The organism is Pedobacter arcticus A12 (assembly GCF_000302595.1).
GTDB classification, from domain to species: domain Bacteria; phylum Bacteroidota; class Bacteroidia; order Sphingobacteriales; family Sphingobacteriaceae; genus Pseudopedobacter; species Pseudopedobacter arcticus.
On sequence record NZ_JH947125.1, the window covers coordinates 575,970 to 633,640 of the forward strand.

The following is a 57,671-nucleotide window of genomic DNA, read 5'->3' on the forward strand; positions in this document are numbered from 1 at the left end:
CGCTAACGCTGTAAACCTTTGTAGCATCATTGTTAATTGCCAAATAAGAGGGATTTACAACACCTTCCGTTTTGGATTCAAAGCTCAACTTCCCCGTTTCGGTATTGAATTTATAAACAAATAAACCATTGTTTTGCGTTTTTGTATAGGTTCCTATTATTAAGTGGTAGTCCATAGCTTTTGATTGAGAGAAGCCTAACAAAGGAATAAAAAATGCCAAGCTTAATACTGCTAATTTTAGTTTCATGAATAATGGTTGTTAAAAGGTGATGCAATATAGCCAAAAAACAAAAAAAGCTTCCCAGAAATGGAAAGCTTTATATAAACAATGTTTTTAAAAAATTACAAAGAAGCTAGGTTGCTAAAATTTTGATTTAAAGTATTTGTAGCTAAAAGATTCGACTCGTATTTGTCGCTGTTGCCGTTAATAAAAAAACAGGTTTTTCCTTTGATCAACTCAATTACTTTTGCGTTTAATTCTTCAGAAACTGCTGGGCAACCATAGCTTCTGCCTAATCTTCCGGTGCTTTTGATAAAGTTTTCACTCACATAACTTGCGCCATGTACAACAATTGCTCTTTCTCTTGCTAAATCATTAATACCTTTATCTTGTCCGTCTAATTTTAGTGAAAGACCGTGTTTGCCAAAGTAGGTTTCGCTAGCTATATAAAAACCTAAACTGCTTTGGTGCGATTCTGCAACATTTGAAAAATTATCAGCCATATTAGCACCACTCCCTTGCCCGTGGGCTACGTAAGTGTTTAATAAAAGTGTTTTGGTTTTTAAATCAACAATCCACATTCTTTTTTCGGTACTGGGCTTGGTAAAATCAATAATGGTGATGATGTTTTTACTATTGCTGAGCGCATTCTGGTTTTTTAAATTCATAAAGCCAGTAACCGCTTTTTCAAAAACTGGCAAAGCCAGATTAGACGCTTTTAAATGTGTTTCTTCGTAAAGGTTGTTGACAAAATTAGTAAATGAAACCTGCTCGGTAGCTTGAGCGTTGGTAGTATCTTGTGAAATATTTTTTGGTTGGTTATTGGTTTGGTCTTTTGATGTTTTCCAGCTTAGGTTTAAAAACATAAAACCAACAGCTAATAACATTAAACCTTTGATCGAGTAAGTTCTGAATTTTCTATTTCTCATAAATCTCATAATTTATCTCCCGTTTTATTGTTAATGCTCGTTTTTAGTGAAAGTAACCTCTTTTTATTGTTTCATGACATTCAGCAAACATGCGATAATTGTCAGATTAACAATAGTTTGATAAAAAAAAGCCTAAATTATCGAGATTTTTTGGAAGCTTCCGCGTCCCTTAATGCCTGCGCTAATTTGTTGCTGGGCTGGTTTTGGGACCGTACATGTTGTGGAGCGTAAGGTGTTTTATTTGTTCCAAATAGTTTATTCAGAATGGAGTTGAGTGCTGATTTGATTAGCGTAAGAGAAGTCATCTATCTAAATGGTTTTAAGAAACGTAATCAATAATACGAAGATTGTGCTACTTTATTGCGTGAGCTACAAATAAATCTTTACGCCGTTATGCTCTTCGTTCTTTTCGGTTTCTTTCTTATCTGTTCTTTTAGAAAACAGCACTAAGAAAAATACTAACAAACTCGTTTCTAGAAGAATAGTTCTAATTAAAAGAGAACCATAAAATGAAACTACTATGTTGGCCAATGTGCCGATTAATAAGGTAAGTATTAAGGTTCTGTAGCGATACATAATTTATTGGTTTTGTATCTAGTTTTTACGGAAGCTAAAAAATAAAGTTTCAATTTTTTTATTGCATAAAAAAAGCGCTTACCTGTTGTAGGTAAGCGCTTTCTTGTTTGTGTTTTTGTTAACCTAGTAAGTTTTTCCAGCTTACTAAATCGCCAATTATCTTTCCAAGATCAGCAATGGCTACTCTTTCTTGCTCCATACTATCTCTATGGCGAATAGTCACGGTGTTATCTGTTAAGGTGTCGTAATCTATGGTAATGCAATAAGGTGTTCCAATCGCATCCTGACGGCGGTATCTTTTACCGATGGCGTCTTTTTCATCATAAGCCATGCTGAAATCTAATTTCAAAGCATCCATAATTTCGCGAGCTTTTTCTGGCAGACCATCTTTTTTTGTTAGTGGTAAAACCGCTGCTTTATAAGGTGCTAACGCAGGATGAAGCTTTAGCAATGAACGCGAATCCTGTTTTTCGTCAGTACTTAAATCCTGCTCTTCAAAAGCATTCATCATGGTAACCAAGAAAAAGCGATCTAAACCGATAGAAGTTTCAATGACGTAAGGCACATAATTTCCGTAAGGTTTGCCAGTTTCTGGGTTAACCTCTGGGTCAAAATATTGCATTTTCTTTCTCGAAAACTCTTGGTGTTGCGTCAAATCAAAATCCGTACGCGAGTGGATTCCTTCTACTTCTTTAAAACCAAAAGGGAATTCATACTCAATATCAACTGCTGCATTTGCGTAATGCGCTAATTTTGCATGGTCGTGGAATTGGTATTTTGCTGGATCTGTGCCTAAAGCTAAATGCCATTTTAAACGGGTTTCTTTCCATTTTTTATACCATTCCATCTCAGTGCCGGGGCGTACAAAAAACTGCATTTCCATTTGCTCAAACTCACGCATACGCATAATGAACTGGCGGGCAATTACTTCGTTTCTGAAAGCTTTACCAATTTGGGCTATCCCGAAAGGAATTTTCATCCTTCCAGATTTTTGAACGTTTAAGAAGTTAACAAATATACCTTGAGCTGTCTCAGGGCGTAAATAAACCTCTTCAGCACCTTCTGCCATTGCGCCAAACTGCGTAGAAAACATCAGGTTAAACTGACGAACATCTGTCCAATTGCAGGTTTTAGAGACTGGGCAAGCAATTTTATGCTCTTCAATTAATGCTTTTAAACGAGGTAAATCCTCTGCTTTTAAAGCATCGTCCATGTCGGTTTGTAAGCTTCCAGCTTTTTCAATTTCGCCAGTGGTTTTATAAACTTCAATTTTATCTTCCAATAACTGATCTGCCCGGTAACGCTTTTGCGAATCCTTATTGTCAATCATCGGATCACTAAAGCCATCCACATGACCGCTTGCTTTCCAAACCTTTGGATGCATAAATATGGCAGAATCAATTCCCACAATATTCTCGTTCATCTGCACCATGGCTTTCCACCAGTAAGTTTTGATGTTGTTTTTAAGCTCTGCACCTAATTGACCGTAATCATAAACGGCACTAAGTCCATCATATATTTCACTGCTTTGGAAAACAAATCCGTATTCTTTAGCGTGTGAGATTACATTTTTGAAAATTTCTTCGTTATTTTTTGACATGATGTTGCAAATATAGCATTACCTCTATTTGAAAGTCAATTTTGCCTTAAATTTTTATTAATCAAGTGATTTGATAGCTGGGAAACGAGCGAAAAATAAACGGTTTTTAAATTAGGACGCTTTTAACACGCCATCCATTATATCTTTTTTGCAATCTGCCAACGCTTTATGGCAAAAAAGGATGCCATTGCTGTCGTTAGCGCAAACATGGTTGGTTGGTTGGTTGGTTGGTTGGTTGGTTGGTTGGTTGGTTGGTTGGTTGGTTGGTTTATCCGAAAAATAAAATATCTGTCCAGCAAGGAGACGATAAGGACAGCTATTATGAATGAGTTTGGAAATTTTTAAACTAGGATATTCTCTGCATTAACGATTGTAGTGGCATCTTTTTTGGCTATTCTGAGCCAAGTCGAAGAATCAGTCCAAAAAAATACAGCGGAAAGCGTGACCAGTTTTTTTGCTGGGAATGCCCTTAAAACTCTAATAATTGGCGATTGATGTAGCTTTAAGATAAAAGCTTCAAACCTTCCCTAAAAGCTAGTAGTGCTACTTGTATTGATGTTAATCATCCGATTTTGGGAGTTGTAAAATCCAATATCATACCGTTGAAAATCAAGACTAACGCCTATTGAACTTTTGTTAAAACCTAAAAAGTCGTCGTTGATGAAGGAAGCACCAACAGAGATACAATCTAAAAAAGTATAATCGCTACTGTGCGGATTAAGCGGAAATACCCAACTTAGTTTTCCGCTAAACGAGCTGGTATTGCTTAAATGTGCCATTTTGGTTAAAGTTTTTAGTTCCAACTCGGTGGAAGGCCCTGCAAACAAGGAAATTCTTGCTCCTTTATTAACGGGAGATCTAATAAATAGTGCTTCCACTTGTGGACCTGCGAATAACAAAGGTGAAATTTTTTGGTTGTAGCCCGCTTTAATCGTCATTAAAGATTTTATGCTTGTGCTGGTTAAAAGAGTGGCTATTTTAAAGTCAACTCCCACAAAAAAGTGCGAGTTTCGCTGAACATTTATCTGTTGCGCAAAAGATTGCTTGCTAAAGCCTATTGTAGCTAATAATAAAATAATGAAATATGACTTTTTCAACGTATGCCTCCTATATATTATAAGGAGTTATACGTTGTTTTCAGCATAAGGTTGCTGTTAAAAATTAATTTTCTGGCCGTCCAATAATCTGTCCTTTTTGAAATTTCTTCTCTTCTTCTTCCACCTCTTTTCTCTCTTTTACACTTTGGTCTGTATTTAAGAGTTTTTTCATGTCGGGCTGCCCAGCATCAACCCATGCGGAATACCAAAAACTACCTACGCTTAAAATAGAACTCCTCATTTGGCGTTCCACCATCCCATTAAGTGCATCATGATAGGCTTTGGAGTATTCTATAGAATATTCTTTTATTACCTTTCGGTTGCGTTCGTTATAGGTGTACTTGCGGTCGGCAGGGAAACTTTTGCTCAATCTTTTTTCTACGGCAAGTGTTGAATCTAAAAGTGTGTAGGTATTTTCTACAATATCCCAGGCTTTATTTAGCGGATTGTTAATGTAAACGGCTTTGCCTACAAAATAATCGTATTTATCTGCAAAAAGTTCGGGTAGGCGACTTTCCCAAAAGCCATGTATTCCAACTTGGTTGGTCATTTGCCCATTATAATTCTCAGAAGTATGTAGCGGAACGTGGGCATCAGCAATGTAATGCCCTAAATCTGATGAGTATTTTAAAATCAATACCGAATCGCGATTTATAAATGCATCAACGAGTTTGTAATAACTTCGTTGAATTTGCCAAGGTACAATTCCGTACGCTTTTAAAGTGTCTTCGCTTAGTTTTGCTACAGCATCATTCCACTTTCTGGGAATAATTTTGAAAGGTTCTGTGCCGTAATGGTCTGCATCTAAGTAATGTCGGGGTGCTTCAAGCGAATCTGCGTATCTTCTTTTATCTGGGTCAACAGCGTGAATAGTAATGTAGTTGATGTTAGATTTATAGAAGCCAATAAGGTCTTTGGGTAGGGTGAAAACAGCCAAGCGATTTATTCTTTGATGCCCAAAAAAGCCCCAAGATGTTGTGAGCAACAAGCAAGGAATGATTAATAAAAGAATAAGACGCTTGTTTTTCATTTTTCATTTTTTATATATCAAACAATCTAAACGCTACGCTAGTCGTTTTTGAGCCTTAAAAGCTGTTTATTTGTATAAGGTTTAAAATTAAGGTATGCATTTAATAATCAGTGGTTTTTTTAAAGAATAATTTTTTAAAAATGAATTTGCTTTTAATAATATTACCAGTATATTTGCAACCCTCAATAGAGGCAATGTTTAAAGGAATAAAAAGCTAACAATGGCAAATCATAAATCAGCATTAAAAAGAATTAGAGCAAACGCTGCTAAACGTTTACGTAACAGATACCAAGCAAAAACTACTAGAACTTTCATTAAGAGGTTGCGTAGTGCTGTTAGTAAAGAAGATGCTTTGGCTTTATTGCCTAAAGTAACTTCTATGTTAGATCGTTTGGCTAAGAAAAACGTTATCCACAAAAATAAAGCAGCTAACAACAAGTCAAAACTGACTAAGTTCGCTAACTCTTTATAGGAGATAAAAAATATTTTAACGGGCAGAATTCTTAGAAAGAGTTCTGCCTTTTTTTGTTTGCTTTTTTTGTAGATTTATTTTATGAGTCTACCCTACGAACAAAAAATAACCATTAAAGCTTGGGCAGAGGAAGATCGTCCACGTGAAAAATTACTAGCCCTAGGCCGACGAAGTTTGTCTGATGCTGAATTGATTGCCATTTTAATTGGTTCTGGATCTACCACAGAATCTGCTGTAGATTTGAGCAAACGCATTTTACACACGTATCAAAATAATCTAGCCAGCATTGCAAAGCTATCTGTTCAGGAATTATGCAAATTTAAAGGAATTGGCGAAGCTAAAGCTATTTCCATCATCGCAGGGTTAGAATTAGGCAGGCGGCGTAAGGAAACTGAAACTGTAATTACTGATAAAATTACCTGCTCAAAAGATGGTTTTAATATTTTGGCTCCGTATTTTTCTGATTTGTTGCATGAGGAATTTTGGATTTTGCTGTTAAACAGAACCAATAAGGTAATGAACAAGATACTGATATCAAAAGGTGGAATATCGGGTACAGTGGTGGATTCTAAAATCATTTTTAAAGCAGCCCTTGAGCACAATGCAGTAAATCTGGTTTTAGCTCATAACCACCCATCGGGCAATTTAAAACCTAGTCAGCAAGACTTAAGTTTAACAAAAAAATTGGCAGCAGCAGGAGAATTGTTGGATATCAAAATTTTAGATCACCTGGTTTTTGCTGGAAAAGGGTATTTCAGTTTTGCAGATGAGGGGTATTTGTAGGAGAAGGTTTTAAGTGGTAGGTTTTAGGTATTAAGTGAAAAGTTTAAAGGTTTTAAGTATTCTGTCATTCAACCCTTCTCTCATTCAAAATTGAATTACGCTATTCTTCAAAATTAATCATCCTTCTGTCATTCAATTCTTCAATCATCCAAAATTCATTTATTATAAATCAAAACTTTTAGCTTTATAAAATCGTTATAGCTATTCAAAACAATTGCAGAAGATGAGAGGTTACGGATTTTCACAATATGTTCCCAAACAATTGCCAAACGGTGGCTTTGATGAATTGCTAAAACTTTTTCTGGAGCTTTTAAACTACTCGGCAGGAGATGCAAATGAAGCACTTTCTTGGATGAACGAACTAGATAAGCAACATAATATCACCAAAAGCGATTATGGGATAGGTGATTTTATTGATGATTTAAAAAGCAAGGGCTATATAGGAGATGATGGCCCGAAAGGTGGATTTAAAATTACTGGTAAAACAGAACAAACTATCCGCCAGTCGGCTTTGGAAGAGATTTTTGGTAAGCTAAAAAAATCTGGGAAGGGAAATCACAACGCACCACAATCTGGTACCGGCGAAGAAAAAAATGCAGATAGGAGGGAATACCAATTTGGGGACAGTTTGGATCAGATTGATATGACGGCTTCTATCCATAATGCGCAAATTAACCATGGCATCGGTGATTTTATGATGACCGAGCGAGATTTGGAAGTAGAGGAGCGTGATTATAAAACGCTAACATCAACAGTTCTGATGATTGATATTTCGCACTCTATGATTCTTTACGGAGAAGATAGAATTACGCCAGCCAAAAAGGTTGCCATGGCTTTGGCCGAATTAATTAAAACAAGATATCCAAAAGATACTTTAGATATTGTAGTGTTTGGTAACGATGCGTGGCCAATATCTGTTAAAGATTTACCTTATTTACAAGTTGGTCCTTATCATACTAATACGTATGCAGGGCTAGAATTGGCAACTGATATTCTGAGAAGAAGAAAAACGCATAACAAACAGATTTTTATGATTACCGACGGGAAACCAACTTGCTTAAAAGAAGGTTTGAAATATTATAAAAACAGTGTGGGTTTGGATAAAAAAGTAATCAGCAAAACGTTAACTATGGCTGCTCAATGCAAAAAGTTGAACATTCCAATTACTACTTTTATGATTGCAAAAGACCCTTACCTGCAACAGTTTGTGCGCAAATTTACAGAAGTAAACGGTGGCAGAGCATTTTATAGCTCATTAAAAGGATTAGGCGAATACATTTTTGAAGACTACATAAAGAACAGAAGAAAGACTGTTAGATGATTTAGTAGCAAGATTTTAGTATCAAGACTAAGATCAAAGACATAAGAATCAAGACAAATTATCGACGCAGAAGATATAAATTTAGTACAAACAAACCACAAAATAAGCAAGTCCCTCTCCTTCGGAGAGGGATTTAGGGTGAGGCACCATGATAAAGACACTAGGAGAATTAAAGAAATCGGGGTACAAAAGCCGTTCTATAAAAGAAGAGCTAAGAGAAAACTTAATTGCCCGATTAAAAGATAAAGATTTAGGTTTTGAAGGGATTATTGGTTTTGAAGATACCGTAATGCCTGATTTACAGACTGCAATTTTAAGTCGACATAATATACTATTATTAGGACTGAGAGGGCAGGCGAAGACGAGGATTGCCCGTTTGATGGTAAATCTTTTGGATGAGTATGTGCCATATATTGCAGATTCTGAATTGTACGACGATCCCTTAAACCCAATAAGTTGGGCAGGTAAAAACACGATTGAGATCCACGGGGATGAAACGCCGATTGCTTGGTGGCACCGTAGCGATAGATATACCGAGAAATTGGCAACGCCAGATGTTACCGTTGCCGATTTAATTGGTGATGTTGACCCGATAAAAGCCGCTACGCAAAAACTTCATTATTCTGATGAGCGGATTATCCATTTTGGATTGATTCCGCGGGCGCATCGAAGTATTTTTGTAATCAATGAACTGCCGGATTTGCAAGCGAGAATTCAAGTTGCGCTATTTAATATTTTGCAGGAAAGAGATATTCAGATCAGAGGATTTAAGTTGCGCTTGCCTTTAGATATTCAGTTTGTATTTACTGCAAACCCAGAAGATTATACCAACCGTGGTTCTATTGTAACGCCTTTAAAAGATAGGATTGAAAGTCAGATTTTAACACATTATCCAAAGTCTGTAGCAATTTCGAGGAAAATAACGCAACAGGAAGCTTCGATTACAGCAGAACAAAAAGTTATTGAATCTGACGGATTGGTTAAGGATTTGATTGAGCAGATAGCTTTTGAAGCTAGGAATTCGGAATACATCGATAAAAAATCCGGAGTTTCTGCCCGCTTGACTATCTCTGCTTACGAGAATTTAATATCTCATGCCGAGCGTAGAATGCTGATTAATGGTGAAAAAAGCACAGTCGTTAGAATCAGCGATTTTTTGGGGGTGATTCCAGCAATTACAGGTAAAATAGAATTGGTTTATGAAGGTGAATTAGAAGGTCCGGCTAAGGTGGCCAACATTTTAATAGGGAAAGCGATAAAAACATTATTGCAGACTTATTTTCCAGATCCAGAGCGGATGAAGAAAGCTAAGAAAGATAATCCTTACGCGGATATTATCAACTGGTTCGGTAGCGGAAATAGTTTGAATTTATTGGATGATATTACTGATGTTGAATATAAAGAAGCATTGAATTCTGTCCCCGGTTTAAAACAGGTGGTAAAGCAATTCCATAAAGACATCAGCGAAAACCAAACTTTGTTGTACATGGAATTTGTGTTGCATGGTTTGGCAGAATTTTCTTTGGTGAGCAAAGGCTTTTTAGAAAAAGGTTTTGAGTTTAAGGATATGTTCAATAGCTTATTCAGCTCCGAGTTTGCAGAGGATGATGATGATGGGAATTTTGACGACAGGTATTAATTAAAATTTAAGAATAATTTGCGTTAGGGATTGCAGTGGTAGCTTTTTTGTCATCCTGAGAAATGGCACTCTGAGCGGAGTCGAAGAGGGAGTCGAAGGATAGACAAAAAACTATAACGTAAAGCCCGACCGCTTTTTAGCGGGAACGCCCAAAGAAATATAATGGGAAAAATTATTGGATTAAGTATTATCTCGCTTTCACTAATAGCGTTTGATTTTTACATATACAAGGCGGTTTTAAACATCTATCCGCAATGGAGTGCAGTAAAAAAGAAAAATTTTAAGCACCTCTGGTTTGGCTACACTTTAGTGCTACTGCTTGGTGTAGTGATTAGTCTAACGTTTACCAATATTTGGTTGTCGTTAAAAACGGTCATCTTGGTGGCCTATTTTATTACGTTTGTCACCAAATTGGTCTGGTGTATTATACTTTTTGTGGATGATATTAGGCGAGGAGCTGTTTTTGTTAAACGTAAAGTAGTAACAGAAGTGCCTATTACTGAGCCAAACAGGGATGCGATTCCACGGTCCGAGTTTTTAGTTAAAGCTGGTATGGCGGTTGCTGCAGTGCCCTTTGCTAGTTTGAGTTGGGGCGTTGCTTATGGTGCTTATGATTATCGGGTTCGCAAACAGGTTCTCGCGTTTGAAAACTTGCCTAAAGCATTTGATGGGGTTACCATTGCGCAGATTTCTGATGTTCACTCCGGAAGTTTTTACAATAAAAAAGCAGTGTTGGGTGGTGTAGAAATGATGTTGCAACAAAAGCCCGATATGGTGTTTTTTACTGGTGACTTGGTAAATGGTAGAGCGAATGAGATGCGGGATTATCAAGATATTTTCGCAAAAATAAAAGCGCCACTGGGTGTTTTTTCTACTTTAGGAAACCATGATTATGGAATGTATGAAAAATGGTCAAGCGAAGCAGCTAGGAACAAAAACATAGCAGACGTTAAAAAAGTACACGCTTTAATGGGTTGGGATTTGTTGATGAATGAAAACCGTCGTGTTAAAGTGGACGGTGAAGAAATTGGTGTTTTAGGGATAGAGAACTGGGGAAAAGGCCGTTTCCCGAAGTTTGGCAAAATGGAAGATGCGATTAAAAATACTGATGATTTGCCGATTAAACTGCTTTTATCTCACGATCCGTCACATTGGCGAGCAGAAGTTTTGCAAAAATACCCACAGATTGATGCTTCCTTTGCCGGACATACCCATGGTGCACAGTTTGGTGTAGAAAGCGAATATGTGAAATGGAGCCCAGTACAATATGTTTATGATGAGTGGGACGGTTTATATGAAGAAGGAAAACAGAAACTATACGTTAACGTAGGTTATGGCTTTTTAGGCTATCCTGGCCGGGTTGGAATTTTGCCCGAAATAACGATATTTGAGCTTAGAAGAGCTTAAGTATTCCTTTTTTTAATGATAAAGTACTTTCAACGACCGCTGGATTTTTTGTTGTTCAGCAATATTTTCATTTCTTTAGGTGCTTTAGCGCAAGGTTTACTAACCTACCATTTGTTGGGTTTTTCGCCCTCTTGGGTAGTTGTAGGTTTCCTGTTTTTCTCAACCTTGCTCACTTATAATTTTAGTATTCTAATTCAGCGTCCTAAAAATCCAGAGAAATCGGAGTATAGAAGAGTGCGCTGGATTTTTGGAAACTATAAGTTAAACGTTGGGATATCTATTGTTGCTTTGGTTGCGATAATTCCGCTGTTTTTTATGCTCAGTTTTAGGTCGCAATTGCTCAACGTATTTCTGGGTATCCTTTCTTTGGGCTATGCAATGCCCCTTTTTAAATCAAAGAACACGAAGTTTGGACTAAGGAACGTACCCGCGGTTAAGTTGTTTTTGATTGCTGCGGTATGGGCATTAAGCTCGGTAATGATACCTTATTTTGAACTGCAGAATACCCAGCAATTTTATCTTCCTTGGCAGGATATAGCAATTCTAAACTGTAAGCGGTTTTTATTTTTAGTAGCAATCACAGTTCCGTTCGATATAAGAGATATGTTTCAGGACAGGGTTTATGAGCTAAGGACTATCCCGACGATTTTTGGTGAGAAGAAAGCATATCTCTTTTGTCAAGTAATGCTGTTGACCTATATGGTGTTGCTTTTCTTTTTCAGAAACCGAGGTTTTGATGCGGATTTTTTCGGGTTAGGAATAACTGCAGTTTTAACGGGCTGGTTAATATTTAAATCTAAATGGGAAAAGAATGAGTATTACTATTTCTTTTATTTAGATGGGACTTTGATTTTGCAGTATGTGATGATGTTGTTTTTTGGATTATTAATTTAAATTTGAGTTATACAAGATCGTATTCTATTTAGTTATTTACGAATACGGTTGTGTCAGAGCCGAGGGTAGTGATTGTAAAAACTGTAGATTTAAATTCTGGTTTTTTATCGGTATAGAAGGTATTCTTAAATTTTATCGTGGTATAGCGAGGCACACTGAAACTGACAATAGTATCTTTAGTTATGGAAACCGAGGATGCTTGATAATACACACAGTAACAATTTGTGGATTCCAGTAAAAAATTATTGTAGTTATAATCTGAGCTGTTTTTAAGATTGATTTTGAGTTCGATTAGTTTACTTACCTTGAAATCTACGGTATTCGATTCTCCCAACTTTAGGTCTGCTATATCCGAAGCATCTATCGATCTAATTATCCCGTATTTTTTTATGTCGTTGTCTTTGAACTGGATTCGGTATTGCCCTAATGCCGGAGTGAACTTTAAGCGATAGCTACCAAAATTATCTGTAACGACGCTGTCGAAATCCTCATATCTGATCATGTCGATTGAGGGTATCTGTCTCACCAATTTTAAATGCACATTGGCATATCCTTCAGAAGTGTACGCATCAATCACTTTTCCGGTTATAGTTGTTTCAGGCCCCTCAAACTTTTTACACTCGGACATCGAAGAAAGCAAAAAAACAGAAAGTATTAAGAGGATTGAATAATGATGTTTCATAACTTGATAAGTCCTTCAAAGTGAATTAATTTCGAGTTCCCCAGAAATTAATAATCTGTTTATCGGCAATACGAGCATTTATGTAAAAACGCAACAACTAAATATAAAAAAAACCGCTCTCTTTTCAGAAAACGGCATAAATTTTAAATTTCCATTCAGGCTTTCAGCCTTCGGCTTTTCGCTTTCAGCTTACAAAAAGCCTAATCCTCCACAACCTCACTATTAATAGATGGTTGTTCTTTAATATCCTCTTTAAAGTAAACTTTCTGGTAAATTAAAATCATAATCACGCCGATAGATATGGCAGAATCTGCGATGTTAAATACCGGGCGGAAAAACACAAAATCTTCGCCTGCCCAAATTGGAAACCATTGTGGAAAATGCCCCTGTATAATTGGAAAGTAAAACATATCTACAACCCGTCCGTGGAACAATTTTTCGTAATGGTAGATCACTCCGTAAAAAACGGAATCAATAATGTTGCCTAAAGCACCCGCAAAAATCAAGGCAACGTTTAAAATTAAACCCCTGTGGTATTTGTGTTTGATTAAATGATGTAAACCGTAACCAATACCAGCAACAGCTAAAATCCTAAATAAGGAAAGAGCCAATTTTCCCGCCTCGCCACCAAACTCCATTCCAAAAGCCATTCCGTTGTTCTCGGTGAAATGGATGATAGCAAAGTTTTTAATCAAGTGAAATTCCTGACCAATAAACATATTGGTTTTTACCCAAGTTTTTAAAACTTGATCGGCAATTAATATTACGAAAATGGCAATAAGTGGTTTTGTATAACCCTTCATTAATTCTGTTTTAACTTTGCTTCAATACTTAAAGTTGCGTGAGGCACCGCCATTAAACGTTGTTTTTGGATCAGTTTACCAGTTTCTCTGCAAATACCGTAAGTTTTGTTTTCAATACGTACCAATGCAGCTTCTAAGTTTTCAATAAACTTTTTTTGGCGGGCAGCCAATTGATTCAACTGCTCTTTTTCTAAAGTAGCCGAACCATCCTCTAAAGTTTTGTAAGTTCCGGCAGTATCATCAGTCCCGTTTTTGTTCGGATTGCTTAATGAACTGGTCAAAGCTAAAAGCTCTTCTTTAGCACTGGTTAATTTATCTGTTATCAAAACTTTGAATTCTTGTAATTCAGAGTCTGAGTAACGGTTTTTAGGTTTAGATTCTTCCATGGTTAGTCTTTCTTAATAATGGTAAATATTTTTGTTTCTTCAATTTCTATAACTTGGCCTTCCGTAACATTAGCACTTATTTTTAAAGAAGTAGCTAGTATTTCGGCGCAAATATAAGATAAATTATTTTCCACAGCATTTGCAATTAAATCATTGCGCTGTAGCGTAACATTTATCTTGTCTGTAACTTCAAAACCTAAGTCTTTTCTTAAGTTTTGTATCCTATTAATTACCTCGCGGGCAATGCCTTCTTCTTTTAATTCTTGGCAAATGTTTACATCTAAGGCAACTGTTAATTTGCCCAAGTTTGTGACTTGCCAGCCCGGTACGTCCTCCGCTATAATCTCCACATCCTCTGGTAAAATCGTATAGCTATCTGCATCAGCGTTAAGCGTTACCGACCCTTTTTGTTCAAATTCAACAATATCAGCATCAGTAAACGTACTAATTTGTGCGCCAATCACTTTCATGTCTTTCCCTAATTTTTTACCTAAGGATTTAAAGTTAGGTTTGATTTTTTTCTTGATGATTCCTGCTGTATCATGAATATACTCAATTTCTTTGATGTTCGTTTCCGATAAAATCAACTCTTTAACCTTTTCCACCTTTGCTTGAAAATCGTTATCCAAAACAGGCAACAAAATCTTGCTCAAAGGCTGACGAACATTAATACTCACCTTTTTACGTAAAGAGAGCACCATCGAAGAAATATCCTGTGCTAATTGCATTCTTTCTTCCAAATCCTTATTGATTAAGCTGTTTTGATAAACCGGGAAATCAGCAAGATGTACAGATTCGAAAGTTTCTTTGTTGCTAACAGAATTTAAATCGTTAAACAACTGATCAGAGAAAAATGGTGCAATTGGAGACATTAACTTGCTGATGGTGATTAAACAAGTATAAAGTGTTTGGTAAGCAGATATTTTATCCTCAGAATAATCGCCTTTCCAGAAACGACGGCGACTTAAACGCACAAACCAGTTACTTAAATGTTCATCCACAAAATTTTGGATAGAACGGGCAGCTTTTGTTGGTTCAAAATCGTTGTAAAACTCATCAACCTCTTTGGTTAAAGTGTTCAACAAAGAAATAATCCATTGGTCAATTTCTGGACGGTTTGCTAAATCAATATCTTCTTCTGCATAAGTGAATTTATCGATGTTGGCATAAAGTACAAAGAATGCGTAGGTATTGTAAAGTGTCCCGAAGAATTTACGGCGAACTTCATCCAAACCATCTTCGTTGAATTTTAAGTTGTCCCAAGGCGATGCATTGCTGATCATGTACCAACGCGTTGCATCGGCACCGTACTTTTCAATAGTGATAAATGGGTCAACCGCATTACCTAAACGTTTCGACATTTTATTGCCGTTTTTATCCAGCACCAATCCGTTAGAAATTACATTTTTAAAAGCAACGGCATTATTATGATTTTTCTCGTTTACTGCTTTTATTTCCTCACTACTTTCATCTAAAAGGGTAGCTAAAGTATGCAAAGTGAAAAACCAACCACGGGTTTGGTCAACACCTTCGGCAATAAAATCTGCCGGATAGGCATTTTCAAATTCTTCTTTATTTTCAAAAGGATAATGCCATTGCGCATAAGGCATGGCGCCACTATCAAACCAAACATCAATTAAATCCAGTTCGCGGTGCATTTTTGCACCTTTGGCAGAAATCAAAACCAAATCATCCACATAAGGGCGGTGCAAATCAAAATCTCCCGTTCCTACAGTTTGTAAATAGGTATTGTTTTTTAGGGCTTCATCAACAGAAAGTTCATCACTGTCTAAAGCTTTTGAAAGCTCTGTTCTTAATTCTTGTATTGAACCAATGCAGATTTCTTCCGCACCATCTTCTGTTCTCCAAATTGGCAAAGGAGTTCCCCAATATCTGGAGCGAGATAAATTCCAGTCCACCAAATTCTCCAACCAATTGCCAAAACGGCCGGTGCCGGTACTTTCTGGTTTCCAGTTGATGGTTTTATTACGTTCTACCAATTTATCCTTAACTGCAGTAGTTTTTACAAACCAGCTGTCTAACGGATAATATAGAACAGGCTTGTCAGTTCGCCAGCAATGTGGATAACTGTGTTCGTATTTTTTAACGTCGAAAGCCTTATTTTGTTCCTTCAGTTTAATTGCGATTAAAACATCTGTTCCTCTAAAATCTTCGGCTTTGCGTTCTTCATCGCTGTAATATTCTTCTTTTACGTAACGCCCAGCAAAATCTGTAACCTCCTCAACAAACTTACCTTGCTTGTTAACCAAAGGGTATTCGTTTCCGTTTTCATCTTTTACCATTACCGACGGTACGCCAGCTTCGCGAGCAACTCTAAAGTCATCCGCACCAAAAACAGAAGCGATGTGTACAATTCCTGTTCCGTCTTCTGTAGTTACAAAATCAGCAGGAATCACACGGAAAGCGTCTTTCTCTAAAGCTTCATTGCTTACATAGGGCATCAACTGCTCGTAACGTAACCCTAAAAGCTGAACGCCTTTAAATTCGGCAACAATCTCCCAAGGAATAATTTTATCACCACCATTGTAATCTTGGAAAGACGCGTCTTTAGCATCAGCTTTAAAATGTTTAGCCACCAAATCTTTGGCTAAAACCACACTAATTGGTAAAAAAGTATATTGGTTAAAGGTTCTCACCTTTACATAATTGATGTTTTCGCCTACCGCCAGCGCACAATTTGATGGTAAAGTCCAAGGTGTAGTTGTCCAGGCAATCATGCTGGTATCTTCTTCGGGCGTTTCAAATAATACATCCGTTAGCGGGTGTATCTGCTGGTTTCTAATTTTAAACTGCGCAACAATAGAAGTGTCTTTTACATCACGATAAGTACCAGGCTGGTTCAGTTCGTGAGAGCTTAAACCTGTTCCTGCAGCCGGCGAAAAAGGTTGCACAGTATATCCTTTGTATAAAAATCCTTTTTGGTGCAATTGTTTTAAAATCCACCAAAGTGATTCAATATATTCGTTTTTATAGGTGATATATGGGTCGTTTAAATCAACCCAGTAACCCATTTTTTCGGTTAAATCATTCCAAACGTCAGTGTAACGCATCACTTCTTTTCGGCAAGCGTCGTTATAATCTTTTACTGAAATCTTTTTTCCAATGTCTTCTTTGGTAATGCCTAAAGATTTTTCGACAGCCAGTTCAATCGGCAAACCGTGAGTATCCCAACCGCCTTTACGCTTTACTTGGAAGCCTTTTAACGTTTTATAACGACAAAAAATATCTTTGATCGCTCTCGCCATCACGTGGTGAATTCCAGGCATTCCGTTAGCAGAAGGTGGTCCTTCATAAAATGTATAAGGTTTAGATGCTGGTCGGTTCTGAATACTTTTATCGAAAATCTCGTTCTTCTTCCAATCGGCTAAAACATCTTTCCCAACCTGCGATAAATTTAATTGCTTATATTCTTTATACATCTGCGCTATCTCCAAAATTTAAAGGTTGCAAATTTACGAAATCGTTTGGTAAATAAGATATAATTAAACATTGCTGTATCAAATTTTGAACATATTTAATTGGTTTTTAGTTGATTTATGGATTTTGTGGGAAATATTTCTACATTAATTATTTGGGCGTTTTAACAGGCTGTCCACTGTATCTTTTTTTGTTTAGGCTCAGGTCTACAAAATAAGATGCCGTTTCCATCCTTAACGCAAGATTCTAGGTGTTTTGAGATTCTTATTAAAGAGAAACTCCCCAGCTCTGTGAGCTCTGCGTTTTCTGTGGTTTTAAAAAAAAAATCATTCAACCTTGCAACCTTTGTAAAAACCTCCGTGGACTTTGCGGATAAAAAAGAGATTGGACACAAATTTGTATATTCAACATAAAAAAAGGAGGCCTAATGCAAATGCTCAGAAGATCAATACCAATATTTAAGATAGGTTTAATTGTCCTGCTTGCAGGTGTAGCATTATATTTTTATAGCGAATTATACGGTAAATACGTTTTGGGCGTAGGGATGATACTGATTTCTGTGGCTTTGGTGCTCTATATCTTGTTTATGTTTAAACGCTACGGCGAAAAAACAAAAGCTAAAATGGAATAAGTCAAATCCTAAGAATTACGTATTTTAGAGGCTTTTAGATGAAAAAGCTTTTTCCCTTTCTTTTGATCTGGTTCTGTTGCCTGCGGATTTCCGCACAACAAGTCGCATTGGGGCAGTGGCGTACTCATTTGCCTTATAACAATGCGCTTTCTCTCGAGTCTTCTGATGATGAAATTTATTGCGCAACTATCGGAGGCTTATTCAAAGTTGATATAAAAACAAACGAAATTACTAAACTTTCCACCATCGACGGACTTGCAGGTACAAATACCAAGCTTGTTGCGTACGACCAAACTTCCAAACAGTTTTTAGTTGCCTATCAAAATGCTAATCTTGATCTAATCAAAAATCAGAAGATTTATCATTTGCCAGAAATCTTTGATAAAACGGGGTTAGGAAATAAAGCTATTAACACCATCACTTTTAACAACGGAAACGCATATTTAAGTTGCAGTTTTGGAATTGTGGTTTATGATTTAAACAAGCGAGAAGTAAAAGACACCTACTATTTAGGAAACGGAAATCTCGAAATTCTAAACATCGCAATAAATGACGATGCAATTTTCGCTAATACTGCCGATGGTGTTTACGAAGCAGGCTTAACGAATCTGCTATTGGCAGATGCTTCCAGTTGGAAAAAACACGATGCTACAAAAAATTATCCGAATGGGGCTTGTACTTCTTTAACTGCCTTTAACGGTAATCTATACGGTTTATTTACTGATGGAATTTACCGTTACAAAGATAATTCATGGCAACTTACCAATATATTTCGTACAAATGTTAATACGTTGAAAACAAGCAATAATTTGTTGTTAGCGATTGCCTCATTTAGAGCAATTAGCTATGATCAACAAGAAAATATTGTAGAGAATTTGAGTGATTTGTCAGCTTTTGACCGAGTGAACGACGTGATTGTTCGCCCAAATAATTCCATGTATTTAGTTGATGGAATTAGGGGATTATTGGTGAAAGCTACTGCCCAAGAATTTAAAGCGCTTTTGCCCAACGGGCCAAATACAACACATGTTTCCAATTTGAATTATGTAAATGGAAAACTCACTTTAGCTCCAGGGGCGATTTCTATGGCTTATGCCCCAGCATATTATAACGATGGGTTTTCTCAATTTGCCAACGGGGAATGGATCAGTAATAGCGGTAGAAATAACACAGCCTTTGTTGGAATTCGTGATATTGTGTGCAGTGCATTTGATGCAAATACTAAGATCACTTATTTAGGCTCCTACGTTAACGGCGTGTTAGCTTTCGATGCTTCTGGAGTTTTAAAAACCTTTAATCAAAACAATAGCACTTTACAGTTGACCATCGGCGATCCCACAAATATCCGTGTAAATGGTTTGGCTTTCGATAGTAAAAATAGCCTTTGGGTAACGCAATATGGCGTAAATAAGCCCTTATCTGTGAAAAACACAAGCGGTCAATGGCTTTCTTATGATTTCACATCGGTGTTGCCCGATCCTATGACTACGGTTACAGGTCTTTTAATCGATAACGAAGATAATAAGTGGCTTAAGCTAAGAACTGGCGGTTTGTTGGTCTTCGATGGTTCAAAAACTCGGAAAGTTGGATTTGGAAATAACAACGGAGCTTTACCCGGAACAGATGTGAAATGTTTGGTCTCAGATAAAGATGGAGCCGTTTGGATTGGAACCGAGGCTGGAGTTGCGGTGGCTTATAATCCTCAGGATTTATTGATGGGTGCAAATGTAGAAATCCCAAATTTGGTTGAAGACGGTTTTTTAAAACCTTTACTTGCCGACCAAAACATAAATTGTATTGCAGTAGATGGGGCAAATCGAAAATGGATGGGAACAGATAATGGCGTTTGGTTATTCAATCCGGAAGGGACAAAGCAGATTTTGTTTTTTAACAAGGATAATAGTCCGCTGTTAAGTAATCAAGTTTTAAGTATTGCGATAGACGGTGAAACTGGCGAAGTGTTTTTTGGAACTGCTAACGGTATCATCTCTTATAAAGGTGATGCAACCGCACCTGTTGCTAAAATGGGCAAAATTATCGTTTACCCGAATCCTGTTCGTCCAGGTTTCACAGGTAATATTGGGATTAAAGGACTCGCCGAAAATGCCAATATTAAAATAACAGATATAAACGGCACTTTAGTCTACGAATCCACTGCTAATGGCGGACAGGCAACTTGGAACGGTAAAAACTTCAGTAATGAAATGGCATCTTCTGGCGTTTATCTGGTATTGATTGTTAATAAAGATGGCTCAGATTCTGCCGTTGCTAAAATTTTGATTGTGCGCTAATGTTAACTATAAAATATCTTGTTAATTGTCGCCCCGGGCGGAGTCGAAGGGTAATTTGCATAGTCTTCGACTCCGCTCAGCCTGACAACGTATGTTTAGTATAATATGCTCCACAAAACCAGAGGAATAGTTTTAAGAATCACCAATTACGCAGAAACTAGCGTGGTCGCTAAAATCTATACGCAAAAATTTGGCTTACAAGCTTACTTAATTAATGGCGTTAAAAAACCTAAAGCAAAAATTCCGCTGAACATGTTACAACCCATGCATTTACTGGATATGGTGGTTTATCACAAACCTAACGGGAATATGCAAAGGGTAAAGGATGTAAGCAGTTCCCCGGTTTTGCAAAGCATTCCTTACGATATTGTAAAAAGTAGCATCGTTATTTTTTTGAACGAGATGATCTACAAATCCATCAAGCAACAGCAGGAGGATGAGGTCCTGTTTGAGTTTATCGCAAAAAGCATAGAACTGTTAGATCATAGCGAACATGGGGTTGCCAATTTTCATTTAATTTTTTTGTTAAAGCTGACTCGTTTTCTTGGGTTTTACCCGGATTTAGGTGGCGCAGAAAAGTTTAATTTCTTCGATTTAAAAGACGGTGTTTTTGTAGCGAACCAACCGCTACATACTTTTTTTATTGAAGCAGATTTAAAAACGTATTGGTTGCAGCTTTTTAAAAATTCGATAGAAAATTTTGAAGAATTAAAGATTGGTTCTTCTGTTCGTAAGGTTTTGTTGAATAAAATTATTGAATATTACAGTTTCCATATTGAGGATTTTGGGGTGGTAAAATCGCATGAGATCCTGGAAGAGGTACTTTCTTGAGATGTTTCACTCCGTTCAACATCACGAACTGAATATCCACGCCGTCATGCTGACGATAGGAAGCATCTCACTCGAAAGATTACTGGTTGGTCGGAAATTAGAATTATCCCTCTTCAAAACTCTGCATAGAAATCAGCTTATAATATAACCCACCTTTACCAATCAATTCCTCATGGTTGCCTGTTTCTATAATCTTCCCATTTTCTAACACCACAATTAAATCAGCGTTTTTAATGGTACTTAAACGATGAGCAATAACCAAAGTAGTGCGGTTTTCCATTAAATGATCTAATGCTTCCTGCACCAATTTTTCCGATTCGGTATCTAAAGCAGAAGTTGCTTCATCCAAAAGCATAATAGGAGGGTTTCCCAAAACTGCCCTCGCAATACAGATTCTTTGTTTTTGTCCTCCAGAAAGTTTGATTCCTCTATCGCCAATGTTGGTCTGGTAGCCTTCATCTGCTCGTTCAATAAATTCATGAGCGTTGGCTATTTTCGCGGCGTTTTCAACTTGTTCTTGCGTAAAACCGTTACGGCCAAAAACAATGTTGTTGTAAATGGTGTCGTTAAATAAAATAGATTCTTGGTTAACAATGCCCATCAAGTTTCTTAAAGATTCTTGCGAAGCAGTTTTTATATCAACACCATCCATAGAAATAGTCCCAGCTTGTGGGTCAGAAAAACGTGGGATTAAATCTAATAAGGTTGATTTTCCTCCGCCCGATGGGCCAACCAAAGCAACCGTTTTACCTTTCGATAAAACAAAATTGAGCTTGTTTAAAATCTGCTTTTCGCCATAAAAGAAATCAACATTGTCAAAAACTATTTCTTTGTTAAACTCAATTAGCTCAACAGGGTTTTTAACATCGGTTATTGTTGAAGGAGTATCTATTAAATCTAAAACACGTTCGCCGGCAGCTAAACCTTGGTTAATATTACTAAACGAATCTGAAATAGCTTTCGCGGGACGTAGTAACTGAGAAAAGGCAGCGATATAAGTAATAAAACCTGCGGCAGTAATACCCGAATTTTTCTCGAAAACTAAAGAACCGCCATAAATCAAAATCCCCGAAAGGGTTAAAACACCCAAAAACTCCGAAACAGGAGAAGCCATTTGTTGTCTTTTGGCAATTGATTTATTAATATTAGAATACTTATCGTTTTCTGAATTGAATTTATTGTTGATATACGGCAAAGCATTAAATGCCTTTACAATGCGCATTCCGCTAATGGCTTCGTCAACATAACTTACCATAACCCCAAAAGAATTTTGAGATTCTGCAGCTTGTGCCCTTAAGCTTTTTACAATTCGGCCAATTACCAAACCAGAAACTGGTAATAATATAAGTGTAAATAAAGTAAGTTGGGCAGAGATGCTAAATAAAAGGTACATGTAGCCAATAATTAATAAAGGCTCTCTAATAATTACCTGTAAAGTATTGGTGACAGAAAATTGAACCACTTGTACATCGGAAGTTATTTTCGCTATAATATCACCTTTACGTTCGCTATTAAAAAAATGTAAATGTAAACGGGTGACCGATTCAAATACCGTTTTTCTTAAGTTTTGAAGCGTATATATTCTCAAATTCTCCATAATCCTTTGAGAAAGGTATCTGAAAACATTACTCAACAACACACAAATTACTAAAGAAATGGCTACAAAAATTAGTGCTCCTTTTTGTCCGTTTATTGCGATGTAGGTGTTGAAATGATAGTTGAAAAGATCTGAGAAATATTGAAATGTCCAATCAAAAGTAGGTGATTGGCCAATATGTTCAGCAATATTTTCTGGCGACTGTTTAAACAAAACATTTAAAACAGGCATCAATAAAGAAAAAACTACCGTATTAAACAATGCATATAGCAACGTAAATATGAAATAGGGAGTTGCAAACTTACCGATTGGCTTAGCAAAAGAAAGTAATCTGAAATAGGTTTTCATGCTTTAAAATAATTCGCAAATGTATCGATTTATATTTTTTTAAGCTCAATTAATCAATGTGCAATTTGATCCAGATATCCGAGATTTCGAACGGTTGGTTTTTAGTGTGGTTAAAAAGTTAGAGTTCCAATAGAATATACTGGAACTCTCTTTTTTTGAACTATGCATTCATTAACGCTTCAATTTCATCAGCTTCAATCGGGATGTTTGCCATTAAATCCACGGGGCCATTCTGGCTAATCCATATATTGTTCTCTAATCTGATTCCTAAGCCTTCAGCCGGAATGTAAATCCCGGGTTCGCAAGTAAGAACGTTTCCAACAGCGAAAGCATCGTATCTACTGGCAAAATCGTGAACGTCAATTCCTAAGTGATGGGAGTTGCCATGCATAAAATATTTTTTGTAAGCAGGCATTCTAGGGTCTTGCTTGGCAACATCATGTTTGTCTAATAAACCTAATTTAATTAATTCTGCAGTCATCACTTTCCCTACCTCTTCGTGATAGGCATTCCAGATAACTCCCGGCGCAAGCATTTTTATAGATTCTTTCATAACATGGAGTACAGCGTTATAAACATCTTTTTGGCGTTTGCTAAATTTGCCGTTTACCGGGATGCTTCTGCTCATATCAGCGTTGTAGTTTGCGTACTCGGCTCCAAAATCAAATAATATAACCTCTCCGTCTTTACAAACCTGGTCATTGTTGTTATAGTGAAGAATACATGCATTCTTGCCAGAAGCGATAATAGGAGAATAAGCATGGCCAGTAGATTTCTGACGAGTGAATTCATGAATGATTTCAGCTTCAATTTCCCATTCACCAACGTTGGGTTTGACAAAATTTAAAACCCTCCTAAACGCATCATTGGTAATGTCGCAAGCCTTCTGTATATAATTTAGTTCAGTTGCTGACTTAATAGGTCTTAATTTTCTGAAAATTGGAGCAGCTCTTTCATAGTTATGTAAAGGATATTTGGCTTTCATTTCTTCAATAAACCTAATATCGCGATAAGCTAAAGTATGCGCATATCTATCATTCTCATTGGTATTCAGGTATATATTATCTGCATAATTTATAATCGATGAAAATATTGGCCAAAATTCTTCTAACCAATAGATATTATTGATGCCCGATATTTTTTTTGCCTCCTCTTTAGTGTATTTATAGCCTTCCCATACTGCAATATATTCATTTGTCTGTCTTAAAAACAGGACTTCTCTGTATAAAGGATTAGGACAATCGGGGAAAAGTAACAGTATGGTTTGTTCCTGATCTATGCCCGTAAGGTAGAATAAATCGGGGTTTTGCTTAAAAATAAAGGTTTGATCCCCGCTTCTTGGGTACTCATCACTTGCATTGATTACTGATAAAGAATTTTTCTTAAGGTTTAAAGAAAAATTTTCTCTATTTTTGCCGTGTAAAATTGGTTCTCTGATTTGTTGTTTCATCGGTGCCGATAGTTTAAAGTTGAAAATAACTCATTTTGGAAGTTTTTATTGCAAAATGAATTTTTGGAACAGAATTTGAATACTTGCTGAAATCAAACTTATAATTAATTTTACAAAAAATTACAATTAAGAATTGTTAACCTTAAAAAAAAAATGATGAATTACTCTACATTAAAAAAAACAGTTGCTTTGTCTTTAGCTACTGCTTTTGCTGTTGCAGCAAACGCACAAGAGACACCAACATCTAGCTCTGCCAAAACATTTGGTGGAAAAAAACAGTATCGTACTTGGACACTTGGATTAAACGGAGGTGTTAGTGTACCTGCAGTTATTACAGGTGGAACTAATGACTTTGGAGACAACGTTGGTTTCGGCGAGTACAAACTTGGTGGTTACTACGGATTAGCTTTAAGAAAGCAATTTGGTCATGTTTTCGGTTTAGAATTAAACGGTTACAGAGGTCACGTAAACCATATTGACAAAGCACCTAGTCCAGGTACTTTAGCTCCAGGATTCGGAAATCCAGGTGTGTATTACAAATCTGCTCAAACTCAAGTTCAGTATGACGTTAATTTAAGTGGTTATTTTAACCTTGCTACTATTGATTTCTTAAACAGAACCAATGCAGTTAATTTCTACGGTAAAGTTGGTTACGGTTTAATCGCTTACAATCCTGAACTTTACACTGGTGACAATTTAGACGGTGCAAACAAAAGCAACAAAGGAAACTACGGTTCAGCTGGTGATAACAATGATTACATCAGACAAGCATACATTCCAGTAGGAGTTGGTGTTAAATTTAAGTTGAGCGATAGAATTGCTTTAGACTTAGGTTACGATGCTAAGTTTATTGATGCTGACAACTTTGATGGTGTTTACGCAAAAGGAAATTCAAAAGATAAATTCTCTGTAATGAGAGCTGGTTTAGAATTCTCTTTAGGATCTAAATCTAAAGCAGATTTAAACTGGGTTAATCCAGTAGCGATGATGTACGATGAATTAAAAGATCCTACATTACGTCAAGAAGTTGAAGCTTTAAAAGGACGTGTTACTAACGTTGAGCAAGCTGTTGAAGATTTGAAAAAAGATTCAGACGGTGACGGTGTTGCTGATCATTTAGACAAATGCCCAAACACTCCAGCTGGAGCTAAAGTTGATGGTTCTGGTTGTGAGTTAGATACAGATGGCGATGGTGTTCCAGATTGGAAAGACAAATGTCCATTAGAAAAAGGTACTGCTGAGTTAAACGGTTGTCCAGCAATGGGAACTGCTACAATGGCTGGTGTTAATAACATCCAGTTTGAATACAACTCTTCAGTTTTAAGAACTTCTTCTTATACAGCTTTAGATAAAGTATCTTCTACTTTAAGAGCAGACAAAAACGCTGGTTTACAGTTAGACGGTCACGCTTCTGCAGAAGGAACTGATGCTTATAACATGCAATTATCTTTAGACAGAGCTAACGCAGTAAAAACTTACTTAGTTAATTCTGGTGTTGATGCTAAGAAAATAGCAACTAAAGGTTACGGTGAAACTCGTCCAATCGCTTCTAATACAACAGAAGAAGGTCGTGTAGCTAACCGTCGTGTTGAGTTCAGAACAAAATAATTAGATTAATTTTAATCTTAAAGAAGGGAGTCTGTTAGCAGACTCCCTTTTTTTATTTATAAATTTGCGTATGTACTTTTTTAGAAAAAAAGATTCAAACAGACCCACTAATTTTAATATCCGAGCAATGCATTGGGTAAATAAATTCGTAATCATCGTTTTTATTCTAGGTGTGTTGTGGAAATTAATAGACATATTTATATTAAGTAAATAATTATGAAAAAGGTTATAAATACACAAAATGCCCCTGCACCAATCGGACCTTATAATCAGGCAATAATGGCAGGTAATACCTTATACGTGTCAGGACAAATTGCTATTGATCCACAGAGCGGTAATTTAGTTGATGCTAACATTGAAGAAGAAACGCATCAGGTAATGGCAAATCTAAAAGCTGTGCTAAATGCAGCTGATCTAGATTTTATCAACGTAGTAAAAACATCTATCTTTTTAAGTGATATGAATTCATTTTCTAAAGTAAATGAGATTTACGGACAGTATTTTACCAAAGATTTTCCGGCAAGAGAAACGGTAGCTGTTAAAACCTTACCCAAAAACGTTAATGTAGAGATTTCAGCAATCGCTGTAAAAATGTAATGAGCAAAAAATCAATTGGTTTGTTGGCGGCCCTATCAGCAAATGTGATGTGGGGCTTTATGTCTATCCCATTAAGGTTGATAAAATCTTACGACGCAGATCAAATTCTTTACTATAGAATTATTGTTTCTTTTTTGATCAGTAGTTTGGTAGTTGTTTTTTTTAACAGAAAAAATCTAAAAACAGATATTGCTTATTTAAGCTCCATTAAAGGGCGAGATTTTTCTAACCTTGCTATTCTCATTGTTGTATCGGGTGTTTTTATTACGCTCAATTGGTTTACCTTTATTTATGTGGTAAACAGTATAAATCTAAAATCGGCAGCTTTCGCTTACATGATATGCCCCTTGATAACAGCACTAGGCGGTTTTGTTTTGCTGAAAGAAGAATTAAGTAAGATTAAAGTTATTGCCATCGCTATTGCTGTGGTCTCGATTTTTATTTTAGCAACAGGCTCAGTCCATGAAGTATTGTGGTCTATAGTTACCGCCGCTTTCTACGCCTTCTTTTTGATTATCCAGCGTAAAATACAAAGTATCAATAAACTGAATATGTTAGCTTTTCAAATGATTGTTGCACTCGGTTTAATTATTCCGCTATTCTTTGTTTTTCCACAACCTATCCCTGTTGAGCTATCTTTTTGGGTAAATATCGTTATCATATCAGCTTTTTTTACAGTTTTACCATTGCTACTCAGCTTAATTGCACTTACAAGTTTACCTTCTTCAACCGTAGGGATTTTGATTTATATTAATCCGGTAGTTGCATTTAGTGTGGCATTTTTTTATTTTAACGAACGCATCCAAGCTAACCAATTATTTGCTTACGGATTGTTGGTTTGTGCCGTTGTGATTTTTAATTTCAAAATCATCAAAGAAAGTTTTTTTAAATTTTCAAAAAGTTCAATTAAAACAAATCAAGCTGTATAAATTGAATCAATCTGTATTAGATACGCCAATAGCCTATTTAAAAGGAGTAGGTCCGCAAAGAGCAGAAATTCTGAAGAAGGAAATTGCTGTTTTTAGCTACCGCGATTTACTAAGCTATTATCCATTCAGATACATTGATAGAACGCAGTTTTATAAGATTAAGGATGTAAACGCAGACCTGCCTTACATTCAGATTTTAGTGAGATTAAGATCACTCGAAGTTATCGGAGAAAAGCGAACAAAAAGATTGGTTGCCCAAGCTATTGACGATACAGGAGAAATTGAGCTGGTATGGTTTCAGGGCATTACATGGGTGCAAAAAAACTTAGCGCTCAATCAAGTTTACATTATTTTTGGTAAGGTTACCTTTTTTAATGGGAAAGCGCAGATGGCGCATCCAGAAATTGAAGTGTATAATAAAAATGCTTTAAACCGCGGGAATCTAAAATTACAACCGGTTTATTCCTCAACAGAAAAGCTAAAGCAATATAGTTTAGATGCCAAAGGTATCCAGAAAATAACAGCAAACGCTTTAGATGTTTGTCTGCAGGATATTGAAGAAGTGTTACCTCTTTACATTACTCAAAAATACAAGCTTCTGGCGAGAGCAAAAGCGATATACAATATTCATTTTCCAGCAAATGCGGATGATTTACGAGCTGCACAAAATACCTTGAAATTCGAAGAATTATTTTTGATTCAGTTTAGGATGTTAAAATCCAAAATGATTAGAACTCAAAAATTTAAAGGAAACGTTTTTGAAAACGTTGGCGATAAGTTTAACTATTTCTATGAGCACTTACTCCCTTTTTCATTAACAAATGCCCAAAAAAGGGTTATTAAAGAAATTAGGATGGATACGCAAAAGGGTATCCAGATGAACCGATTGGTACAGGGTGATGTTGGCTCGGGGAAAACAGTTGTCGCATTAATGACGATGCTTTTGGCAGTAGATAACGGCTATCAAGCTTGTTTAATGGCGCCAACAGAGATTTTAGCTACACAACATTACCATTCGCTAAAAGAGTTGTTAAAAGACGAATTTGTGTCAATCGCATTGTTGACGGGTTCGAGCAAAACAAAGCAACGCAGAATTATTGCGGAAGATTTAGAAAGTGGAAAGCTCTCTATTTTGATAGGAACGCATGCGTTGATTGAAGATCCCGTAAAGTTCAAAAATTTAGGTTTTGCCGTAATTGATGAACAGCATCGTTTTGGTGTGGAGCAAAGAGCGAAACTTTGGCGAAAAAACGTAATTCCGCCTCATATTTTGGTAATGACGGCAACACCTATCCCACGAACGCTTGCTATGACACTCTACGGCGATTTAGATGTTTCCATGATTGATGAATTGCCCGCAGGAAGAAAGCCGATAGAGACTCGTCATTTATACGAAAGTCAACGTTTAAGAATGTTCGGGTTTATGAAGCAAGAGATTGCTAAAGGGCGCCAGATTTATATTGTTTATCCGTTGATCCAGGAAAGTGCAAAGCTTGATTTGAAGAATTTAATGGATGGTGTAGATACCATGAGTCGAGAATTTCCTTTGCCTGAATATAGAATCAGCATTGTTCATGGACAGCTAAAAGCAAAAGAAAAGGAGTTTGAGATGCAACGTTTTGTAAAAGGTGAAACACAGATTATGGTGGCAACCACAGTAATCGAAGTTGGCGTAAATGTTCCAAATGCATCGGTAATGATTATTGAAAATGCTGAGCGTTTCGGTTTGTCGCAATTGCATCAGTTAAGAGGGCGTGTTGGGCGAGGAGCGGAACAATCTTATTGCATATTAATGTCGGGCGATAAGTTGAGTAAGGACGGGAGAGTGCGCCTGGAAACAATGGTTAAAAGTAATGATGGTTTTGAGATTGCCGAGATTGATTTACAGTTACGCGGACCCGGAAATATAGAGGGCAAACAGCAAAGCGGGGTAATGGAATTAAAATTGGCTGATTTAACAACCGATCAAAATATTTTAGCAGAAGCCAGAAAAACAGTAATTGAAATATTTGAAACTGATCCTGATTTAGCGAAGCCAGAAAACCAAGTTTTAAAAGCCATTTTACTAAAATCTGAAACGGGAATTATGCTCAACAAAATCTCTTAAATAAATTCTACCGAATAATACGTTGGATGATTTGGGATTCTGTGAAATAATTATAAAAAAGCACAGAAATACAATTACATTTATTGAAAATCACATACCATGAAAACACTTAAATCTATTTTTTTACTCGTTTTGTTTGCTTGTTTAGGGTTAGTTTCCCAGGCTCAGGATTCGTTAATCATTAGAAAAATATACGATGAAGCACTGGTTAATGGCCAAGCGTACGAAAACTTAAGATACCTGTGTAAGCAAATTGGACCCCGATTAAGTGGTTCTCCGCAAGCACAAAAATCGGTAGAGTGGGGCAAAGATTTAATGACTAAATACGGTTTTGATAAAGTGTATTTGCAAGAATGTATGGTGCCACATTGGGTACGTGGAGAAAAGGAAGTAGCCAGAATTATTGATGGTAAAAAAATCATTAATGTGCCGATCTCTGCATTAGGAATGTCTCCAGGAACACCGAAAAATGGTGTGCAAGCAAAAATAATTGAAGTTAGAAGTTTAGATGAATTAAAGGAATTAGGCAGTAAAGCCGTTGCTGGTAAAATAGTTTTTTTTAACAGGTCATTTGATCCACGTTTTATAGAAACAGGAAACGCTTATGGAACTGCAGGAGATCAACGGTTTTCGGGACCAGTTTTGGCTGCTAAATTAGGTGCTGTTGGGGTTATTGTGAGGTCTTTAACAGAAAGCTTGGACGATTATCCACATACAGGAACTACCGGCTTTACTGATGGAGATATTAAAATTCCGGCTGCGGCGATATCAACCAATGGTGCAAATCAGTTAAGTGCACTATTAAAACAGCGTAAATTACCCGAAGTAGAATTTTATTTCAAACAGAACTGTGAACTTTTGCCAGACGTTAAATCTTATAATGTGGTTGGAGAGATTACAGGTTCTGAGAAACCCAATGAGTTTATTACCGTGGGTGGGCATTTAGATTCTTGGGACTTAGCAGAAGGTGCACATGATGATGGTACAGGAGTAGTGCAAGCAGTAGAAGTTTTACGAATTTATAAAGCGCTAAACATCAGACCAAAACATAGTGTTAGGGCGGTAATGTTTATGAACGAAGAAAATGGTGGTCGTGGTGGTGCAAAATATGCCGACGAAGCGCAAGCAAATAAGGAAATACATATTGCAGCGATTGAATCAGATGGGGGAGGTTTTACACCTCGCGGATTTACTTTTCAGGATATTTCTAAGGAGGGATTGGTTTATGTAAAAGAAAACTGGAAACAACTATTAGAACCTTACTTAGCAGACCAGCTAAAAGCTGGCGGGAGCGGTGCAGATGTAGCACATCTTCGGAAACTGAATACAGCGGTTTTAATTGGTTTTAGAGCAGATTCTCAACGTTATTTTGATATCCACCATAGTGCAAAAGATGTATTTGAGAACGTGAATAAAAGAGAACTGGCATTAGGAGCAGGCGCTATGGCTGCTTTGGTTTACTTAATCGATACTCAAGGTATTCAGCGGAAGTAGTTTGGGCTTGGTTGTTCCATAAAGTATTGGCATTGCCATGCTTGTGTTTTTTTTGATTGTGGATTGTTTGCAACGTCCCAAGTTGGATAAACCCGAATACCTCTTTTACCACCAAAACCGTTTATGGCTATAATTTTCTTTTCGACTAATACCGATTTAGGGAATACGAAAGCTCCAAATCTTTTTTCGGTTTCGCAGGCGATGATGAAATAGTCGAAATTGTCTTTTTCATCGAAAGGTTGCGTAATCCCTTCAGCATTTCTTTTCCAGATTGCTACAAATTGACCAACTTTTTTAGGGGTAATTTTCGAAGTTCTAAATTCTATTGTTTGTTCTTTGATTTTAAAACAGCAGGCACTGTATTCTTTACTCTCGTTATTAACCTTAAGCCCCGAAAAATCTACGTCGATAAAAATCGAATTTTTTAGCTTTTCTAGCACATTTGGCTTAGGCATTTTCAATGATTATTTTCATGTTTAAAAACTGCTTTTTATATGCGGTTTATAGGTGTCCGTTTTTACTGTAGCACCCAATTCATGCAAAATGTTATATAACCCAAAGTTAGTACGATTAACGTAAATAAAATGTTTAACGCCACGGGCTTGCTTAAACTCTGGCATTCTGGCTATTTTTTCTCCAAATGAATAAAGACCTTCAAAAAATTCCGGTTTGCTAAAATCAAACTCACCTTTAATATAAGGTTGTGCAAATAAAGTAATCATTTCCTTGTAAGTTTGGTGGTAAAATTCAATCTGCGCCTCATTATCCTTCGGTAAAATCATTTCCAACGCCCTAAAAGCTTTGATTGTTTCTTCTTTATCGTTCATCAAATCTGTTGACGTGGTGGAGAAAAAAGGATAATAAAAGCTGTCTGGTAATTCTTTAATGCATCCAAAATCAATAATTCCCAGTTTGCCTTCAGGAGTTATTAGAAAGTTACCTGGGTGTGGATCAGCGTGTACCGCCCGAAGTTCATGTTGTTGGAAATTGTAAAAATCCCACAAGGCTTGTCCAATGGTATTTCGGGTTTCTTGAGAAGGATTTGTAGCTAAAAATTCTTTTAAATGTAAGCCATTTAACCAGCTCATGGTAATTACACGAGGACCAGAAAGCTCTTTATAATAAGTTGGGAAAACCAAATTTGGAATGTTGGCGCAAGCTGCAGATATTTTAAGAGAATTTTCTACTTCTAGTTCGTAGTCGGTTTCTTCTACCAAACGTTCTTCTACTTCTTTCATGTAAACTTCCAATTCCTTTTCGCTCATGCCAAGCAATCTAAATGCAAAAGGTTTCACCATTTTTAAATCAGAAGATATAGAATCGCCTACGCCTGGATACTGGATTTTTACCGCTAGTTTTTCGCCATTTAATTCGGCTTTATGTACCTGTCCAATTGATGCGGCGTTGGTAGATTGTAGATCAAATTTGTCGAAAATTTTATCTGGTGTTTTTCCAAAGTTTTTTCTGAACGTTTGCATAATAAGCGGTCCGCTTAAAGGCGGAGCATTATATTGCGACATGGAAAATTTATCGACATAAGCTTTTGGCAAAATGTTTTTGTCCATGCTCAGCATTTGTGCAACTTTTAAAGCACTGCCTTTCAACTCGCTTAACGAACTATAAATATCTGTTGCATTATCTTCATTCAACTCATCTCTGCTCAGCTCTGGATTGAATATTTTTTTCGAATAATGTTTGATGTAGTTTCCGCCGATTTTAAAACCTGTACCCACAAACTTTGCAGAACGGGCTACTTTACTTGCTGGAATACTGTTTTGTTCTTTCATGTTTGTTAAAGTAAAAAGTAGAAAGTAAAAAGTCAAAAGACCTTTACGATGATGAATTTCGAGATGTAAATTGGTGTTGGGTATGGATATGTAGAGTCAAAAACTCAGAATAAGGAACCAGATAACGAATCAGTTTTTTCCATTATATAAGTGTCTTGATTCTTGCTACTTAATTCTTGCTTCTCAACTAAAACCCCATTTTAAATCCTGCGTTCTGCGCTAAAAACTTGCCATAATCCAATAAATTATCAATCGGACTGCGTTGAAATAAGTCGAAAGTAACGTTAATTCCTTTTTCTATCGCTTCATCTGTTTTTTCAAATCCGGCGGAGTAATCTTTAAGCCAAAAGTTTAACAGAAAAGCCAATTGTAACCACAAAGCATCTTTATACCTGTCGCTCACAAATTTTCGCTCGTTTATTTCGCCACTTTCTAAGCCTTCGCTGATGAGTTCTTTGCTGAATTCTTCAAAAATCTCTTTGCTTTGTTTTAGCTGAGCTGGCGTTTTTAATCCTTTTTTGAAATTATCCATACTGTAATTCACAAAGCTTCTTTTGCTTTTTAAGAGTTCGAAAAAAGTGTAATAAAAAGATAAGGCCTTCTCTCTAACGCTATACGTACCCCAAATTTCTTGCGTTTTAACTTCGCTAATGGTGGTGATAAACAAGCTCGACCAAACTTCGGCGTCAATTGCATCAAAAGAACCAAAGTATTTATAAAATTCTTCTTCGGGGAATTTGTTTTTTTTGGCAAATGTAAAAACCGAATTAGGTTTTTTGCCTTCGCTTAAAACGTAATCAATATAAGCGCTTTGTATTTTTTCTTTTGTAGCCATTTTTACGAGAGTTTTTTGCGTTAGGGAGTGCAGTGGAAATCCTTTTCTTCAATTCTGAGCTTTAGGCGAAGAATAGTAGAAAAGATTGCAACGTAAAGCCCGCCAGAACGCCCTAATTATTAATTACTAATCTTCCTTTATTAACGCTTAAAAAGCAAGTATGTTTTTAGAAAATAATATCTTATTTCGGTCAAAAAAGAGATGACGTCTTTATAAATTCCTAACCGATGACATTCCCCCGTCGATTCCTAAAATCTGTCCCGTTATCCATGAGCTATTTTCCGAAAGCAGAAAAAATGCAGCATCCGCCAGTTCGTTAGGATTGCCAATTCTGCCTAAAGGATGTCGCTTATCTGATGCTTCCTTTTTCTCAGGCGTGGAAATTAGGTTGTGAGCTAAAGGCGTATCTGTTAAAGAAGGTGCGAGCGTATTTACCCTAATTTTGCTGGAAGCAAACTCGGCAGCCAAAGATTTTGTTAAGCCCTCGATGGCGCCTTTTGATGCAGCAATGCTGGAGTGGAAATTCATCCCGGTTTGTACGGCAACCGTACTGAACATCAAAATTGAAGCGGTTTCTGATTTTTTAAGCGCCAGCAAACAAGTTTGAATTGTTTTTACCGCTCCTAAAACGTTCACATTAAAGTCGGCCAAGAAATCAGCTTCGGTTAAACGGGTAAAAGGCTTTAAATTTATTGTTCCAGGGCAATATGCCAAACCATCCAAAACATCCGGAATCTGTGATTTTAATTGATTTTCATCGGCAGTAACATCTAGCTCAATGTAATTCACACTCGCTGGAATTTCACCTTTCTGCCTAGAGGCCGACCATACCTGATGTCCAGCTTCTGCCAATTTTTTAACTAGTGCCAATCCAATTCCCGAGCTTCCGCCGATTACCAAATAGTTCATACTAACCGATGTATTTTAAAAATTCGTTTCTTGTGGCGTCTTCCAAAAACTTACCCGAATATTCGGCCGTTACGGTTGAACTTGTGGTGTCTTTAATGCCACGGGATGATACACATAAATGAGAAGCCTCAATTACCACAGCCACATCCTCGGTATTTAAAGCTTTTTTTATTTCATTAGCAATCTGTATGTTCAAACGTTCTTGAACTTGCGGACGTTGTGAGTAATACTGCACAATTCTATTCAGTTTTGATAAGCCAATAACTGTTCCGTTGCTGATATAGGCCACATGTGCTTTGCCAATAATGGGGACAAAATGATGTTCGCAATTGCTAAAAAGCGTGATGTCTTTTTCAACCAGCATTTGGTTGTATTTATATTTATTTTCGAAAAGCTTTACATCAGGTTTGTTTTTAGGATTTAACCCTCTAAAAATTTCTTTGATGTACATTTTTGCAACCCGTTTAGGTGTTCCTTTTAAGCTGTCATCGGTTAAATCTAAACCCATGATGTCCATAATACTTCTAAAATGAGATTCAATTTTTGCGATTTTCTCGTCATCACTTAAATCAAAAGCATCTTTGCGCATAGGCGTGTCATACGATGTGCCCACATGGTCATCGCCCATTACATCAATCAGTATGTCTTCTTCAGAGAAGTTACTAAGCTGGATATTCGACATAGTTTCGTTCAGTTTCATATAATATTACTTTTAGGTCTAAATCTGTTGCAATGTGCGGCCTAATTAAATCATAAATAATCATTGCAATGTTTTCTGCCGTAGGGTTTAAATTCTTAAATTCTTGTGTGTCTAAATTTAAATTTCGATGATCAAACTTGTCAATTACATGTTCTTTCAACAGATCTGATAATAATTTCATATCAAACAAGTAACCCGACTCTTCATCTACATAACCAGTAACTTTTAAAATTAAATCGTAGTTATGACCATGATAGCTTGGGTTGTTGCATTTGCCAAAAAAGGCTTTGTTTTTTTCTTCGCTCCAATTTGGATTGTTTAACCGGTGTGCCGCATTAAAATGCTCTTTTCTAAAAACAGATATTTTTTGTTTCATTGCTATGTCAACTTAAAATGTGATCTTTTTGTTTTAAAAATTAGCGATAATTATTTTAACTAACGACATTAATTGTTTGCAGGTTTTCCTTTTATCGTTTAGATATTTTGTTTAAAGTGATTTGCCTTTGTTCTTTACACTTGAATCCCAACATTTCCGGATTTCGTTTTTTTACATGTTTATGAGAAATCCGCTGTGCTCTTTCACGCCATAGCTTAAAACTTTTTAGTTTGAGTTGACGACGCATAAGGTTTATCACGTCTTTTTCTGTTAAACCAAACTGAATTTCAATGGCTTCAAACGGAGTGCGATCTTCCCATGCCATTTCAATTACACGGTCTGTATCTAATTCATTTAATATAATCTTCTGTGTTTTCACCCCTATAAAACATTGAAATATAAAACTTGTTTTAAAAAACAGCAGATGTTAATTAACAGCTTGTTGATGTTTGCTATCTTGGTATTTTTAATGGTAAATTTTTGGTGATGGAATTGAGTTTAGTGGTAATTGCAGTGTTGATTTTGTTGTTAGCAGTTTTAGTTTTTCTAAAAAAGCCGAAGGCGAATGCTGACTTTAGTTTAACGGATTATCAGAACCTTAAAACAGATCTTGCCGTGGCGCAACAGCAGATTTTGAGCGCTAAACAAGATAAACAAGAGCTTGAAAATAGTTTGCACTTAAGGATAAACAAGCTAGAAATTGAAAAAACCAGTTTGCTAGAGCAAGTGTCTTTTGAAAAACAGGAATTGGTTAAACTCCAAGAATCTATAAAAGCACAGCAAGAGCGTTTTGATTTGCAAAAAGAGTTTATTGCAGAAACCCAGCTTAAGTTTTCAAAAGATTTTGAACTGATGGCAAACGAAATATTAAAGCAGAAATCTGCTGAATTTACGGAGGTTAACCGCACAAATTTAGATTTACTTTTAAATCCACTAAAAGAAAATATCAAAGCTTTTGAAGACAAAGTGGAGAAAGTTTATAAATCAGAATCTGATGAACGCAATGTTTTGAAAGGTGAAATCACAAAAATGATGGAGCTGAACAAGCAGATTAGTGATGAAGCCAATAACCTCACAAAAGCACTGAAGGGAGATAACAAAAAACAAGGAAATTGGGGCGAAATGGTTTTGGATAAACTGATGGAACGTTCTGGTTTGCTGGAAGACATAAATTACAGCAAGCAAGGAAGTTATACGGCAGAGGATGGCAGTAGGCTATTGCCAGATGTGGTTGTTAACTTGCCTGATGAAAAGCATATCGTTATAGATTCAAAAGTTTCGTTAGTGGCTTATGAGCGCCTGGTGAATTCTGAAACTGATGAAGAACGTAATCTTTTTGTGAAGCAACACGTTGCTGGAATAAAAGCACATATAAATGGTTTGGGTGCTAAAAATTACCATGATTTGTATCAGATTAATTCGCCAGAATTCGTTTTGCTTTTTGTACCGATTGAGTCTTCCTTTGCGATAGCAGTGCAATACGATCAGGAATTGTTTGATTTTGCCTGGAATAAGCGGGTTGTAATTGTAACGCCATCAACTTTATTGGCAACTTTAAAAACGGTAGCTTCTATTTGGAAACAAGAACAGCAGACCCGAAATGCGATAGATATTGCTACAAAAGCTGGTCAGTTGTATGATAAGTTTGTTGGTTTTGTAAGCGATTTACAAAAAGTTGGGGATCATCTAGATAGATCACAAAAAGTATATCAAGATGCGATGGGCAAACTGAGCGTTGGCAATGGAAATCTAGTCGGTAGGGTTGAGAATCTAAAGAAATTAGGTGCAAAAACCACTAAAAGTATTGATGAGAAATTGTTGGAAGAGTAGCTTACAGTAGCTCCATCAGCGTTTCTAATTTCATGCCACGGCTACCTTTTACCAATACCAAAGCGCCACTTATTGGATTTTGTTTTAGGTATTCTGTAGCTTCTGGGGTAGTTTTAAAAAACACTGTGTTCCCGTTTGGACTTTGCTTCTTAAATGTTTCTCCAATTAAAATAACTTGGTAAAAATTATAAGAAATTGCTGTTTGTAACACGCTTAAATGTTCTGCGTCAGCAGTTTCTCCAATTTCAAACATATCGCCTAAAATCAATACTTTTTTATCAGCTTTTAGTTTACTAATGTTCTCAATAGCTAAAACCATACTGCTTGGATTGGCATTGTAATAGTCGCCGATAACCGTATTTTTGGAGGTTGTTGTGATTTGGGAACGGTTATTTTTTGGAGCATAATTTGAAACACCTTTGTTGATTTGGGTTGCCGTTAATCCAAATTCTAAACCAATTGCAACCGCTGCCAAAATATTCTCGAAGTTGTAGGTGCCCGTTAATTGCGAGAGCACTTCATGAGTTTCGTTATTTGCAGTCCATTTAATCCGTAAACAGGGATTGTTATCAATTAATTCTCCTTTAATTTTACTGATATTTCCAGTTCCATAGGTAACTGTTTTTTGGAAACTTCTTTTGCTGGCCATTTCCGTCAAAGCCGAACTATCTTCGTTGATGAAAACAGTTCCGTCACGAGCTTGGAGGAAATCATATAATTCTCCTTTACCTTTTTTTACACCTTCAATCCCGCCAAAACCTTCTAAGTGCGCTTTACCAATGTTTGTTATCAGTCCAAAATCGGGCTGACAAATCTGCGAAAGCATTTCAATTTCTTTTTGATGGTTGGCACCCATCTCTATGATAGCCAATTGAATGTCATTGTCAATCTCTAACACACTTAAAGGAACACCAATGTGATTGTTTAAATTTCCTTTGGTGGCGGATGTTTTGAATGTTTCACTCAGAACGCTATTTATTAATTCTTTGGTGGTCGTTTTTCCGTTGCTTCCGGTTAAACCAATAAAAGGGATTTTTAATTGCTGTCTGTGATGTTTCGCCAGATTTTGTAGCGTATTTAAAGTGGCTTCAACTAAGATAAACTGGTGACTCGTTTTATAGCTTGCATCATCAATTACTGCGAAAGCAGCGCCTTTTCCCAAAGCTTCAGAAGCGAACTCATTTGCATCAAAATTATCGCCCTTCAACGCAAAGAATAAACAGCCTGCAGTTATGTTTCTGGTATCGGTACAAACTTTTGGGTGTGCTAAATAAAGACTGTATAATTCTGAGATGCTCATAAACTTATTTAAAAACGTAAAGTTAAACTGATTTATTTGTTTTTAACACAGAGCAAAGAGTTTTTTCACTGGGATTCACAGAGGGCTTGGATGGTTGGTTTTAACCACGGAGGTCTCAGAGGTCACAGAGTTTGAATGCTTTATTGTTTTTATTGGCTTCCAGCTCTGTGCTCTCCGTGTTCTCTGCGATTAAAATTATTTATGCAAATCAAAAAAATAATTACATTCAAAAATTTCTGGCATTATTTAACCTCACCCTTTAACGTCAAATTATAAAAATCTGTTCTACGATCTTTCAAATTCCTTACACTACCAAACTCATGTAGTTCCTTTAATAAATCCAAATTCACATCTGCAATCAGAATATTTTCTGTGTTAGGCGTAGTTTCTGCAACAATTGCGTTTGACGGGAAAGCAAAGTCAGACGGAGAGAATATGGCAGATTGCGCATATTGTAAATCCATATTATTGACTTTGGGTAAGTTACCTACAGAGCCAGTAATAGCCACGTAACATTCGTTCTCAATGGCTCTAGCTTGTGAGCAAATTCTAACTCGGTTATAAGCGTTTTGTGTATCGGTCCAAAATGGGACAAACAAAATATCCATTTGTTCTAATGCTTGTATCCTAGCCAATTCTGGGAATTCCGAATCATAACAGATCAAAATCCCAATTCGTCCGGCATCTGTATCAAAAACCTTTAAATCATTTCCACCGCTCATTCCCCACGAATGTATTTCTGATGGGGTTGGATGTATTTTAATAGAGCGGTCAAAACTACCGTCGCGACGACATAAATAAGACACATTATAAAGCTTGTCATCCTCTAACAAAGGCATACTGCCAGCAATGATGTTCACATTGTATGACACAGCCAGCTCGCAAAAGCGGTTTCTAATGTATTCGGTATGTTTTGCCAGTTCTCGAATGGCTTTTGCCTCGCCTAAATGGTTATAATCAGCCATTAAAGGCGCATTAAAAAACTCGGGGAAAACGCAAAAATCAGACGAATAATCGCTTACTGCATCAACAAAGTATTCGGCACTTTCCATTAAATCTGATACACTTGGGAATAAGCGCATTTGCCATTGTACCAAGCCAATTCTTATTTTAGATTTTTTCTGTAAGTTGTCTTTTTTCTCGTCAACGTAATATATGTTGTTCCACTCTAATAATGTGGCGAACTCTTTAGACTGCTGGTCTTCTGGGAGGTAGTTTTTTAGTATTTTTTTAACGTGGAAATCGTTCGAAATCTGGAAAGTAAGCGTGGGGTCGTAAATCTCCTTCATCTTCACCTTGTCAATATATTGGCGAGGCGTAAGGTCGGTAAACTTTTCAAAGTTGGGGATTCTTCCACCTAAGATAATAGACTTCAGATTTAAGTTTTCGCACAATAATTTACGGGCGTCATAAAGTCTTCTGGCTAAGCGTAATCCGCGATAATCGGGATGAACAAAAACTTCAATTCCATATAAAACGTCGCCCTCGTGAGTATGGGTGCTAAAGGAATAATTGCCCGTTGCCTGTGCATAAGTATGTGTGTCGCCTAATTTATCGAAATCAACAACAATACTCAAAGCTGTAGCAACCACTTTACCGTTAACTTCAATACATAGCTGCCCGTCCGGAAAAATGTTTATTAACTTTTCTATTGATTTCTCTCTCCAAAAACTTTCTCCCATAGCCGAGTAGGCAGAAATCATCGCTGATTTTAGATCAATATAATCTTCGGGTTTTAGGGTTCTTAGTTCAACAGTCTCTATTGAGTTTGGTTTTATGGACATACTATTTGTTATAAATGAGAAAGCCCCGAAAAAGCAATTTCTCGAGGCTTTTAAAAAATTGTTATGATTACTTTAAAAGCAACTTCCGTACCGCGGTTTTACCATCGCTGGTGATTTTCATTAAATATAGCCCTCTTTTTAACGACGATAGGTCAATTTCTTGTTTGTTTTGCAAGTCGTTCTTGTGCATGACCTGCTGCCCTCGCAAATCGATTAAACTTAAGTCGTAACGTTTGCTGAAATCTATATTTAGATTGCTGACAACTGGATTTGGATAAAATCTGAAATTGTTGAAAATAGCATCCTCTTGTATAGCTGTTTGAAAAAAGTTGAATGGGGAAGAGTATACGCTACAACCACTTGCGTTGTAAGCTTCAACAATATATGCGCCGTTGGTAGTCGGACTAAATGTTTTAGAAGTGGCTCCAGTAATCGGGGTGTTTCCTAAATACCATTGGTACTTCGCAGCTGTAACGTTAGCGTCTAAATTATTGCCAGTTTGCTGGACCGACGGCCTGTTCGGAATTGAAGCAACTGTGATAGTCACAGTGGATTTGTTTCCTGCACACGCACCATTCATTGGGGTAACCTCAATAGTAACATTGCTATTTTCAAACACAACGCTATATTGTGTGGGCGATATTTGGGTAATACCGGAAGTACCGGTGATATTCCAAACATAATTTGTAGCCCCTGTTGATGTTGAAGCTGTATAAATCACAACACGATCGGTACAGCCAACGCCAGTGTTTGCACCACTGGCAATACCAGTTCCAGATATGATTACATTTCCCGGTGTAGTACATTGCGCAAAAAGCTGACTTAGAGGCAATAGGAGCAAGGATAGAATAGGTAGTATTTTTTTCATTAAGATAAAAATTTATTAAAGTTAAGGAAATTATCTTTTTAGCCAATACCTAATTTATTGTTATACTAATATGTTATTAAAATAGATACATAAATGTTTATTTTTGCCAAATGAAATTACCAATAGTAGCATACGGAGATCCTGTTTTAAAGAAAGTCGCAGATAATATTGATCAAGATTATAAAGAACTTAAATCCTTGATTGATAATATGTTTGAGACAATGTATGCTGCGAGCGGGGTAGGTTTGGCCGCACCACAAGTTGGTTTACCTATTAGGTTATTTGTAGTAGATGCTTCTCCATTTGCTGAGGATGAGGAGGGTTTGAAAGATTTCAAAAAAGTTTTTATAAACCCAGTTATTGATGAAGAGACCGGTGAGAAGTGGGATTTTAATGAGGGATGTTTGAGTATTCCTGATATTAGAGAAAACGTGAGCAGGCATAGAGATTTGAAAATCAGTTACTATGACGAAAGCTTTGAGCTTAAAAAAGAAGCTTTTACCGGTTTAGCCGCTAGGGTTATACAACACGAATACGATCATATTCAGGGTAAACTATTTACCGATAGAATCAATCCACTTCGTAAAACAATGCTTAGAGGTAAATTAGACGCAATTTCTAAAGGTGCCGTAAAAGTGGATTATAAAATGAAATTTCCACTGCAAAGAAAAAAACGATAATTTAGTTCATTGGTCATAGGTAGTTAGTTCTTAGGTGGTTAGTTTATTAGAACTTTCCTTATGTCAATTTGGTTCATTATTCATTACCGTTAGCAGGTAGCTCCCTCTCCTTCGGAGAGGGCTGGGGTGAGGCTTTTTAATCTTTCCCTCTCGACTTATTACCCTCAGTAATCTGTTTAATAAGGGCGCCCCAAGCAAAAGGATTTAAAAGTGGATTGGTTTGAACCATGTGGCTGTTCATGAGTGTGTTGTGGTTGTTTTGAAAACTAGTTCCGTTGTATTCTCCGCCGTCTCGCGGTAGGCTAGCGGTTAAGTCTCTTAGACTTTCCTTAGAGATGTTTTTCATTGCAATTTCCAGATCATCATCTGCAAATTTCATTGTTAAAAAGTCCTTTTTAAACTCGTCAACACTAGCCCAAGGGAAAACCGTAACCATAGGTAGTTCAATATTATCGGCTTTGATCTTAATCAATGCGGTGAATTTTCTTTCAGTAAGATTTTTAGGTATATTAAGTTTTAGTTTTTTATATCCGACGGAGCTAAACACCAAACTATCACCTTCATGCACTACAAAAGAGAAATAGCCTTTATAGTTTGCACTGTATGTTTTTCCTTCTTCAGATAAATTTCTAATGGTTACGTATGGAACTACTGAATTACTGTCTCTATCATAAACTACCCCAGAAAACTGCACAAGCGGTTTACCCTGCTGGCTAAATGCCTGCAAACCAAAAGTAAGTAATAGGATAATCAGTAAGTTTTTCACAACGCTAATTTATATCAAAAAAAATACCATGTTGGTTTAATCTTGTTAATTTTTGTTAAACAAAAGAGCCTTCTCTTTTTAACGAAAAGGCTCTCTAAATGTTTTATCAGCTAAGCTTATTTGCTGTTTGGCATTACCGCATTTGGCGAATCAATAGGCGTTAAGTTAATGGCTTCAACAGATTTAATTTCTGGTACAGCTTTAAGCACAGCCTGCTCAATTCCTGCTTTTAGCGTCATTATACTCATCGGACATGATTCACATGAGCCCAACAATTTAATTTTTAAAATATTTTCGTCTGTTATCTCTAAAATAGAAACATTCCCAGCATCAGCAATTAAGTACGGCCTAATTGTATCTAATGCGGCCTCTACTCTTGCCAATAAATTTTCTTTATCACTCATCGTGTTTTATTTTATTCCTAAAAATACAGATTTTATTCTTTTTAATTACACAGCACTTTTATTTTGTGCTTGGTTATTTCTAATTGCAACTTGTTGAGCAACTTTTTGGGCCAATTCCATAAATGCTGCGGCAATTACATTGTCTTCTTGTAAAACCACAGGCGTTCCACTGTCGCCGGCTTGGCTTATGCTTTGCACCAAAGGCAGTTCTCCTAAAAATGGGGCGTTGTACATTTCTGCAAGTTCTCTACCACCGTTTTTTCCAAAAATATAATATTTGTTATCTGGCAATTCCGCTGGTGTAAAGTACGACATGTTTTCAACCACACCTAAAATAGGGATATTAATGGCTTCCATCCTAAACATACCAATACCCTTTTTTGCATCTGCAAGTGCTACTTGTTGTGGCGTAGTTACAATCACTGCCCCAGATATTGGGAAACTTTGGGCTACCGTAATGTGTATATCGCCAGTACCCGGAGGTAAGTCAACTACTAAATAGTCTAATTCGCCCCAATCTGCATCATTAAAAAGTTGTTTAACAGCGGTAGAAGCCATTGGTCCCCTCCATGGCACAGGTTGGTTTGGATCTGTAAAAAAACCTAAGGAAAGTAATTTAATACCGTATTGCTCAATAGGTTCAATCCGGGTTTTACCGTTAACTTCAGAAGCTTTGGGTTTTGCACCTTGTAGATTAAACATAATTGGCACCGACGGGCCGTAAATGTCTGCATCAATTAAACCTACTTTTGCACCATTTAAATTTAGTGCTAGAGCCAGGTTCGAGGCAACGGTTGATTTACCAACGCCACCTTTGCCAGATGCTACCACAATAATGTTTTTGATGTTCCCGGTCAATTGTTGTGGCGGTGCGGTTACACGGCTACTCATTTTAATACTGATTTCGGCATCCTTACTTACAAAATGTTTGATTGCGTTTCGGCAGGCATTTTCCAGCATTTCCTTCATTGGGCATGCCGGTGTAGTAAGTACCACCGTAAAACTTACCTTGTTGCCATCAATCGTTAAATCCTCAATCATTTTCAAGGTCACCAAATCCTTCTTCAGATCGGGGTCCTCTACATTTTTTAAGGCGTCTAATATATTTTCTTTCGTAAACGACATTTTATTTAATTTATGTCCGAATTTACAAAACTTACAATGATATATAGGATTCGGCGTTGTTTTTGACACAAAACCGAGAAATAATAAAATATCTTTGACGATAATTTTAAGCAACAGCTGATTGTATGACCAAGCCCTACCAAAAGTCTTTTTTTAAAAAATATAGAAAAACAATCCTTATCACTGTTGTGGCTTTTTTAGCGATTATGGTTGTTGGTGTTTCCGTCATCTATAACAAAAGGGATGGACTGTTGAAGTCCGCTGTAGAGAAAGGGATCATCAAAGCAAAAGTGAAGTATAATTTAAATGTAGCTATTGCTTCTTATGGGTTTGATGGATTAACGTCTGTTTACCTTAAAGATGTTACGGTGATTCCAGAAAACCGTGATAGTTTAGCTAGAATAGGCGACTTAAAGATCGGGGTAAAGTTGTTCCCATTGCTGTTCGGAAACGTAAAAATTGCAGAACTAACGATTCACAACGCGTTACTGTCCTTAGTAAAGAAAGATAGTGTAAGCAATTACGATTTTTTGTTTAAAAAGGATGTGCAGGATTCGGTGAAAAAAGATGCTAAAACCGATTTGTCTGAGCTTGCTAACAAGCTTTTGAAAAAAGCACTGGATAAAATTCCAGATGATATGGATATCAAAAACTTTGTGATAAGCTATGATCAGGATACTACTCATTTTAGTTTAAAAGCAGAAAGCGCAACCATTGTAAGCGGAAAAGTAAATTCTACCATCAAATTAAACGATCACCAAGCAGTATGGCATGTAACGGGCTCCGCAGATCCTTCAAACCAACAATTTGATTTAAAGTTTTTTGCGGATAATCAACCTGTAAAAGTTCCGTATTTGGATAAGAAATACGATTTAAAAGTAAGTTTTGATACAGTAAGAACCATTATGAGAGGTGCAAAACGGGTGGGGAAGGAGTTCGAGATTGATGGTACTTGGTACGTAAGAAACCTGGTGATTAACCATCCGAAAATTGCCCCTAATGATGTTATTGTGAAATCTGGATCGGTAGATGCAATCATGCTTATTGGTCCAAATTACGTTGCTTTGGATAGTAGTTCGGTAGTTAGTTTGGGCAAAGCGCAAGTTAGCCCATTCGTGAAAATAACTTTTGGTAATAAGAAAATATACCAGCTAAAGCTTAACGCTTATGATCAAGTTGCACAAGACGTTTTTGACGCCTTTCCCATCGGTTTATTTGAGTCTTTAGAGGGTATAAAAGTAAATGGAAAGCTAAATTACATGCTTGATTTTTATTTAGATGAAGCCAAGCCAGATGGTGTTGTATTTAGCTCGGGCTTAACCGGGGCTGATGATTTTAAGATTATGAAGTTCGGTAAAGTGAATTTCCAGAAAATCAATAATCCCTTTACATACACTCCATACGAAAAAGGAAAACCTGTGCGAGACATTACAGTTGGTCCGGCTAACCCAAACTACGCATCGCTTCAGTCTATATCTCCAAACATGAAAAACGCGTTGATCAGCTCAGAAGACCCCACTTTTTACTCGCATAAAGGGTTTGAAGAGGAAGCCATACGGAAATCAATTGCAACCAACTTTAAAGCAAAATCTTTTAAAAGAGGAGCAAGTACCATATCTATGCAGTTGGTGAAAAACGTTTTTTTAAACCGTAAAAAAAATCTAGCCCGTAAGTTTGAGGAGATATTGATTGTGTGGCTGATAGAAAATCAGAAACTGACCTCAAAATCTAGAATGTACGAGGTTTACTTAAACATTATTGAGTGGGGCAATAACGTTTACGGAATTGGCGAAGCAGCGCATTATTACTTCGGTAAATCGCCGGCAGAGTTATCTGTGGGAGAATCTATTTACCTGGCCAGTATAGTTCCTAAACCAAAAGCTTCTTTATACAAATGGCAGTATGATGGTTCTTTAAAGCCATTTATGAGTGGTTATTATGCATCGTTAGGTAAGTTAATGGCCATTAACGGATACATTGCTAGAGATAGCAGTAATTATGGTTTCTATAATGTGAGGTTAAAAGAAAGCTTACGTAGGCAAATTGCGCCAAGTGATTTTGTGCCCGATAGTCTTGCAGAAGAAGAGGATAATGGTTTTTTTAACCTAAATATTTTCAAAAAAGTATTGCCCAAAGATTCCGTTGAGAAAAAGGAAAGTTTTTTAAAGCGTGTTTTTGAGGGAGAAAATACTGGGAAAGATAGTACAGAGAAAACACCAAAAGAGCGTCGTATAGAGCGTCGGGAGCAAAGGAAGAAGCAATAAATAAGTTATTTTTTGGTGCTGATAATAGCAAAGGGTAACACTTATCTCAGGAAAAAAATCTTTTTATGAGATTTAGGTATAGACCTTGCATGGTTAATAACAAACATTACATTTTATGGGACGACACGTTTATGAGACAGGATTAATTGGTAATTGCTCTTTTTTAGCACATATTCATAAAAATACCGACGTTAAATGGCTTTGCTGGCCAAGGTTTGATAGCTCTTTTGTTTTTGGATCTATGTTGGACGAAAACAAGGGCGGAGAATTTTCAATCAAACCATCTGGCGAATTTACTTCTAAGCAGTACTATCAAGAAAACACCAATATTCTTTGCACAGAAATTACCACAGAAACAGGTAAATACAGAGTTACTGATTTTGCACCCAGGTTTCAGCAATATGATAGATATTTTAAGCCTTTAATGCTTGTAAGAAAAATTGAGCCTTTAGAAGGTAATCCACATATTAAAATTGTGTGTAAGCCAGTTTATAACTATGGCTTAACCGAGTTAGAAACGGTAAGAGGAAGTAACCATGTTAACTTTCATGGCTGTGGCGAAAACTTACGCTTAACTACAAATGCAACGATTTCATACATTGTTGAAAACCAGTATTTTATTCTGAAAGAAACAAAATACGCGATTTTAACTTACGGTGAACCCCTTGAAGCAGGTACCGAGGTTACCGCAGAACGCTTTTTGCAGGAAACCAACGCTTATTGGCGAACTTGGGTGAAGAGATCATCCATCGGTGATTTTAATCAGGAATTTGTGATTAGATCAGCTTTGGCTTTAAAAATCCATCAATATGAAGATACTGGAGCTATCATTGCAGCCAGTACCACCAGTTTGCCAGAGTTCCCGGGAAGTGGTAGAAATTGGGATTACCGCTACTGTTGGTTAAGAGATACCTATTATGTAATTAGCGCACTGCACCACATTGGGCACTTTGAGGAAACAGAAAAGTACTTCGATTACATTACCGATATTTCTTTTGAAGAAGGTTTGCGCTATCAGCCTTTGTACAGTATTTCCCGCCAAAAAGATTTAACAGAAAAAATCGCCGATCATTTAGAGGGCTACCTAGGTAATGGACCAGTGAGAATTGGGAACCAAGCTTATGAGCATATACAGAATGATATTTACGGACAGGCATTGATTTCTCTTTTACCTTTATATACTGATCATCGTTTTGTTTTTTCAGAACGTAAAGATTCGGCCCATTTAGTAGAAATGGCCTTGAAAAGAATTGAGCATACTATTGATGAAAAAGATGCTGGAATATGGGAATTTAGAAACAGTGCTTATATGCACTGCTACAGTAACTTGTTTCAATGGGCGGGTTGTAGCGCAGCGCTTAAAATTGCAAGAAGCATCAATAATAAAGAGCTTGAAGAAAAAGCCAGGGGTTTAATGGAACGGGCTGCGGAACATATTGAAGCTTGTTATGATCCTGTCCGTAAGGTTTACACACACGCTGTTGGTAGCCCGTATTTAGATGCAAGTACCTTGCAACTGATTATGATGAACTACATTGACCCTAATTCGCAAAAAGCTCGAGATCATTTGACCGCTTTAGAGGCAGAACTTAAAACACCAAACGGTTTGTTTTACCGATATGTACATACTGATGATTTTGGTAAACCCGAAACTACATTTTTGATTTGTGCATTTTGGTATGTGGAAGCTTTAGCCTGTGTAGGGCGATTGGATGATGCAATACGAGAATTTGAAAAATTGATGCCTTATGCCAATGATTTAAAACTGTTTAGCGAAGATGTTGACGAAACAGATGGCAGTATGTGGGGGAATTTTCCGCAGGCATACAGTCATGTTGGGTTAATGAATGCAGCCTACAGAATTTCCAATAAATTGAATAAGCCTCTGTACTTATCTTCAGAGACTATTAAGTAAGTTTCTTACTTCTTCCACATTTCTGAGGTAATAATTTGCCTCAGAAATGCTTGTGCCAACCTTAATGGTAATTGCAACATCGTTAATGGCAGTAAATATATCCTCATCCGTATGGTCATCGCCCATGGCAATAATGAAATCAAACTGTTTGTTGTGAAGGTATTCTAAAGTAGCTTTCCCTTTGTTGATTTCTGCATTTTTAACTTCTAGTACTTTATTCCCGGGTAAAAGCTGTAGCCCCATTTCTCTGGTGAGGTATCTCATGTTGCTCATCAGCTCATTCGCTCTAAGTTCTCCTAAGCCAGTTTCCACTTTTCGGTAATGCCAAGCAAATGAATACCTCTTTTCTTCAATAAAACTACCTGGAGTTCTGTCTGAGTAGGATTCTAACATTGGGCGTACGTTTACTTTCCATTTATCAGAAAGATTTGGTGTTTCCTCCCAGTCGTTAGTTCCAGATTTTTTCCAAGCACCGTGTTCTGCAATCAAGTCTAAAGCAGGCAAATGTCCAAACCATTGCTCCAGCGTTTCATGCTTTCTACCACTAATGATGATTACTTGGTTTCTATCATCGTTGCTTAACTTATTAATCAACTGATAAAGTTCTCGATCTGGCGATGCATCATCAATATTAGCTTTAAAGTTCACCAACGTTCCATCATAATCTAAAAATAATGCTCTTTTTTTAGCGCTTCTCATTTTGGTGCTAAATTCAGCTAATAAATTTTTGTTTACATGTCTTGCTCTTCTTGATTTTTCTGTTTCTTTTGCTTCTTTAAGTTGATCCATAAATACTTTTACCCAATGTTTGATGTCAAATTTTGTAACGGTTTGTTTTAAGCTCGTCATTCTGCACTGTTGCTCTTCCTCGCTCATTTCCAATGCCTGAATAATAGCTTGGCTCATCTCTTCTAAATTGTTAGGGTTAACAATCAAAGCTTCAACCAGCTCTTTGGATGCACCTGCCATCTCGCTTAAAATCAGTACCCCGCTATTGTCGGTTTTGCTGGCTATATATTCTTTGCTCACCAAATTCATCCCGTCTCGCATGGGCGTAACTAAGCAAATCTGTGATTTGTTATAAAGCGCAGAAAGCTCTTCAATAGGGAAAGATCTGTAAAAATATTGAATAGGGTTCCAGCTTGTAGTACGGAATCTGGCGTTGATGTTGCCTACCATTTTATCAATATTATCACGCAACTCGCTGTATTGCGGAATGGTATCACGAGACGGTACCACAATCATATGCAGGCAAATTTGCTCCACGTATTTTGGGTTCTCTAATAAAATCTTCTCAAAGGCCGCTAATCTTTGTAAAATCCCTTTGCTATAATCCAATCGATCAATCGATAAAATAACTTTGACGTCACCTAGAATTTCATTGTAATGATTTATAATCTCCATTACTTTCGAGGTTTTTGGCAAGGCACTAAATTTTTCGGCATCAATTCCCATTGGGAAAGCATCAATAGCAATATTCCTGTCTTCTTTATGGATGATATTTGCACTCGTCTGTATCGGTAAAACCCGAGTGGCCGAACTTGTGAAATGCCGTACATCATCATAAGTATGGAAACCAATCAAATCGGCACCAAGCATTCCTTCTAAAAGTTCTGATCTCCAAGGGATCAAACGAAATAGCTCAAAAGAGGGGAAGGGGATGTGCTGGAAAAAGCCGATGGTTGCATCTGGCAATTCATCTCTCAACAATCCCGGTAAAAGAAGTAATTGGTAATCTTGAATCCAGATGACGTCATCTGGTTCGGCAAATTCTAAAACTGCATTTTTGAATTTTTCATTAACGGCCTTATAGCTATCCCAGTAAGTCTGTTCAAATTGCGCATAGGTGCTCATGTAATGAAAAATTGGCCAAAGCGTTTCGTTAGAAAATCCTTCGTAGTATAAGTGTATTTCTTCTTCGGTTAAAAAAACCGGAGCAAGATTTTCTTTTGCAAGCTTGTTTTTAATTCGGGGTTCTTCAGATTTTGGTACGTCTAATCCACACCAACCAATCCAAATATTGTTGCCTTCTTTATATACAGAGCCTAAACCGGTAGCCAACCCCCCTTCGCTTACTTTTAGTTGGTATTCGTTGTTCTCTTCAGTAATCTTAACTGGTAATCTATTCGAAATAATAATTGTCTTACTCATAATTTTCTGATAGTACTGTGCCTACATATACAAGCAATTATGTAACCATAAAACCTAAAGAATATAATTATGGTAAAAAAGAAGGCTTTTTAAAATGAGAATATTTTTTTATTAGCTCGTTTTTTATTTAAATGATAAGTTAGTTATGCGTCTGCGTTGAAACTTATCGCTGATAATTAGGTTGGAACTTTTGCTGGTCCATACCATCATGAAAAGGTCATCTAATTTAATTTACAAAAAACTAGACGTTTAAACATTTATTTTTGTTGAAAATATAGAATAATGAAAGAGATTATTGATTCCTTAAATTGGAGATACGCCACTAAATCGTTTAACGGCGACAAAAAATTAACAGATAACCAGCTAGATGGATTATTGTCAGCGATTCAGCTTGCACCGAGTTCTTTTGGCTTGCAGCCTTATAAAGTTATAGTAGTTGAAGACCAGAAAGTTAAAGAGCAACTAAAGGCGGCGGCATATGGACAAGCTCAGTTGACAGATGCTTCACACATTTTTGTATTTGCAATAGAGAAGAACTTCTCCGAAAAACATGTCGATTCTTTTATAGCAAATATTGCTGAGACCCGCGGTGTTGCGGTAGCCGATTTGAAAGGTTTTTCGGATGTGATGAAAGGGACTGTAAACTCAAGATCAGCCGAGGAGTTAGATGTTTGGAACAGCCGCCAAGCTTATATTGGTTTGGGCGTTTTGTTAGAAACTGCTGCATTAAATAGAATTGATGCATGCCCAATGGAAGGTTTTGATAATGCAAAGTTTGATGAGATTTTAGGTTTACAGATTGAAAACTTACATGCTGTAGCTATTGCTGCTGTTGGCTTTAGAGCGGCAGATGATGTTTATCAGCATTATACCAAAGTGAGAAAAGCAAAGGATAATTTATTTATCCATATCTAAAACCTAAATGCATAAAAAAAGCTCCTTGATAAATTTATCAAGGAGCTTTTTTGTGATGATTTAAAACTATTCAGCAGTTGGAGTTTCCTCTGCTTTAGTTTGTTCAGCTGCAGGAGTTTCCTCTGTTGCTGCTTCTTCAGAAGTAGCTTCTGCTGTAACCTCTTCAGTTGTTGCTTCTGCAGTAACTTCTTCTTCCACTGGCTCTTCAGCTGGTGGAGTGTTTTTAGCAGCTACTGCCGCTGCAGTTGCTTCTTTCTTTTTAGTTTCTGCTTCTAAAGCTACTTTTTTAGCAGCTTCTTTAGTTGAAGATAAGCCATCTTTTTTAGCTTGTATTTTACTTTCTTTGCTTTCTAACCAAGTTGCAAATTTAGCATCTGCTTGTTCTTGAGTTAAAGCTCCTTTTGTAATACCACCGTTTAAGTGATTTTTGTAAAGTACGCCTTTGTAAGAAAGTATAGTTTTAGCAGTATCAGTTGGAGTTGCTCCAGTTGATATCCAAGTAACTGCTTTATCAAAATTTAATTCGATAGTTGCGGGGTTAGTGTTTGGATTGTAAGAACCTAATCTCTCAATAAATTTACCGTCTCTTGGAGATCTTGAATCTGCCACTACGATGTGATAAAAAGGTTTTCCTTTTTTACCGTGTCTTTGTAATCTAATTTTAGTTGCCATTTTTTAAATACATTAAATTTTTGCAATACCCCTTTTCTCGAAAGGGACGCAAATGTACATTTTTTAACGCTAATAAGCTAATGTGATAATGTTATTTTTTTTGTGTGAAGCTAAAAAAATGTAATACTTTTATCATATGCTTATAAGAACTCTAATTATTGCGTTTGTGATGTGTTTAAGTACACAGTTTGTACAATCGCAGGAAAATAAAATATTGATTTCATTTAAAGATAATACGTCCAAGGTTATCAAAAAAGGAGATTATGTTAGGTTATCATATCCAAGTAATAAAATGGATATCAAAAAAACAGCTAAAACACCACAACTTTTAGGGTTTAGAGGGAAAGTAGATTCTATCGCTCAAAATCAGGTTTGGCTAAAAGTGGATAAAAGAACAGCGAAAAAGCGAGTTTTTACTATTGATGATATTGTGGCCATCAAAAGTGTTTCAAAATCGGCTGAATTTTTAACGTTTTTGGGGTCTTGGGCAGTTATAGGAACGGGAGCAGCCTTGGCAGCAAACGCAGCAGATTTAAATTCTGGAGCTGTAGCATTTGCGGGAATTTTTTCTGTGTTTCCATCGGCAATATTAACTGCAAACGTTTTTTACCCAACCAAACCTAAACATAAAGTAGGTGAGGATTATACAATAAAGGTGATTACTATTAATTAGAATCACCTTTATTGGCTTAAGTAATACGTTAAAGGTCTGCTAAAAAAACAAGCAGTAGCAGATAATTTATTTAGTTTCCTCAATAAATATCCCAACATCATTAATCCCTTTAAGCGGATTATCTCTCATATTTTGCTCAACGATTAGGGTGTATTTTCCAGTGCTGGCAAATTTATATCGCTCTTTGTAGATGAGCTGGTATGTAAATAAATTCCCGCTTCCAGTGCCCAGCCATTGGCCATCTGGCATAGCTAGCTGAAACTCTTGCCTTACAGGTATATCTTTTTGGTTAGGACCAATAATATGGAAACGCAACCATATGTTCGCGTACTTATAATCCGCGGTATGCCTAAAGTTTACATATATATTATAAGCCTGCATACTATCAGTTATGTTAATGTTTGCCTTCACAGGGTTTACGTAGCTCCAAGTCTGTTTTGGAATTGCTTGGTAGGTATCTACTTTAACATTTTGATCAACACAACCTTGTATGCCAACCACTGGCAAAAAAAACAGAAATAATAATTTTTTAAATTCCATTACTCTTGTGTGGGCTTGTTGTTGTTATTGGTCCTGCGTTTTTTGTTGCGATTGTTGCGTTTAGGCTTGTCGGCTTGAGCAGGGTCTTCTGTCGATTTTTCTGTGTTTGCCTGAGGTTTTGCTACTCTCGGTGCATCAGTACTGTCCGCCTTTTCAGTTTTATTAGCAGGTCTACTGTTTCTCGCCTTATTTCTGTTGTTGTTCTTGTTTTTACGAGCTTTTTCATCTAAACGGGTCAAGCTATCTTGTCCTACTACGTTTTCGTAATCAAAAGACTTTTCAGTAGCTTTTAACTCCTCCATTACGGCTGCCATATCGCGTAAATCCTCTGGCTTCTCACCACGTTTATTCATTTCCTGAATCTCTTTTACACGTGTTGCCTCTACCGGAATCCAAGCGTTTTCTTCTCCGAAGTAGCTAAACCACATCAGTTGTTTAAAGATGTCAGTTTTTTGAAGTCGGGCTTCCCCTTTTTCGGTTTTTAAACGATCAGCATGAGACGGAATGGTCTTTAGCGCATCCATATAAGTGTCTAACTCGTAGTTTAAACAGCATTTAAGTTTGCCGCATTGACCAGCAAGTTTCAACGTATTTAGCGATAAATTCTGATACCTGGCGGATGATGTAGAAACCGTTTTAAAATCGGTTAGCCAAGTACTGCAGCATAGCTCTCGTCCGCATGAGCCAATTCCACCTAATCTGCTGGCCTCTTGGCGCATTCCGATCTGGCGCATTTCTATCCTTACCCTAAAAGCTTCGGCAAGTTTTTTAATTAATTCTCTAAAATCCACACGACCATCAGCAGTATAATAAAAAGTTGCTTTTGAGCGGTCTCCTTGGTATTCAACATCAGAAAGTTTCATGGCTAAACCAAGTTCTAAAGCTATCGTTCTAGCTTTATGCATCGTTTCAGACTCTCTTTCCTTTGCGTTTTTCCATTTGTCTACATCTTGCGGTGTAGCTTTACGATAAAGTTTTAAAGGCGATTTTTCTTCCGTAACTTTTTTGCGTTTCATCTGCATACGCACCAGTTCGCCGGTAAGCGTAACATGACCAATATCGTAACCACCGGTAGTGGTTTCAACGGCTACTAACTCACCGTTTTCGATATAAATATTCTCGTCATTTTTGTAAAAATCCTTTCTTGAACCCTTAAAACGTATTTCAACGTAAGGAAAAGGTTTATAATTAGAAGGTAAATCCATGTCGGATAACCAATCGTAAACATCCAATTTGCTGCAACCGCCATCTGTTAAACAGGTGCCATTACTTTTGCAGCCATTAGGAGTAGTGCTACAACCACCACCTCCTGATGAACAACTTCCACATCCCATAATTTATAATATAATTGAGTCCGCCGTAGGGCGGAGCGTTTTAAATTTTAAAATTTTAACTAAGGTCAAAGATACATCTAAAAATAATATTTTAGGGTTTGCGTTTCGCTCAATATGATATTGGGCTTTTTCTAATTCTTGCGCAACTGCCTGTACCTGTGCTAAGGTTAATACCGACGAAAATTTACTGATAAATTCCAATTCTTTTTCGGGAATATGAATTAAGCCAGGTGTTTGCGCAATAAACAGGGTGCATTCCCGCATTAGATTTACGCCATAACGCAAAAAGTTTTTTTGATTTTCCCGACCCATTTTCGCCAGTTCGCCCTCTGTATAGGTAACTATTTCTAAACCTTTATTTCCCCAACAAGCCCTTAACCAGCCTAAAAATAAATCGTGAAAGCTGTTTTCTTGATGCCCCATGAGTTGAAGTGCAGTTTGCAAACTCCCGTTACTCAAGTAGGCCAGTTGTTTAGCCACTGCGCTATTGATGTTTTTTTTATCAATCAAATAATCTTCAATTTCGCCAGCTTTTAATTTAGGGATTTTTACCAGTTGTGTTCTGGAAATAATGGTGTTTAAAATCTGATCCTGATTTTGCGCTACCAATAAAAAAAGTGTTTTTTGCGATGGCTCTTCGATTACTTTAAGCAAGGCATTACCCTCCTTTTCTAGATATTCGGGCAACCAAAGTATCAGTATTTTATATTCTGATTCGAACGGTTTTAAGCTTAGTTTACTGATGATACTGTGAGCTTCGGCGATGTTAATGTTAGCCTGTTTGTTTTCTGCATTTAATTGTTCCCGCCATTCATCTAAGCCTAAATACGGATTTGCTAAAAACGCAGCTCGCCATTCTTCAATAAAAGTTAATGCAGTATCTTCTTTATGTTTTGCAAAGAAAGGGTAGGAGAAGTGCAAATCTGGATGAACCAATTTATTGTACTTTCTGCATGAAGAACACTCACCGCAAGAGTCTGCTTCTTCCTTGTTTTCGCAACAAATATATTGGGCATAAGCCAAAGCCAAAGCTAAACTTCCAGAACCTTCGGGCCCTAAAAACAGCTGCGCATGACTAATACGTTCATCTTTAACAGTTTGTACGAGGTGCTTTTTAACAGCTTCTTGACCTACAATATTTTTGAATTGCATGTTTGCAAATTAATAAAATTAATGGAACGACTGGATTTTAGGGTTGCTTTAAATTCTCATTTTTAAACAGGCTCTAAGTGTATTCAATCTTTTTAATCTCAATTTAATAGGGTTATCATTATTTTTACAAGATGCTTAGAATAGGAATAGCGGAAGACGACCATAAAATTGCAATTCTTCTTAAAACTGCTTTGGTTGAAAGCGATTACCAAGTAGCTGTTGAGGATAATGGTTTAGATGCCTTAACGTTTTTCAAAGCGGAAACTTTCAATTTGCTTATTATTGACGTAATGATGCCCGGGATTAATGGCGTTCAGCTTTGTATGCAGTTGAGAAAAGAGGGAATAAAAACCCCCATTTTGATGTTGACCGCTTTAGGAACTGTAGATGATAAAGTGATTGGACTGGAAGCTGGAGCAGACGATTACTTGGTTAAACCTTTTCATTTGAAAGAGCTTTTGGCAAGAGTAAGCGCATTATTGCGTAGACAGAAATATGTAGACGAACCCGAAACAAATTTGTTGATTTTTGAAGATTTGCAAATGAATATCGAAAGCAAGGAGGTAAGTAGAGGTGGTGTTTCAATTGAATTGAGCGCTAAAGAATTTGCGCTGTTAATGCTGTTTTTACAAAACCCGAACCGCTTGCTTTCTAGGCAATATATTGCGGAACAGGCTTGGGATATCCATTTTGAAAGAGGTACCAACGTGATTGATGTTTATATTAACTTTTTAAGGAAAAAAATAGAAAAAGGCTTCTCGCGGAAGCTCATCCATACCAAAATTAATATGGGATATATTTTAAAATGATGAAAATCAAAGACCGCATAGCCCTGTTTTTTACCCTCATTAGCACTACCATGCTGCTAATGGTATTATGTGTGGTGTATTTTACTTTCATGAAGTTTTTAGAGGCTGATTTTTTTGAACGTTTAACGGATCGGACTATGGTTACAGCCACACTTTACTTAGAAGCCGACGAAATTAGTAGAGATGACTTGGACGTTGTTAGACAGAAATATCTTCAGAAGCTTAATGGCGAAGTAATTAGGATTTACGATGAAAAAGATAGAGCCACCTTTATAGGCGATTCTACCCAATATTGGACTAAATCTATTATTGATAAAGTCCGCCAAAAAAAACATTTAAAATATGATGATGGCGAAAAACAGGTAGTAGGTATTTATTATAAAGACAACCAAGGCGATTTTGTGATTTTAGCGGCAGCAGCAGATTTTGGGTCGCATAAGCGATTGGGCAAGTTGCTTAAGATTATGCTTTTTTCCTTTTTGATTATCTCGGTCATCATTTTATTATTGAGTCGTTGGGTAGCAGAAAAGATGTTGCAGCCTTTACATCGTTTTGCGCAGGAAGTGAAACAGATTGGTTTTCAGAATATGGCTTTTAGGGTAAAGGAACAGTCTAAAAAAGATGAAATTAACCTTATTACGCAAAGTTTTAACCACTTGATGGAGGAACTGGAGCAAGCATTTATTTTACAGAAAACCTTTGTTGCCAATGCATCTCACGAA

At 36.8% G+C, this 57,671-nt stretch carries 54 protein-coding genes (2 of these 54 cut by a window edge); 24 read left to right on the top strand and 30 right to left on the bottom strand.

The window, feature by feature from the left end; genetic code table 11:
• The 4 genes from B176_RS0103715 to B176_RS0103730 all read right to left on the bottom strand — a co-directional run.
• A protein-coding gene (locus B176_RS0103715; RefSeq protein ID WP_017257431.1) for a lactonase family protein crosses the window boundary here: on the bottom strand, positions 1–247 show its 5' end (the start). Its footprint begins 890 nt before the window's first position; the window shows 247 of its 1,137 coding nt (coding positions 1–247); its start codon is at positions 245–247; its stop codon lies beyond the left edge, outside the window.
• Between the two features lie 95 nt (positions 248–342).
• Positions 343–1,149, bottom strand: a complete 807-nt coding sequence (locus tag B176_RS0103720; protein WP_017257432.1) for a murein L,D-transpeptidase catalytic domain family protein — start codon at positions 1,147–1,149, stop codon at positions 343–345.
• Positions 1,150–1,518: 369 nt separating this feature from the next.
• A complete protein-coding gene (locus tag B176_RS0103725) occupies positions 1,519–1,725 on the bottom strand; it encodes a hypothetical protein (protein ID WP_017257433.1) in 207 nt (68 codons plus the stop codon).
• A 118-nt stretch (positions 1,726–1,843) separates the two neighbouring features.
• Positions 1,844–3,325 (bottom strand): glycine--tRNA ligase, encoded by a 1,482-nt coding sequence (locus B176_RS0103730; protein ID WP_017257434.1) that lies wholly within the window; start codon positions 3,323–3,325, stop codon positions 1,844–1,846.
• A 168-nt stretch (positions 3,326–3,493) separates the two neighbouring features.
• Here B176_RS0103730 and B176_RS21655 point away from each other — a divergent pair, with 168 nt between their 5' ends.
• Positions 3,494–3,670 (top strand): hypothetical protein, encoded by a 177-nt coding sequence (locus B176_RS21655; protein WP_017257435.1) that lies wholly within the window; start codon positions 3,494–3,496, stop codon positions 3,668–3,670.
• 182 nt (positions 3,671–3,852) lie between these two features.
• On the opposite strand, the gene B176_RS0103740 is transcribed toward B176_RS21655, so the two are convergent.
• Entirely contained in the window at positions 3,853–4,422 is a 570-nt protein-coding gene (locus tag B176_RS0103740) for a hypothetical protein (RefSeq protein ID WP_017257436.1), read from the bottom strand.
• 64 nt (positions 4,423–4,486) lie between these two features.
• On the bottom strand, positions 4,487–5,452 hold the full coding sequence (locus B176_RS0103745; protein ID WP_017257437.1) for a zinc dependent phospholipase C family protein: 966 nt from the start codon (positions 5,450–5,452) through the stop codon (positions 4,487–4,489).
• 220 nt (positions 5,453–5,672) lie between these two features.
• On the opposite strand from B176_RS0103745, the gene rpsT reads away from it, so the two are divergent.
• The 6 genes from rpsT to B176_RS0103775 all read left to right on the top strand — a co-directional run bounded on the left by rpsT (position 5,673) and on the right by B176_RS0103775 (position 11,968).
• Positions 5,673–5,924: a 30S ribosomal protein S20 gene (gene rpsT, locus B176_RS0103750; RefSeq protein ID WP_017257438.1), complete on the top strand. Its 252-nt coding sequence runs from the start codon at positions 5,673–5,675 to the stop codon at positions 5,922–5,924.
• 81 nt (positions 5,925–6,005) lie between these two features.
• A complete protein-coding gene (gene radC / locus B176_RS0103755; RefSeq protein WP_017257439.1) occupies positions 6,006–6,707 on the top strand; it encodes a RadC family protein in 702 nt (233 codons plus the stop codon).
• Positions 6,708–6,930: 223 nt separating this feature from the next.
• Complete coding sequence (locus B176_RS0103760) at positions 6,931–8,028, top strand: vWA domain-containing protein (protein ID WP_017257440.1); 1,098 nt, start codon at positions 6,931–6,933, stop codon at positions 8,026–8,028.
• 148 nt (positions 8,029–8,176) lie between these two features.
• Positions 8,177–9,667, top strand: a complete 1,491-nt coding sequence (locus B176_RS0103765) for an AAA family ATPase (protein ID WP_017257441.1) — start codon at positions 8,177–8,179, stop codon at positions 9,665–9,667.
• A 162-nt stretch (positions 9,668–9,829) separates the two neighbouring features.
• A complete protein-coding gene (locus B176_RS0103770) occupies positions 9,830–11,074 on the top strand; it encodes a metallophosphoesterase (protein WP_017257442.1) in 1,245 nt (414 codons plus the stop codon).
• A gap of 15 nt (positions 11,075–11,089) precedes the next feature.
• Complete coding sequence (locus B176_RS0103775; protein WP_017257443.1) at positions 11,090–11,968, top strand: UbiA prenyltransferase family protein; 879 nt, start codon at positions 11,090–11,092, stop codon at positions 11,966–11,968.
• A 28-nt stretch (positions 11,969–11,996) separates the two neighbouring features.
• Here the strand turns inward: B176_RS0103775 and B176_RS0103780 are convergent, their stop codons facing one another.
• The 4 genes from B176_RS0103780 to ileS all read right to left on the bottom strand — a co-directional run bounded on the left by B176_RS0103780 (position 11,997) and on the right by ileS (position 17,279).
• Positions 11,997–12,650 carry a hypothetical protein gene (locus B176_RS0103780; protein ID WP_154647878.1) on the bottom strand — a complete coding sequence of 218 codons (654 nt, stop codon included), beginning with the start codon at positions 12,648–12,650 and terminating at the stop codon, positions 11,997–11,999.
• 200 nt (positions 12,651–12,850) lie between these two features.
• The gene (locus B176_RS0103785) at positions 12,851–13,453 is read right to left on the bottom strand and encodes a lipoprotein signal peptidase (protein WP_017257445.1); all 603 of its coding nucleotides are present in this window, start codon (positions 13,451–13,453) and stop codon (positions 12,851–12,853) included.
• Positions 13,453–13,839, bottom strand: a complete 387-nt coding sequence (locus B176_RS0103790) for a TraR/DksA family transcriptional regulator (protein WP_017257446.1) — start codon at positions 13,837–13,839, stop codon at positions 13,453–13,455. The genes B176_RS0103785 and B176_RS0103790 overlap by 1 nt, the downstream gene beginning before the upstream one ends.
• 2 nt (positions 13,840–13,841) lie before the next feature.
• Positions 13,842–17,279 carry an isoleucine--tRNA ligase gene (gene ileS / locus B176_RS0103795; RefSeq protein WP_017257447.1) on the bottom strand — a complete coding sequence of 1,146 codons (3,438 nt, stop codon included), beginning with the start codon at positions 17,277–17,279 and terminating at the stop codon, positions 13,842–13,844.
• A gap of 431 nt (positions 17,280–17,710) precedes the next feature.
• On the opposite strand from ileS, the gene B176_RS0103805 reads away from it, so the two are divergent.
• From B176_RS0103805 to recO, 3 genes are all read left to right on the top strand, one after another.
• Entirely contained in the window at positions 17,711–17,908 is a 198-nt protein-coding gene (locus B176_RS0103805) for a hypothetical protein (RefSeq protein WP_154647879.1), read from the top strand.
• Between the two features lie 38 nt (positions 17,909–17,946).
• Positions 17,947–20,199, top strand: a complete 2,253-nt coding sequence (porZ, locus tag B176_RS0103810; protein ID WP_017257450.1) for a type IX secretion system anionic LPS delivery protein PorZ — start codon at positions 17,947–17,949, stop codon at positions 20,197–20,199.
• 105 nt (positions 20,200–20,304) lie between these two features.
• Positions 20,305–21,030, top strand: coding sequence for a DNA repair protein RecO (gene recO, locus B176_RS0103815; protein WP_017257451.1), 726 nt, complete (start codon positions 20,305–20,307; stop codon positions 21,028–21,030).
• A gap of 103 nt (positions 21,031–21,133) precedes the next feature.
• Here the strand turns inward: recO and B176_RS0103820 are convergent, their stop codons facing one another.
• Positions 21,134–22,975, bottom strand: a complete 1,842-nt coding sequence (locus B176_RS0103820; RefSeq protein ID WP_017257452.1) for an ABC transporter ATP-binding protein — start codon at positions 22,973–22,975, stop codon at positions 21,134–21,136.
• Positions 22,976–23,135: 160 nt separating this feature from the next.
• On the bottom strand, positions 23,136–24,425 hold the full coding sequence (locus tag B176_RS0103825) for an aminopeptidase P family protein (protein WP_017257453.1): 1,290 nt from the start codon (positions 24,423–24,425) through the stop codon (positions 23,136–23,138).
• 153 nt (positions 24,426–24,578) lie between these two features.
• On the opposite strand from B176_RS0103825, the gene B176_RS0103830 reads away from it, so the two are divergent.
• From B176_RS0103830 to B176_RS0103850, 6 genes are all read left to right on the top strand, one after another.
• Positions 24,579–26,033, top strand: a complete 1,455-nt coding sequence (locus tag B176_RS0103830) for an OmpA family protein (protein WP_316928457.1) — start codon at positions 24,579–24,581, stop codon at positions 26,031–26,033.
• A 70-nt stretch (positions 26,034–26,103) separates the two neighbouring features.
• Positions 26,104–26,247: a DUF6728 family protein gene (locus B176_RS21530; protein ID WP_316928458.1), complete on the top strand. Its 144-nt coding sequence runs from the start codon at positions 26,104–26,106 to the stop codon at positions 26,245–26,247.
• 2 nt (positions 26,248–26,249) lie between these two features.
• Positions 26,250–26,630: a RidA family protein gene (locus B176_RS0103835; protein ID WP_017257455.1), complete on the top strand. Its 381-nt coding sequence runs from the start codon at positions 26,250–26,252 to the stop codon at positions 26,628–26,630.
• The gene (locus tag B176_RS18960) at positions 26,630–27,559 is read left to right on the top strand and encodes an EamA family transporter (protein WP_017257456.1); all 930 of its coding nucleotides are present in this window, start codon (positions 26,630–26,632) and stop codon (positions 27,557–27,559) included. The genes B176_RS0103835 and B176_RS18960 overlap by 1 nt, the downstream gene beginning before the upstream one ends.
• Before the next feature lies 1 nt (position 27,560).
• A complete protein-coding gene (recG, locus tag B176_RS0103845; protein ID WP_017257457.1) occupies positions 27,561–29,666 on the top strand; it encodes an ATP-dependent DNA helicase RecG in 2,106 nt (701 codons plus the stop codon).
• Positions 29,667–29,765: 99 nt separating this feature from the next.
• Positions 29,766–31,160 carry a M20/M25/M40 family metallo-hydrolase gene (locus tag B176_RS0103850; RefSeq protein ID WP_017257458.1) on the top strand — a complete coding sequence of 465 codons (1,395 nt, stop codon included), beginning with the start codon at positions 29,766–29,768 and terminating at the stop codon, positions 31,158–31,160.
• On the opposite strand, the gene B176_RS0103855 is transcribed toward B176_RS0103850, so the two are convergent.
• The 7 genes from B176_RS0103855 to B176_RS0103885 all read right to left on the bottom strand — a co-directional run bounded on the left by B176_RS0103855 (position 31,148) and on the right by B176_RS0103885 (position 36,146).
• A complete protein-coding gene (locus B176_RS0103855; RefSeq protein ID WP_017257459.1) occupies positions 31,148–31,615 on the bottom strand; it encodes a MepB family protein in 468 nt (155 codons plus the stop codon). The two genes, B176_RS0103850 and B176_RS0103855, sit on opposite strands and share 13 nt — an antisense overlap.
• 21 nt (positions 31,616–31,636) lie before the next feature.
• Complete coding sequence (locus tag B176_RS0103860) at positions 31,637–32,947, bottom strand: ABC1 kinase family protein (RefSeq protein WP_017257460.1); 1,311 nt, start codon at positions 32,945–32,947, stop codon at positions 31,637–31,639.
• 187 nt (positions 32,948–33,134) lie between these two features.
• A complete protein-coding gene (locus B176_RS0103865; protein WP_017257461.1) occupies positions 33,135–33,782 on the bottom strand; it encodes a TetR family transcriptional regulator C-terminal domain-containing protein in 648 nt (215 codons plus the stop codon).
• Between the two features lie 210 nt (positions 33,783–33,992).
• Positions 33,993–34,691 carry an SDR family NAD(P)-dependent oxidoreductase gene (locus tag B176_RS0103870; RefSeq protein ID WP_017257462.1) on the bottom strand — a complete coding sequence of 233 codons (699 nt, stop codon included), beginning with the start codon at positions 34,689–34,691 and terminating at the stop codon, positions 33,993–33,995.
• A gap of 1 nt (position 34,692) precedes the next feature.
• Positions 34,693–35,391, bottom strand: coding sequence for a GTP cyclohydrolase I FolE (gene folE, locus B176_RS0103875; RefSeq protein WP_017257463.1), 699 nt, complete (start codon positions 35,389–35,391; stop codon positions 34,693–34,695).
• Positions 35,354–35,767, bottom strand: coding sequence for a 6-pyruvoyl trahydropterin synthase family protein (locus B176_RS0103880; protein WP_017257464.1), 414 nt, complete (start codon positions 35,765–35,767; stop codon positions 35,354–35,356). The genes folE and B176_RS0103880 overlap by 38 nt, the downstream gene beginning before the upstream one ends.
• 91 nt (positions 35,768–35,858) lie before the next feature.
• Positions 35,859–36,146, bottom strand: coding sequence for a TIGR03643 family protein (locus B176_RS0103885; RefSeq protein WP_017257465.1), 288 nt, complete (start codon positions 36,144–36,146; stop codon positions 35,859–35,861).
• Between the two features lie 107 nt (positions 36,147–36,253).
• On the opposite strand from B176_RS0103885, the gene B176_RS0103895 reads away from it, so the two are divergent.
• Positions 36,254–37,597 carry a DNA recombination protein RmuC gene (locus B176_RS0103895; protein WP_017257467.1) on the top strand — a complete coding sequence of 448 codons (1,344 nt, stop codon included), beginning with the start codon at positions 36,254–36,256 and terminating at the stop codon, positions 37,595–37,597.
• A gap of 1 nt (position 37,598) precedes the next feature.
• Here the strand turns inward: B176_RS0103895 and B176_RS0103900 are convergent, their stop codons facing one another.
• The 3 genes from B176_RS0103900 to B176_RS0103910 all read right to left on the bottom strand — a co-directional run bounded on the left by B176_RS0103900 (position 37,599) and on the right by B176_RS0103910 (position 41,549).
• The gene (locus B176_RS0103900) at positions 37,599–38,897 is read right to left on the bottom strand and encodes a UDP-N-acetylmuramoyl-tripeptide--D-alanyl-D-alanine ligase (RefSeq protein ID WP_017257468.1); all 1,299 of its coding nucleotides are present in this window, start codon (positions 38,895–38,897) and stop codon (positions 37,599–37,601) included.
• A 242-nt stretch (positions 38,898–39,139) separates the two neighbouring features.
• Complete coding sequence (locus tag B176_RS0103905; RefSeq protein WP_017257469.1) at positions 39,140–40,681, bottom strand: bifunctional GNAT family N-acetyltransferase/carbon-nitrogen hydrolase family protein; 1,542 nt, start codon at positions 40,679–40,681, stop codon at positions 39,140–39,142.
• A gap of 67 nt (positions 40,682–40,748) precedes the next feature.
• A complete protein-coding gene (locus B176_RS0103910) occupies positions 40,749–41,549 on the bottom strand; it encodes a T9SS type A sorting domain-containing protein (protein WP_017257470.1) in 801 nt (266 codons plus the stop codon).
• A gap of 110 nt (positions 41,550–41,659) precedes the next feature.
• Here B176_RS0103910 and def point away from each other — a divergent pair, with 110 nt between their 5' ends.
• A complete protein-coding gene (gene def / locus B176_RS0103915) occupies positions 41,660–42,229 on the top strand; it encodes a peptide deformylase (RefSeq protein WP_017257471.1) in 570 nt (189 codons plus the stop codon).
• Positions 42,230–42,365: 136 nt separating this feature from the next.
• Here def and B176_RS0103920 read toward each other — a convergent pair whose 3' ends face one another.
• The 3 genes from B176_RS0103920 to B176_RS0103930 form a co-directional block, all read right to left on the bottom strand.
• Positions 42,366–42,995: a carboxypeptidase-like regulatory domain-containing protein gene (locus tag B176_RS0103920; RefSeq protein ID WP_017257472.1), complete on the bottom strand. Its 630-nt coding sequence runs from the start codon at positions 42,993–42,995 to the stop codon at positions 42,366–42,368.
• A 116-nt stretch (positions 42,996–43,111) separates the two neighbouring features.
• Positions 43,112–43,399 (bottom strand): NifU family protein, encoded by a 288-nt coding sequence (locus B176_RS0103925; protein ID WP_017257473.1) that lies wholly within the window; start codon positions 43,397–43,399, stop codon positions 43,112–43,114.
• A 45-nt stretch (positions 43,400–43,444) separates the two neighbouring features.
• Positions 43,445–44,524 carry an Mrp/NBP35 family ATP-binding protein gene (locus B176_RS0103930; RefSeq protein ID WP_017257474.1) on the bottom strand — a complete coding sequence of 360 codons (1,080 nt, stop codon included), beginning with the start codon at positions 44,522–44,524 and terminating at the stop codon, positions 43,445–43,447.
• A gap of 125 nt (positions 44,525–44,649) precedes the next feature.
• Between B176_RS0103930 and B176_RS0103935 the strand changes: the two genes are divergently transcribed.
• Positions 44,650–46,788 (top strand): transglycosylase domain-containing protein, encoded by a 2,139-nt coding sequence (locus tag B176_RS0103935; RefSeq protein ID WP_017257475.1) that lies wholly within the window; start codon positions 44,650–44,652, stop codon positions 46,786–46,788.
• Positions 46,789–46,903: 115 nt separating this feature from the next.
• Positions 46,904–48,703, top strand: coding sequence for a glycoside hydrolase family 15 protein (locus B176_RS0103940; RefSeq protein WP_017257476.1), 1,800 nt, complete (start codon positions 46,904–46,906; stop codon positions 48,701–48,703).
• Here the strand turns inward: B176_RS0103940 and B176_RS0103945 are convergent.
• Positions 48,686–50,854: a bifunctional alpha,alpha-trehalose-phosphate synthase (UDP-forming)/trehalose-phosphatase gene (locus B176_RS0103945; RefSeq protein ID WP_017257477.1), complete on the bottom strand. Its 2,169-nt coding sequence runs from the start codon at positions 50,852–50,854 to the stop codon at positions 48,686–48,688. The two genes, B176_RS0103940 and B176_RS0103945, sit on opposite strands and share 18 nt — an antisense overlap.
• Before the next feature lie 282 nt (positions 50,855–51,136).
• Here B176_RS0103945 and B176_RS0103950 point away from each other — a divergent pair, with 282 nt between their 5' ends.
• A complete protein-coding gene (locus B176_RS0103950; RefSeq protein ID WP_017257478.1) occupies positions 51,137–51,769 on the top strand; it encodes an NAD(P)H-dependent oxidoreductase in 633 nt (210 codons plus the stop codon).
• 66 nt (positions 51,770–51,835) lie between these two features.
• Here the strand turns inward: B176_RS0103950 and B176_RS0103955 are convergent, their stop codons facing one another.
• Positions 51,836–52,441 (bottom strand): 30S ribosomal protein S16, encoded by a 606-nt coding sequence (locus B176_RS0103955; protein ID WP_017257479.1) that lies wholly within the window; start codon positions 52,439–52,441, stop codon positions 51,836–51,838.
• Positions 52,442–52,577: 136 nt separating this feature from the next.
• Here B176_RS0103955 and B176_RS0103960 point away from each other — a divergent pair, with 136 nt between their 5' ends.
• Entirely contained in the window at positions 52,578–53,114 is a 537-nt protein-coding gene (locus B176_RS0103960; RefSeq protein WP_026063145.1) for a hypothetical protein, read from the top strand.
• A gap of 66 nt (positions 53,115–53,180) precedes the next feature.
• Here B176_RS0103960 and B176_RS0103965 read toward each other — a convergent pair whose 3' ends face one another.
• The 3 genes from B176_RS0103965 to B176_RS0103975 are packed head-to-tail and all read right to left on the bottom strand — an operon-like array spanning position 53,181 to position 56,140.
• A complete protein-coding gene (locus tag B176_RS0103965) occupies positions 53,181–53,654 on the bottom strand; it encodes a gliding motility lipoprotein GldH (protein ID WP_017257481.1) in 474 nt (157 codons plus the stop codon).
• Positions 53,654–54,988 carry a PSP1 domain-containing protein gene (locus tag B176_RS0103970; RefSeq protein ID WP_017257482.1) on the bottom strand — a complete coding sequence of 445 codons (1,335 nt, stop codon included), beginning with the start codon at positions 54,986–54,988 and terminating at the stop codon, positions 53,654–53,656. The genes B176_RS0103965 and B176_RS0103970 overlap by 1 nt, the downstream gene beginning before the upstream one ends.
• Positions 54,989–54,991: 3 nt before the next feature.
• On the bottom strand, positions 54,992–56,140 hold the full coding sequence (locus tag B176_RS0103975) for a DNA polymerase III subunit (protein WP_017257483.1): 1,149 nt from the start codon (positions 56,138–56,140) through the stop codon (positions 54,992–54,994).
• Positions 56,141–56,271: 131 nt separating this feature from the next.
• Between B176_RS0103975 and B176_RS0103980 the strand changes: the two genes are divergently transcribed.
• Entirely contained in the window at positions 56,272–56,949 is a 678-nt protein-coding gene (locus tag B176_RS0103980) for a response regulator transcription factor (RefSeq protein WP_017257484.1), read from the top strand.
• On the top strand, positions 56,946–57,671 hold the 5' portion of the coding sequence (locus B176_RS0103985; RefSeq protein ID WP_237739793.1) for a sensor histidine kinase. Its footprint extends 627 nt past the window's final position; only the first 726 of its 1,353 coding nucleotides appear in the window; the start codon lies at positions 56,946–56,948; its stop codon lies off the right edge, out of view. The genes B176_RS0103980 and B176_RS0103985 overlap by 4 nt, the downstream gene beginning before the upstream one ends.

What these genes read in the sequence shown, in the direction of transcription:
- B176_RS0103720 (WP_017257432.1), bottom strand. Translation starts at nt 1,149, where the DNA reads ATGAGAAATAGAAAATTCAGAACTTACTCGATCAAAGGTTTAATGTTA.
- B176_RS0103725 (WP_017257433.1), bottom strand. Translation starts at nt 1,725, where the DNA reads ATGTATCGCTACAGAACCTTAATACTTACCTTATTAATCGGCACATTG.
- B176_RS0103730 (WP_017257434.1), bottom strand. Translation starts at nt 3,325, where the DNA reads ATGTCAAAAAATAACGAAGAAATTTTCAAAAATGTAATCTCACACGCT.
- B176_RS21655 (WP_017257435.1), top strand. Translation starts at nt 3,494, where the DNA reads ATGGCAAAAAAGGATGCCATTGCTGTCGTTAGCGCAAACATGGTTGGT.
- B176_RS0103745 (WP_017257437.1), bottom strand. Translation starts at nt 5,452, where the DNA reads ATGAAAAACAAGCGTCTTATTCTTTTATTAATCATTCCTTGCTTGTTG.
- rpsT (WP_017257438.1), top strand. Translation starts at nt 5,673, where the DNA reads ATGGCAAATCATAAATCAGCATTAAAAAGAATTAGAGCAAACGCTGCT.
- radC (WP_017257439.1), top strand. Translation starts at nt 6,006, where the DNA reads ATGAGTCTACCCTACGAACAAAAAATAACCATTAAAGCTTGGGCAGAG.
- B176_RS0103760 (WP_017257440.1), top strand. Translation starts at nt 6,931, where the DNA reads ATGAGAGGTTACGGATTTTCACAATATGTTCCCAAACAATTGCCAAAC.
- B176_RS0103765 (WP_017257441.1), top strand. Translation starts at nt 8,177, where the DNA reads ATGATAAAGACACTAGGAGAATTAAAGAAATCGGGGTACAAAAGCCGT.
- B176_RS0103770 (WP_017257442.1), top strand. Translation starts at nt 9,830, where the DNA reads ATGGGAAAAATTATTGGATTAAGTATTATCTCGCTTTCACTAATAGCG.
- B176_RS0103775 (WP_017257443.1), top strand. Translation starts at nt 11,090, where the DNA reads ATGATAAAGTACTTTCAACGACCGCTGGATTTTTTGTTGTTCAGCAAT.
- B176_RS0103780 (WP_154647878.1), bottom strand. Translation starts at nt 12,650, where the DNA reads ATGAAACATCATTATTCAATCCTCTTAATACTTTCTGTTTTTTTGCTT.
- B176_RS0103785 (WP_017257445.1), bottom strand. Translation starts at nt 13,453, where the DNA reads ATGAAGGGTTATACAAAACCACTTATTGCCATTTTCGTAATATTAATT.
- B176_RS0103790 (WP_017257446.1), bottom strand. Translation starts at nt 13,839, where the DNA reads ATGGAAGAATCTAAACCTAAAAACCGTTACTCAGACTCTGAATTACAA.
- ileS (WP_017257447.1), bottom strand. Translation starts at nt 17,279, where the DNA reads ATGTATAAAGAATATAAGCAATTAAATTTATCGCAGGTTGGGAAAGAT.
- B176_RS0103805 (WP_154647879.1), top strand. Translation starts at nt 17,711, where the DNA reads ATGCTCAGAAGATCAATACCAATATTTAAGATAGGTTTAATTGTCCTG.
- porZ (WP_017257450.1), top strand. Translation starts at nt 17,947, where the DNA reads ATGAAAAAGCTTTTTCCCTTTCTTTTGATCTGGTTCTGTTGCCTGCGG.
- recO (WP_017257451.1), top strand. Translation starts at nt 20,305, where the DNA reads ATGCTCCACAAAACCAGAGGAATAGTTTTAAGAATCACCAATTACGCA.
- B176_RS0103820 (WP_017257452.1), bottom strand. Translation starts at nt 22,975, where the DNA reads ATGAAAACCTATTTCAGATTACTTTCTTTTGCTAAGCCAATCGGTAAG.
- B176_RS0103825 (WP_017257453.1), bottom strand. Translation starts at nt 24,425, where the DNA reads ATGAAACAACAAATCAGAGAACCAATTTTACACGGCAAAAATAGAGAA.
- B176_RS0103830 (WP_316928457.1), top strand. Translation starts at nt 24,579, where the DNA reads ATGATGAATTACTCTACATTAAAAAAAACAGTTGCTTTGTCTTTAGCT.
- B176_RS21530 (WP_316928458.1), top strand. Translation starts at nt 26,104, where the DNA reads ATGTACTTTTTTAGAAAAAAAGATTCAAACAGACCCACTAATTTTAAT.
- B176_RS0103835 (WP_017257455.1), top strand. Translation starts at nt 26,250, where the DNA reads ATGAAAAAGGTTATAAATACACAAAATGCCCCTGCACCAATCGGACCT.
- B176_RS18960 (WP_017257456.1), top strand. Translation starts at nt 26,630, where the DNA reads ATGAGCAAAAAATCAATTGGTTTGTTGGCGGCCCTATCAGCAAATGTG.
- B176_RS0103850 (WP_017257458.1), top strand. Translation starts at nt 29,766, where the DNA reads ATGAAAACACTTAAATCTATTTTTTTACTCGTTTTGTTTGCTTGTTTA.
- B176_RS0103855 (WP_017257459.1), bottom strand. Translation starts at nt 31,615, where the DNA reads ATGCCTAAGCCAAATGTGCTAGAAAAGCTAAAAAATTCGATTTTTATC.
- B176_RS0103860 (WP_017257460.1), bottom strand. Translation starts at nt 32,947, where the DNA reads ATGAAAGAACAAAACAGTATTCCAGCAAGTAAAGTAGCCCGTTCTGCA.
- B176_RS0103865 (WP_017257461.1), bottom strand. Translation starts at nt 33,782, where the DNA reads ATGGCTACAAAAGAAAAAATACAAAGCGCTTATATTGATTACGTTTTA.
- B176_RS0103870 (WP_017257462.1), bottom strand. Translation starts at nt 34,691, where the DNA reads ATGAACTATTTGGTAATCGGCGGAAGCTCGGGAATTGGATTGGCACTA.
- folE (WP_017257463.1), bottom strand. Translation starts at nt 35,391, where the DNA reads ATGAAACTGAACGAAACTATGTCGAATATCCAGCTTAGTAACTTCTCT.
- B176_RS0103880 (WP_017257464.1), bottom strand. Translation starts at nt 35,767, where the DNA reads ATGAAACAAAAAATATCTGTTTTTAGAAAAGAGCATTTTAATGCGGCA.
- B176_RS0103895 (WP_017257467.1), top strand. Translation starts at nt 36,254, where the DNA reads ATGGAATTGAGTTTAGTGGTAATTGCAGTGTTGATTTTGTTGTTAGCA.
- B176_RS0103900 (WP_017257468.1), bottom strand. Translation starts at nt 38,897, where the DNA reads ATGAGCATCTCAGAATTATACAGTCTTTATTTAGCACACCCAAAAGTT.
- B176_RS0103905 (WP_017257469.1), bottom strand. Translation starts at nt 40,681, where the DNA reads ATGTCCATAAAACCAAACTCAATAGAGACTGTTGAACTAAGAACCCTA.
- B176_RS0103910 (WP_017257470.1), bottom strand. Translation starts at nt 41,549, where the DNA reads ATGAAAAAAATACTACCTATTCTATCCTTGCTCCTATTGCCTCTAAGT.
- def (WP_017257471.1), top strand. Translation starts at nt 41,660, where the DNA reads ATGAAATTACCAATAGTAGCATACGGAGATCCTGTTTTAAAGAAAGTC.
- B176_RS0103925 (WP_017257473.1), bottom strand. Translation starts at nt 43,399, where the DNA reads ATGAGTGATAAAGAAAATTTATTGGCAAGAGTAGAGGCCGCATTAGAT.
- B176_RS0103930 (WP_017257474.1), bottom strand. Translation starts at nt 44,524, where the DNA reads ATGTCGTTTACGAAAGAAAATATATTAGACGCCTTAAAAAATGTAGAG.
- B176_RS0103935 (WP_017257475.1), top strand. Translation starts at nt 44,650, where the DNA reads ATGACCAAGCCCTACCAAAAGTCTTTTTTTAAAAAATATAGAAAAACA.
- B176_RS0103940 (WP_017257476.1), top strand. Translation starts at nt 46,904, where the DNA reads ATGGGACGACACGTTTATGAGACAGGATTAATTGGTAATTGCTCTTTT.
- B176_RS0103945 (WP_017257477.1), bottom strand. Translation starts at nt 50,854, where the DNA reads ATGAGTAAGACAATTATTATTTCGAATAGATTACCAGTTAAGATTACT.
- B176_RS0103950 (WP_017257478.1), top strand. Translation starts at nt 51,137, where the DNA reads ATGAAAGAGATTATTGATTCCTTAAATTGGAGATACGCCACTAAATCG.
- B176_RS0103955 (WP_017257479.1), bottom strand. Translation starts at nt 52,441, where the DNA reads ATGGCAACTAAAATTAGATTACAAAGACACGGTAAAAAAGGAAAACCT.
- B176_RS0103960 (WP_026063145.1), top strand. Translation starts at nt 52,578, where the DNA reads ATGCTTATAAGAACTCTAATTATTGCGTTTGTGATGTGTTTAAGTACA.
- B176_RS0103965 (WP_017257481.1), bottom strand. Translation starts at nt 53,654, where the DNA reads ATGGAATTTAAAAAATTATTATTTCTGTTTTTTTTGCCAGTGGTTGGC.
- B176_RS0103970 (WP_017257482.1), bottom strand. Translation starts at nt 54,988, where the DNA reads ATGGGATGTGGAAGTTGTTCATCAGGAGGTGGTGGTTGTAGCACTACT.
- B176_RS0103975 (WP_017257483.1), bottom strand. Translation starts at nt 56,140, where the DNA reads ATGCAATTCAAAAATATTGTAGGTCAAGAAGCTGTTAAAAAGCACCTC.
- B176_RS0103980 (WP_017257484.1), top strand. Translation starts at nt 56,272, where the DNA reads ATGCTTAGAATAGGAATAGCGGAAGACGACCATAAAATTGCAATTCTT.